Source organism: Mycobacterium sp. GA-2829 (genome assembly GCF_001499965.1).
Classification (GTDB): domain Bacteria; phylum Actinomycetota; class Actinomycetes; order Mycobacteriales; family Mycobacteriaceae; genus Mycobacterium.
The window spans coordinates 1-57671 of the sequence record NZ_LQIT01000032.1 but is presented as its reverse complement, the minus strand read 5'-3'; the positions used below and the strand labels follow the sequence as shown (position 1 = coordinate 57671).

The 57671-nt window shown below is 69.8% G+C and carries 54 protein-coding genes and 1 pseudogene (1 of these 55 running past the window's edge); 33 read left to right on the top strand and 22 right to left on the bottom strand.

Translation table 11 applies throughout. From position 1 onward, the window contains the following. From AU194_RS19255 to AU194_RS33055, 3 genes are all read left to right on the top strand, one after another. On the top strand, positions 1–1908 hold the final stretch of the coding sequence (locus AU194_RS19255) for a SpoIIE family protein phosphatase (protein ID WP_059090855.1). It extends 2268 nt beyond the left edge of the window; the window shows 1908 of its 4176 coding nt (coding positions 2269–4176); its start codon lies beyond the left edge, outside the window; it ends in the stop codon at positions 1906–1908. Then, on the top strand, positions 1908–2240 hold the full coding sequence (locus tag AU194_RS19250) for an STAS domain-containing protein (RefSeq protein WP_059090854.1): 333 nt from the start codon (positions 1908–1910) through the stop codon (positions 2238–2240). The genes AU194_RS19255 and AU194_RS19250 overlap by 1 nt, the downstream gene beginning before the upstream one ends. Positions 2241–2306: 66 nt before the next feature. Next, positions 2307–3470, top strand: coding sequence for a YihY/virulence factor BrkB family protein (locus AU194_RS33055; RefSeq protein WP_197417672.1), 1164 nt, complete (start codon positions 2307–2309; stop codon positions 3468–3470). On the opposite strand, the pseudogene AU194_RS32655 reads toward AU194_RS33055, so the two are convergent. Further along, a pseudogene (locus AU194_RS32655) lies at positions 3468–4586 on the bottom strand (NCS2 family permease); the annotation flags it as partial. The gene AU194_RS33055 and the pseudogene AU194_RS32655 overlap by 3 nt on opposite strands. 165 nt (positions 4587–4751) lie before the next feature. On the opposite strand from AU194_RS32655, the gene AU194_RS19235 reads away from it, so the two are divergent. Beyond that, positions 4752–5669: a LysR family transcriptional regulator ArgP gene (locus AU194_RS19235; RefSeq protein WP_231743482.1), complete on the top strand. Its 918-nt coding sequence runs from the start codon at positions 4752–4754 to the stop codon at positions 5667–5669. Here the strand turns inward: AU194_RS19235 and AU194_RS19230 are convergent. After that, a complete protein-coding gene (locus AU194_RS19230; protein WP_059090851.1) occupies positions 5653–6858 on the bottom strand; it encodes an NAD(P)/FAD-dependent oxidoreductase in 1206 nt (401 codons plus the stop codon). The two genes, AU194_RS19235 and AU194_RS19230, sit on opposite strands and share 17 nt — an antisense overlap. 119 nt (positions 6859–6977) lie before the next feature. Here AU194_RS19230 and AU194_RS19225 point away from each other — a divergent pair, with 119 nt between their 5' ends. The 4 genes from AU194_RS19225 to AU194_RS19210 all read left to right on the top strand — a co-directional run bounded on the left by AU194_RS19225 (position 6978) and on the right by AU194_RS19210 (position 10021). Continuing rightward, positions 6978–8081 (top strand): diguanylate cyclase, encoded by a 1104-nt coding sequence (locus tag AU194_RS19225; RefSeq protein ID WP_231743481.1) that lies wholly within the window; start codon positions 6978–6980, stop codon positions 8079–8081. A gap of 13 nt (positions 8082–8094) precedes the next feature. Beyond that, positions 8095–8763 carry a thiaminase II gene (gene tenA, locus AU194_RS19220; RefSeq protein ID WP_059090849.1) on the top strand — a complete coding sequence of 223 codons (669 nt, stop codon included), beginning with the start codon at positions 8095–8097 and terminating at the stop codon, positions 8761–8763. A 1-nt stretch (position 8764) separates the two neighbouring features. After that, on the top strand, positions 8765–9379 hold the full coding sequence (locus AU194_RS19215) for a class I SAM-dependent methyltransferase (protein ID WP_059090848.1): 615 nt from the start codon (positions 8765–8767) through the stop codon (positions 9377–9379). A gap of 84 nt (positions 9380–9463) precedes the next feature. Then, positions 9464–10021 carry a hypothetical protein gene (locus AU194_RS19210; protein WP_059090847.1) on the top strand — a complete coding sequence of 186 codons (558 nt, stop codon included), beginning with the start codon at positions 9464–9466 and terminating at the stop codon, positions 10019–10021. A gap of 159 nt (positions 10022–10180) precedes the next feature. On the opposite strand, the gene AU194_RS19205 is transcribed toward AU194_RS19210, so the two are convergent. Both AU194_RS19205 and AU194_RS19200 read right to left on the bottom strand, forming a co-directional pair. After that, entirely contained in the window at positions 10181–10636 is a 456-nt protein-coding gene (locus AU194_RS19205; RefSeq protein ID WP_059090846.1) for an STAS domain-containing protein, read from the bottom strand. A gap of 152 nt (positions 10637–10788) precedes the next feature. After that, the gene (locus AU194_RS19200) at positions 10789–12075 is read right to left on the bottom strand and encodes a DNA polymerase domain-containing protein (protein ID WP_197417671.1); all 1287 of its coding nucleotides are present in this window, start codon (positions 12073–12075) and stop codon (positions 10789–10791) included. A 66-nt stretch (positions 12076–12141) separates the two neighbouring features. Here AU194_RS19200 and fadD2 point away from each other — a divergent pair, with 66 nt between their 5' ends. Then, positions 12142–13851, top strand: coding sequence for a long-chain-fatty-acid--CoA ligase FadD2 (gene fadD2, locus AU194_RS19195; protein ID WP_059090844.1), 1710 nt, complete (start codon positions 12142–12144; stop codon positions 13849–13851). 29 nt (positions 13852–13880) lie between these two features. Then, positions 13881–14678: an SDR family NAD(P)-dependent oxidoreductase gene (locus AU194_RS19190; RefSeq protein WP_059090843.1), complete on the top strand. Its 798-nt coding sequence runs from the start codon at positions 13881–13883 to the stop codon at positions 14676–14678. Here the strand turns inward: AU194_RS19190 and AU194_RS19185 are convergent. The 4 genes from AU194_RS19185 to AU194_RS19170 form a co-directional block, all read right to left on the bottom strand. Beyond that, a complete protein-coding gene (locus AU194_RS19185; protein ID WP_059090842.1) occupies positions 14675–15691 on the bottom strand; it encodes an aminotransferase class IV in 1017 nt (338 codons plus the stop codon). The genes AU194_RS19190 and AU194_RS19185 overlap by 4 nt on opposite strands. A gap of 94 nt (positions 15692–15785) precedes the next feature. Continuing rightward, positions 15786–17294: an APC family permease gene (locus AU194_RS19180; protein ID WP_059090841.1), complete on the bottom strand. Its 1509-nt coding sequence runs from the start codon at positions 17292–17294 to the stop codon at positions 15786–15788. Positions 17295–17365: 71 nt separating this feature from the next. Then, positions 17366–18268: a LysR family transcriptional regulator gene (locus tag AU194_RS19175; protein WP_231743480.1), complete on the bottom strand. Its 903-nt coding sequence runs from the start codon at positions 18266–18268 to the stop codon at positions 17366–17368. 124 nt (positions 18269–18392) lie between these two features. Beyond that, the gene (locus tag AU194_RS19170) at positions 18393–18701 is read right to left on the bottom strand and encodes a hypothetical protein (RefSeq protein WP_059090839.1); all 309 of its coding nucleotides are present in this window, start codon (positions 18699–18701) and stop codon (positions 18393–18395) included. Positions 18702–18744: 43 nt separating this feature from the next. On the opposite strand from AU194_RS19170, the gene AU194_RS19165 reads away from it, so the two are divergent. Continuing rightward, a complete protein-coding gene (locus tag AU194_RS19165; RefSeq protein WP_059090838.1) occupies positions 18745–19644 on the top strand; it encodes an ADP-ribosylglycohydrolase family protein in 900 nt (299 codons plus the stop codon). Here AU194_RS19165 and AU194_RS19160 read toward each other — a convergent pair. Next, a complete protein-coding gene (locus AU194_RS19160; protein WP_059090869.1) occupies positions 19630–19857 on the bottom strand; it encodes a hypothetical protein in 228 nt (75 codons plus the stop codon). The two genes, AU194_RS19165 and AU194_RS19160, sit on opposite strands and share 15 nt — an antisense overlap. 172 nt (positions 19858–20029) lie before the next feature. On the opposite strand from AU194_RS19160, the gene AU194_RS19155 reads away from it, so the two are divergent. Continuing rightward, complete coding sequence (locus AU194_RS19155) at positions 20030–20485, top strand: DUF6098 family protein (RefSeq protein WP_059090837.1); 456 nt, start codon at positions 20030–20032, stop codon at positions 20483–20485. Between the two features lie 27 nt (positions 20486–20512). On the opposite strand, the gene AU194_RS19150 is transcribed toward AU194_RS19155, so the two are convergent. From AU194_RS19150 to AU194_RS19140, 3 genes are all read right to left on the bottom strand, one after another. Then, positions 20513–20809 carry a DUF4193 domain-containing protein gene (locus tag AU194_RS19150; protein ID WP_059090836.1) on the bottom strand — a complete coding sequence of 99 codons (297 nt, stop codon included), beginning with the start codon at positions 20807–20809 and terminating at the stop codon, positions 20513–20515. 99 nt (positions 20810–20908) lie between these two features. Beyond that, a complete protein-coding gene (locus AU194_RS19145) occupies positions 20909–23101 on the bottom strand; it encodes an acyl-CoA dehydrogenase (RefSeq protein WP_059090835.1) in 2193 nt (730 codons plus the stop codon). A gap of 133 nt (positions 23102–23234) precedes the next feature. Beyond that, positions 23235–23852 carry a TetR/AcrR family transcriptional regulator gene (locus tag AU194_RS19140; protein WP_059090834.1) on the bottom strand — a complete coding sequence of 206 codons (618 nt, stop codon included), beginning with the start codon at positions 23850–23852 and terminating at the stop codon, positions 23235–23237. Between the two features lie 74 nt (positions 23853–23926). On the opposite strand from AU194_RS19140, the gene AU194_RS19135 reads away from it, so the two are divergent. From AU194_RS19135 to eccE, 13 genes are all read left to right on the top strand, one after another. Then, positions 23927–24838 carry an oxygenase MpaB family protein gene (locus tag AU194_RS19135; protein ID WP_059090833.1) on the top strand — a complete coding sequence of 304 codons (912 nt, stop codon included), beginning with the start codon at positions 23927–23929 and terminating at the stop codon, positions 24836–24838. A gap of 16 nt (positions 24839–24854) precedes the next feature. Then, complete coding sequence (locus tag AU194_RS19130; protein WP_059090832.1) at positions 24855–25748, top strand: class I SAM-dependent methyltransferase; 894 nt, start codon at positions 24855–24857, stop codon at positions 25746–25748. A 132-nt stretch (positions 25749–25880) separates the two neighbouring features. Beyond that, positions 25881–27713 (top strand): type VII secretion AAA-ATPase EccA, encoded by a 1833-nt coding sequence (gene eccA / locus AU194_RS19125; protein WP_197417670.1) that lies wholly within the window; start codon positions 25881–25883, stop codon positions 27711–27713. Beyond that, entirely contained in the window at positions 27710–29251 is a 1542-nt protein-coding gene (gene eccB, locus AU194_RS19120; protein WP_059090831.1) for a type VII secretion protein EccB, read from the top strand. The genes eccA and eccB overlap by 4 nt, the downstream gene beginning before the upstream one ends. Next, on the top strand, positions 29248–33195 hold the full coding sequence (gene eccCa / locus AU194_RS19115) for a type VII secretion protein EccCa (protein ID WP_059090830.1): 3948 nt from the start codon (positions 29248–29250) through the stop codon (positions 33193–33195). The genes eccB and eccCa overlap by 4 nt, the downstream gene beginning before the upstream one ends. Beyond that, on the top strand, positions 33195–33503 hold the full coding sequence (locus tag AU194_RS19110) for a PE family protein (protein WP_059090829.1): 309 nt from the start codon (positions 33195–33197) through the stop codon (positions 33501–33503). Before eccCa ends, AU194_RS19110 begins: the two co-directional genes overlap by 1 nt. 9 nt (positions 33504–33512) lie before the next feature. Then, positions 33513–35072 carry a PPE family protein gene (locus tag AU194_RS19105; RefSeq protein WP_157576238.1) on the top strand — a complete coding sequence of 520 codons (1560 nt, stop codon included), beginning with the start codon at positions 33513–33515 and terminating at the stop codon, positions 35070–35072. A gap of 49 nt (positions 35073–35121) precedes the next feature. Further along, complete coding sequence (locus AU194_RS19100) at positions 35122–35415, top strand: hypothetical protein (protein WP_059090828.1); 294 nt, start codon at positions 35122–35124, stop codon at positions 35413–35415. Positions 35416–35444: 29 nt separating this feature from the next. Then, complete coding sequence (locus tag AU194_RS19095) at positions 35445–35732, top strand: WXG100 family type VII secretion target (RefSeq protein WP_059090827.1); 288 nt, start codon at positions 35445–35447, stop codon at positions 35730–35732. Positions 35733–35763: 31 nt separating this feature from the next. After that, entirely contained in the window at positions 35764–36639 is an 876-nt protein-coding gene (locus tag AU194_RS19090; protein ID WP_059090826.1) for an ESX secretion-associated protein EspG, read from the top strand. Next, positions 36621–38018 carry a type VII secretion integral membrane protein EccD gene (gene eccD, locus AU194_RS19085; RefSeq protein WP_059090825.1) on the top strand — a complete coding sequence of 466 codons (1398 nt, stop codon included), beginning with the start codon at positions 36621–36623 and terminating at the stop codon, positions 38016–38018. Before AU194_RS19090 ends, eccD begins: the two co-directional genes overlap by 19 nt. Next, on the top strand, positions 38015–39406 hold the full coding sequence (gene mycP / locus AU194_RS19080; RefSeq protein ID WP_059090824.1) for a type VII secretion-associated serine protease mycosin: 1392 nt from the start codon (positions 38015–38017) through the stop codon (positions 39404–39406). The genes eccD and mycP overlap by 4 nt, the downstream gene beginning before the upstream one ends. Continuing rightward, positions 39403–40338: a type VII secretion protein EccE gene (gene eccE / locus AU194_RS19075; protein ID WP_059090823.1), complete on the top strand. Its 936-nt coding sequence runs from the start codon at positions 39403–39405 to the stop codon at positions 40336–40338. The genes mycP and eccE overlap by 4 nt, the downstream gene beginning before the upstream one ends. 14 nt (positions 40339–40352) lie before the next feature. On the opposite strand, the gene AU194_RS19070 is transcribed toward eccE, so the two are convergent. Next, positions 40353–41552, bottom strand: coding sequence for an alpha/beta fold hydrolase (locus AU194_RS19070; RefSeq protein ID WP_059090822.1), 1200 nt, complete (start codon positions 41550–41552; stop codon positions 40353–40355). Next, positions 41549–42448: an amidohydrolase family protein gene (locus tag AU194_RS19065; RefSeq protein WP_059090821.1), complete on the bottom strand. Its 900-nt coding sequence runs from the start codon at positions 42446–42448 to the stop codon at positions 41549–41551. Before AU194_RS19065 ends, AU194_RS19070 begins: the two co-directional genes overlap by 4 nt. A 45-nt stretch (positions 42449–42493) precedes the next feature. On the opposite strand from AU194_RS19065, the gene AU194_RS19060 reads away from it, so the two are divergent. After that, complete coding sequence (locus AU194_RS19060) at positions 42494–43258, top strand: trans-aconitate 2-methyltransferase (protein WP_059090820.1); 765 nt, start codon at positions 42494–42496, stop codon at positions 43256–43258. Here AU194_RS19060 and cysC read toward each other — a convergent pair. The 5 genes from cysC to AU194_RS19035 all read right to left on the bottom strand — a co-directional run bounded on the left by cysC (position 43255) and on the right by AU194_RS19035 (position 48899). Beyond that, complete coding sequence (gene cysC / locus AU194_RS19055) at positions 43255–45114, bottom strand: adenylyl-sulfate kinase (protein WP_059090819.1); 1860 nt, start codon at positions 45112–45114, stop codon at positions 43255–43257. The two genes, AU194_RS19060 and cysC, sit on opposite strands and share 4 nt — an antisense overlap. Next, complete coding sequence (gene cysD, locus AU194_RS19050) at positions 45114–46034, bottom strand: sulfate adenylyltransferase subunit CysD (RefSeq protein WP_059090818.1); 921 nt, start codon at positions 46032–46034, stop codon at positions 45114–45116. The genes cysC and cysD overlap by 1 nt, the downstream gene beginning before the upstream one ends. Then, a complete protein-coding gene (locus tag AU194_RS19045) occupies positions 46031–46834 on the bottom strand; it encodes a Stf0 family sulfotransferase (protein ID WP_059090817.1) in 804 nt (267 codons plus the stop codon). Before AU194_RS19045 ends, cysD begins: the two co-directional genes overlap by 4 nt. A gap of 66 nt (positions 46835–46900) precedes the next feature. After that, a complete protein-coding gene (locus AU194_RS19040) occupies positions 46901–48292 on the bottom strand; it encodes a sulfatase (protein ID WP_059090816.1) in 1392 nt (463 codons plus the stop codon). 124 nt (positions 48293–48416) lie between these two features. Further along, a complete protein-coding gene (locus AU194_RS19035) occupies positions 48417–48899 on the bottom strand; it encodes a hypothetical protein (RefSeq protein ID WP_059090815.1) in 483 nt (160 codons plus the stop codon). 38 nt (positions 48900–48937) lie between these two features. Between AU194_RS19035 and AU194_RS32880 the strand changes: the two genes are divergently transcribed. After that, positions 48938–49060, top strand: coding sequence for a hypothetical protein (locus tag AU194_RS32880; protein ID WP_255374842.1), 123 nt, complete (start codon positions 48938–48940; stop codon positions 49058–49060). Positions 49061–49130: 70 nt separating this feature from the next. Next, positions 49131–49733, top strand: a complete 603-nt coding sequence (locus AU194_RS19030; RefSeq protein WP_082698713.1) for a phosphatase PAP2 family protein — start codon at positions 49131–49133, stop codon at positions 49731–49733. On the opposite strand, the gene AU194_RS19025 is transcribed toward AU194_RS19030, so the two are convergent. Further along, entirely contained in the window at positions 49687–51177 is a 1491-nt protein-coding gene (locus AU194_RS19025) for a bifunctional phosphatase PAP2/diacylglycerol kinase family protein (RefSeq protein ID WP_059090813.1), read from the bottom strand. The two genes, AU194_RS19030 and AU194_RS19025, sit on opposite strands and share 47 nt — an antisense overlap. A 60-nt stretch (positions 51178–51237) precedes the next feature. Between AU194_RS19025 and AU194_RS19020 the strand changes: the two genes are divergently transcribed. From AU194_RS19020 to AU194_RS19010, 3 genes are read left to right on the top strand one after another with little or no spacing between them, the layout of a single operon-like run. Continuing rightward, positions 51238–51831 carry a helix-turn-helix domain-containing protein gene (locus AU194_RS19020; RefSeq protein WP_059090812.1) on the top strand — a complete coding sequence of 198 codons (594 nt, stop codon included), beginning with the start codon at positions 51238–51240 and terminating at the stop codon, positions 51829–51831. After that, the gene (locus AU194_RS19015; RefSeq protein WP_231743478.1) at positions 51831–52652 is read left to right on the top strand and encodes an SRPBCC domain-containing protein; all 822 of its coding nucleotides are present in this window, start codon (positions 51831–51833) and stop codon (positions 52650–52652) included. Before AU194_RS19020 ends, AU194_RS19015 begins: the two co-directional genes overlap by 1 nt. Before the next feature lie 35 nt (positions 52653–52687). Beyond that, complete coding sequence (locus AU194_RS19010) at positions 52688–53341, top strand: L,D-transpeptidase (RefSeq protein ID WP_059090865.1); 654 nt, start codon at positions 52688–52690, stop codon at positions 53339–53341. Here AU194_RS19010 and AU194_RS19005 read toward each other — a convergent pair whose 3' ends face one another. Next, positions 53342–53800 carry a nuclear transport factor 2 family protein gene (locus AU194_RS19005; RefSeq protein ID WP_059090864.1) on the bottom strand — a complete coding sequence of 153 codons (459 nt, stop codon included), beginning with the start codon at positions 53798–53800 and terminating at the stop codon, positions 53342–53344. It abuts the gene before it with no gap. A 107-nt stretch (positions 53801–53907) separates the two neighbouring features. On the opposite strand from AU194_RS19005, the gene AU194_RS19000 reads away from it, so the two are divergent. After that, positions 53908–54609 carry a hypothetical protein gene (locus AU194_RS19000; protein ID WP_059090863.1) on the top strand — a complete coding sequence of 234 codons (702 nt, stop codon included), beginning with the start codon at positions 53908–53910 and terminating at the stop codon, positions 54607–54609. Here the strand turns inward: AU194_RS19000 and AU194_RS18995 are convergent. Then, a complete protein-coding gene (locus AU194_RS18995; protein WP_059090811.1) occupies positions 54593–56107 on the bottom strand; it encodes an FAD-dependent oxidoreductase in 1515 nt (504 codons plus the stop codon). The genes AU194_RS19000 and AU194_RS18995 overlap by 17 nt on opposite strands. A gap of 82 nt (positions 56108–56189) precedes the next feature. Between AU194_RS18995 and AU194_RS18990 the strand changes: the two genes are divergently transcribed. Continuing rightward, the coding region (locus AU194_RS18990) for an Hsp70 family protein (protein ID WP_059090810.1) at positions 56190–57671 on the top strand (1482 nt) is incomplete at its 3' end.

Below are 57671 nucleotides of genomic sequence, written 5' to 3'. Positions count from 1 at the left end.
CTGCGCAACCACCACAGCCGTTGGCGCACCGCGCTGATCGACTCGCTGCAGGAGGCGTTCTTCGTCTGCGACGAGAACGGTTCGGTCATCGAGATCAACACCGCGTTCGCCGACATCCTCGGCTTCGGTCCCGAGGGGCTGCCGTACGACCCGGTGCAGCCGTGGTGGCCGGACGAGGACGCCGACCCCGAGGGCTACCGGCAGACCGCCGAGGCGTTCGGCAGTGTGATGACCCAAGGCCAGGGGGAGTACACGTTTCCGGTCGTCCACCGCGACGGGCACCGGTTGTGGATCAAGGTGAGCTTCAACCCCGCCGAGGATCCCGACACCGGCCGCCGCGTCATCGTCGGCACGTTCCGCGACGTCACCGCCGAGCACTACACGGTACAGCGCGAGACGGCGCTCGCCGCCCTCAATTCCCAACTGGCCGAAGCCGATACGCTCGACGCCGCGCTGCGCGCCGCGGTCGGTGAACTGCTGCGGCTGTGGGAGGCGCGGCGGGTGCTTGCCGTGACGTTCGCCGAGGACCGCGACGCCGACAACGACGCCGCGCCCGACGTCATCTGCGCCGGGGAACCGGTCCGGTGGGCCGATCTGCCCACCCGGCACCGCACGGCCATCACCGCATTGCGCGACGCCGATTCGCTGTCCAGCGTCACCGACGAGTACGGCACCGCCGGTATCACGCTGCAATATCCGCGCGGTGTGCTGGTGCTGTGGATCGAATTGTCCGAACAGCGGCCGTTCACCCCCGAGGACCGCACCCTGCTCGCGGTGCTGGCCGCCCGCCTCGGTCAGGGCCTGCACCGGGTTCACCAACTCGACCAGCAGCGCGAAACCGCGCTGACACTGCAGCACGCGATCCTCGGCCCGGCCCGGCTGCCCGGCGGGTTCGCGGTCCGCTACCACCCGGCGACCCGGCCGCTGCAGGTCGGCGGGGACTGGTACGACGTGGTCGACATCGACGACGGCTGCGTGGCGCTGATCGTCGGCGACTGCGTCGGCCACGACCTGCAGGCCGCCACCGTGATGGGGCAACTGCGCAGCGCCTGCCGCGCCCTGCTGCTCGACCATCCGAGTCCGGCCGCCGCGCTGGGCGGACTCGACCGGTTCGCGGCGCGACTGCCCGGGGCCCGCTGCACGACGGTGTGGTGCGCGGTGCTCTCCCCCGACACCGGCCAACTGGTGTACTCCAGCGCCGGCCACCCGCCGCCGGTCGTCGTCGGGCCCGACGGCTCCACCCGGCTGCTCGACGGCGCACGCGGATTCGCCCTCGCGCTCAAACCCGACGATCGGCGTCACGAGGTCCGCGTCACCCTCGACCCGCGCAGCACCCTGCTGCTCTACACCGACGGCCTGGTGGAACGGCGCCGGACCTCGCTCGAGACGGGGATCAAACGGGCGGCCGGACTGGTCGCCGACGGACGGTCGGCCGCCCTCGACGACGTCGCCGACCGGCTGATGTCCGGGCTCGCCCCCGAGGACGGCTACCAGGACGACGTCGCGCTGCTGCTCTACCGGCAGCCCGCACCGCTGGACCTCGTCTTCCCCGCCCGCAACGAGTACATCGCGAGTTCGCGTGACGCGCTTCGCCGTTGGCTGACCCAGGCGGGTATCGGCCCGGATCAGGCGATGAACGTGCTCATCGCGACCGGGGAAGCGGTCGCCAACGCGATCGAACACGGGCACCGCGACCGGCCTGACGGGTTCGTCACGCTGCGGGCGACCGCACTCGTCGACCGGCTGCACGTCTCGGTCTTCGACACCGGGGTGTGGAAGACTCCGCGCACCGAGGTCGACAACCGGCGCGGTCGCGGGGTGGCGCTGATGGAGGGGCTCATGGACGACGTCTCGATCCGGCCCGGCGACGACGGTACCGCCGTCCACCTCGCGGCGGCGATCCTCTGATGGTCACCCCGCTGAGCGTGAACGCCGACCGCGGCGACGACGGCGGCCCCCTGGTAGTCGTCAAGGGCGAGATCGACCTGAGCAACGTCGAGACGTTCATCCAGGCGCTCAGTGCGGCCATCGCCGGCGCCGGCGAGGCGGGCGGGACCGTCACGTTGGACCTCAGCGCGGTCGAGTATCTCGACAGCGCCGCGATCGGGGCCCTGTCGGTGCACGCCGGCGAGCGGCCCGCGATGCGCGTGATCGCCAACCCGTACCTGCTCCCGGTACTGACGATCAGCGGTATCGACCAGCTCGTCACCGTCGAACCGGCCAAGCCGGGCGCCCGCTGACGCGGGTCGACGTGTCGTCGCCGGTCACGGAGGGTATGCCGCACTCACGTTCGGAGGGTGGGTGCGGTGATCGGTTGGCTCGACAGGCTGCAGCAGCGCAGCCGTGTGCTGGGTTACGTGCTCGCGGTCGTCTACAAGTACGTCGACGATCAGGGCGGCTACCTCGCGGCGCTGATCACCTACTACGCCTTCGTCTCGCTGTTCCCGCTGCTGCTGCTGCTGACGACCGCGCTGGGTGTGGTGCTCGTCGGCCGTCCGGATCTGCAGCAGCAGATCGTCGAGTCCACGGTCAACCAGTTCCCGCTCATCGGTGAGCAGCTCACCCGGCCTGAACAACTCAGTGGCGGTGCGCTTGCGGTGGTGGTCGGCATCCTCGGCGCGCTCTACGGCGGCTCCGGCGTCGGCCAGGCCATCCAGAACGCGATGAACACGGTGTGGGCGGTACCCCGCAACGTGCGCCCCGACCCGTTCCGGTCGCGGATTCGGAGCCTGTTGCTCCTGCTGGTGCTCGGTTCGGCGGCGGTCGCGGCGACGGTGCTGTCGGCGGTCGGCCGGGCCGTCGGCGACTTCGGCGCGTTCGGGCGCGCCGGCATCGTGGCGGCGACCATCGCCATCAACACCGGGATCCTGTTGGTGGCGTTCCGCACCACGACGGGCCGCGAGCTCACCTACCGGCAGGTGCTGCCCGGCGCGCTCGCCGGCGCGGTGGTCTGGCAGTTGCTGCAGTGGTTCGGCGCCGGATACGTCGCGCGGACGGTCAGCTCGGCCAGCGCCACCAACACCGTCTTCGCCCTTGTGCTCGGGCTGCTCGCGTTCCTGTACCTGATCTCGGTCAGCCTGGTGCTGTGCGCCGAACTCAACGTCGTCCGGGTCGATCAGCTCTATCCGCGCGCCCTGCTCACCCCGTTCACCGATCAGGTGACGCTGACCTCAGCCGACCGCCGCACCTACACCCGGAAGGCGAAAGCCGAGCGGGTCAAGGGTTTCCAGCACGTCGCGGTGACATTCGAGCCCGGCCGCTCACACCCCGAGGATGGTCTCGAGCCAACTGCGCGCGAAGTAGACGAGGAAGCCGGCGGCCACGATCCACAGCAGGGGGCTGATCTCGCGGGCCTTGCCGGCGCCGGTGCGAACGATCACCCACGTGATGAACCCGACGCCGATCCCGTTGGCGATGGAGTAGGTGAACGGCATGGCGGCGACGGTGAGGACCACCGGCAGCGTCACTGAGAACTCGGACAGTTCGATGTGTCGCAGCTGCGACACCATCATCGCGCCCACGATGACCAGCGCGGCGGCCGCGACCTCGGTCGGCACGATCGACGCCAACGGGGAGACGAACATCGCCGCGAGGAACAGCACGCCGGTGACCAGGTTCGCCAGGCCGGTCCGCGCACCTTCCTCGATACCGGCGCCGGATTCGATGAACACCGTGTTCGACGACGCCGACGACGCGCCGCCGACCGCGGCGCCCGCGCCCTCGACGATCAGCGCCGACTTCAGCCGCGGGAACGTGCCCTTGTCGTCGGCCAGTCCGGCCTCCCGCGACAGGCCGGTGAACGTGCCCATCGCGTCGAAGAAGTTCGCGAACACGAGGGTGAAGACCAGCATGACGGCGGCGAGGATGCCGATGCGTTCGAAGCTGCCTGCCAGGCTGAACTCACCGACCAGGGAGAGGTCCGGCAGCGCGAACGGGGACCCGGACAGCTGCGGCACCGACAGGCTCCAGCCGCCGGGGCTGTCCTGCGCCGAGCCGAGGTCCCAGATCGCCTCCACCAGCACCGCGACCACGGTGCCAGCCACCAGCCCGATCAAGATGCCGCCGCGGACCCGCCGCGCCACCAGCACACCGGTGATCAGCAGGGTGACCACGAAGATGACCGTCGGCACGGTGCTGATCGAACCCAGCCCCTCGACGCCGAGGCCGACCGGCGGTGACGCCAGACCCGTCGAACTGACGAAGCCCGCGTCGACCAGCCCGATGAACAGGATGAACAACCCGATACCGGCGGTGATCGCCAATTTGAGCTGCATCGGCACCGCATCGAAGACCAACCGGCGCAGGCCGGTCACCGCCAGCGCCACGATGATCAGACCGTTGATGACCACCAGCCCCATCGCCTCGGGCCACGAGACCTCACCGACGACCGTCGTCGCCAGGAACGAGTTGATGCCCAGCCCCGCGGCGAACGAGAACGGCAGCCGGGCGATCAGCCCGAACAGGATGGTCATGACGCCCGCGGCAAGTGCGGTGACGGCCGAGACCTGCGCGAACTGCAGAGAGTTGCCCTCGACGTCGGCCGAACTCGACAGGATGATCGGGTTCAGCACGATGATGTACGCCATCGCGATGAACGTGACCAGGCCGCCGCGGACCTCGGCGCCGACGGTGGATCCGCGCTCCGAGATCTCGAAGAAGCGATCGAGGCGATTCATGGGACGACCTTAAGGGGAGCCGCGAACGACGGCGAGTTGCGCCCTCGCCTGCGTCCGAGTTCCTAGATTGAGATGGTGACCGGAACACCGTCGGGGACGCGCCTCGGGGCCGATCAGCTCGCCGCGCTCTCGGCGGTGGTGGAGTTCGGCAGCTTCGACGCGGCCGCCGAGCACCTGCACGTGACCCCGTCGGCGGTGAGTCAGCGCATCAAGGCGCTCGAACAGCGGGTCGGCCAGGTGCTCGTCGTGCGCGAAAAACCCTGTCGTGCAACGGCATCGGGGGTTCCGCTGTTACGGCTGGCGGCGCAGGCGGCGCTGCTCGAGGCGGAGGCGCTCGGCGAACTGGGCGGTCCGGGTGCGGCGGGCGCACCGCGGGTGGCGCTTGCCGTCAACGCGGATTCGATGTCGACGTGGTTCACCGCCGTCCTCGGCGACGTCGCCGACGTCCTGTTCGACATCCGTATCGAGGATCAGGACCACTCCGCCCGGCTGCTGCGTGAGGGGGTGGTGATGGGCGCGGTCACCACCGAACGCACCCCGGTACCCGGCTGCCGGGTGCAGTCCCTCGGCGTTATGCGCTACCTGCCCGTCGCGAGCCCCGGCTACGTCGACCGCTATCTGGGCGACGGGTTCACCGCGGCCGCCGCCGCCCGGGCGCCGTCGCTGGCGTGGAACCGCGACGACGCATTACAGGACATGTTGGTGCGCAAGGCATTTCGCCGGGTGGTGATCCGGCCGGTGCATTACGTGCCCACCGCGGAGGGGTTCGGTGCGGCGGTGCGCGCCGGTCTCGGCTGGGGGATGTACCCCGAGCAGCTGGCCGCCCCCGAGCTCGCCGACGGCACCTTCACGCGCATCGCGGATCTCCATCTCGACGTGCCGCTGTACTGGCAGTGCTGGAAGCTCGACAGCCCCCTCGTCGCGCGGGTGACCGACGCGGTCCGGTCCGCGGCCGCCGGCCTGGCCCGACGGCGCTCTACAGGCGGCCCTTGAGGATCAGGTTCCAGTAGGTGCGCGGCAGCACGTAGCGGTCGAACGCCCATGCGCTGCGCCGCGGTTTGAGCGGGTCGATGACCGAGGGCAGCGACGAGGCCACCTCACCGGAGCGGTCGTACTCCCCGGGGATCAGGCGGTGCGCGTCGGTGGTGACCGGCCCGACCGTGTACCCGTCGTACTCGCTCAGCGGTTCGCCGCAGCGCGCGGCGAGCAGGTTGTCGGCCAGGATCGAGATCTGCCTGCGCAGCGCGCCGCCGGACGGGTCGGTCTCCACGGCCGCGGCGTCACCGGCCGCCCAGATGTCCGGGTACTCGCGGTGCCGCAGCGTGTACGGGTCGATGTCGATCAGCCCGTGCGGGCGTTCGCCGGTCAGCCCGCACCCTTCCAGCCAGCGGGCGCCGCGGAACGGCGGGACCAGATGCAGCATGTCGTAGGTCAACTCCTCGACGGTGCCGTCCCGACCGGTCACCGCGATGCGGTTCTCGTCGGGAACCAGCGCCGTCACCGCGGTGTCGAGCAGCACGCGTACCCCGAGCGCGCGCAGCTGTTCGGACAGCCGTGCGTCGATCGCGGGGCTCGGCAGCAGGTTCGGGCGGTCGACCACCAGCGTGATGTCGACGGTGCGGCCGGTGCGCTGCCAGTGCGCGGCGGCCAGGAACAGCGGTTTGATGGTGGTGGCGGTGCAGCTCACCGGCGGGCGCGGCACGGTGAACACCGCGTGCCCGCCGCGCCGCGGCATGTTCTGCACCAGCTGCCAGGTCTTCTCCGCGCGGTCGACGTAGTTGCTGGCGACCGCGCGGCTGTCCAGGGCGGCGTGGATGCCCGCCAGTGCGTCGGTGTCGGGCACCAGGCCGGTACCCAGCACCAGATCGCGGTAGCGGAACCGCCGTCCGGTGGCGCTCCACACCGTCCGGGTGGGCGCCTCGATCATCACCGCGGAATCGGCCAACCAGGTACAGCCGCGCGGGATCACCGAACGCTGGGTCCGTTCGGCGTCGCGCAGCGCCGCCTGCCCGCCGCCGACATAGGACAGCAACGGCCGGTAGGTGTGCACCCGCTGCGGTTCCATCAGCCCGACGCCGGCCACCCCCTTGCGCAGCAACCGGGCCGCGGCGCTGACTCCCGCGTTGCCGCCGCCGACGATCAGCACATCGAAAGAACGGTCGGCCGGCGCGCAGGAGCCCACTCCCGGTCGTTACCCGCGCCGGCGGCGGGCCAATCACTCACGGCCGGTGCCGGCAAACCCGCTGCGTTAGGCTTCGGCGTGCGCCGCCGGCAATTCCACGCGAGCGCGCGGAGCCAGTGGTGAAGGGGGGATCGCCGGTGGACTGGTTACGGCGATGGTGGCGGCAGCCGGACCACTTCGACTGGATCACCGGGTACCTGCACGCGCGCGGCATGCTCAGTGTCGCGCGGTGGAACCTGGCGGCCAGCACCGCGGCACTCGCGCTGGTCCCGGCCGTCCTGACCTTCAGCGAGCGCGGTTCCAGCGGCGCGCCGGCCGAGGCGGGCGGTGCGCTCGCGGTGCTCGGCGGGTTGTTTGCCGCCGCGCTGTGGGCGATCCGCTGGCCCACCCGCAGACAGTCGGTGGGTTACATCCTCGCGGCGAATCTGTTCGTCGCCCTGGCCTGTTACGTACAGGACGACCCGATGGTCGGGTTGATGGGCTGCACGGTGTTCGCCACCACCGGCGGGTACATCGCGCTGTTCCACACGCCCGCATACATGCTCTACAACTTCGGTGTCGCGCTGTATGTCGGTGTGCTGCAGACGAGCCGGCTCGCCATGGAGACCTCCGACATCGCGCTCGCCCTGGGCCTGCTCATGCTCATCCTGGTCCTCAACATCGCGGTCCCGTTCTCCGTCCAGGCCGTCGTCCACGCGCTCGGCGCGGATCTGCTTCGCGCAGCACGGGATCCGCTGACCGGTCTGCTCAACCGCCGCGCGGTGCACCAGCAGATGGAACACCTGCTGAGCGCCAACAGCGCCGGGCACGCCGACCTGGCCGTCGCCGTCGTCGACCTCGATCACTTCAAGCAGCTCAACGACAACCACGGGCACGCGGCGGGCGACGACGCGCTCGTCGCCGTGGCGCGCGCGCTGTGCACCGCCGTCGATGCGGAGGCCGTCGTCGGCCGGCTCGGCGGTGAGGAGTTCCTGATCGCCCAGGTCCTCGAGGCCGATCGGATCGACGCGTGGGCGCAGCGGATGTGCGATGCGGTGGCGGACGTGCCGTTCCAGGTCACCGCCAGCGTCGGCGTCGCGACGGTGTGCCTGCCTCTGCCGTTCGCCGGCGACCCGAAGACCGTGATCCCCACGCTGATCGGCGCGGCCGATCAGGCCATGTACACCGCCAAGCGTGCAGGTGGGAACCAGTTCCGGCACGACGACCGCACCGCGTGCTGCTGATACGTTGTCGGCGATGACGCAGACCTGGTCGCAGTGGTTGTGGACCGAGATCGAGCCGATCTACTCGGCGATCCTGACCCACCCGTTCATCTCCGGACTCACCGACGGCACCCTCGATCGAGACGTGTTCGCGCACTACGTCGCCCAGGACGTGCACTATCTGCGGGACTACGCGCGGGCGTTGGCGGTGGTCGGGGCCAAGGCGCCCACACCGGCCGACACCGCGGTGTTCACCCGCCACGCCGCCGAGGTCCACGCCGTCGAACTGTCCCTGCACGAGGCGCTGCTGCCCGCACTCGGACTCGACTCCGCCGAACTGGCCCGCGTCCCGGTCGCGCCCACCACCGTCGCCTATACCAGTTACCTGCTCGCCACGGTGTACGGCGGCAGCTTCGCCGACGGTCTGGCCGCGGTGCTGCCGTGCTACTGGATCTACGCCCGCATCGGCGAGGAGTTGGTCGGCCGCGGCTCACCGGACCCCCGCTATCAACAGTGGATCGACAGCTACGGCGGGGAGGAGTTCGCCGCCACCGTCGCGGAGGTCCTCACCGTCACCGACCGCACCGGCCCCACCCTGACACCGGCCGAGGCGGCCGCCGCCCGCGCGCACTTCGTCACCACGTCGCGCTATGAATGGATGTTCTTCGACGCCGCGCACCGCCGCGAGAAATGGCCGGTCTGACATGACTGCACAGTCCTTCGACACCCCCGTCCGCCGGTGGGAGGACATCCCGGGCTGGTTCGGCTGGCGGCAGGCGCAGGAAGAGGCGGTCGCGCACTTCGGCCCGGCCGGGGCGCGATTTATTGAAGTCGGCTCCTACCTGGGCCGCAGCCTGTGCTCGCTGGCCGAGGTGGTGCGGCAGTCCGGGCACCGGATCGACATCGTCGGCGTCGACACCTGCCGCGGCAGCGGTCCCGAAGGCGCCCGGCAGATCAACGCGCACGGACCTGCGGTCGAATTCGGCGGCGGCACCTTCGCGGGTCTGTTGCACCGCAACGTGATCGCGTGCGGTTTCGAGGATGCGGTCGCGTTGCTGATCACCGATTCCGTGTCGGCGTCGCGGATGTTCGACGACGCGTCGCTGGACTGGGTGCACATCGACGCCCGGCACGACTACGAGAGCGTATGCGCCGATGTGCGGGCGTGGGCGCCGAAGGTGGCGCCGGGTGGCTGGCTGTCGGGCGACGACTATCACCCGGAATGGTGGCCGGGTGTGGTGAAGGCGGTGGGAGAAACACTGCCCGACGCCCACGAGTGGACGCCGGGTCAGTGGCGCTGGCGGAAACCGCCTGCGTGAAACGTCAGGCCGGGGGCGAGCGTCGTTTACCGCCTGCGCCCCCGGGTATGCGCGGACTCCACGTCATCCGCTCGAGGAGTTCTCATGGCCCGTGCCACCTTCTTCCATCAAATGCACGACATCGGTCTCGCCGCGTGGTTCGGGGGCACCCTGGCCAACGCGGTGGCCCTGAATCCGGCAGCCGCCGCCGGAGGCGACCCGTCCCGTGCCGGCGCCGTGGCGAATGCCGGCTGGGACCGCTGGACGCCGGTCAATGCCGCGGCCATCGGGGTGCACCTGATCGGTGCCGCCGGTCTGCTCAAACACGACCTCGGTCGTATGCGCGCGCAGCAGGGCGTACCCACCATGGCGGCGACGAAGACCGTGCTGACCGTGGCCGCGCTCGGGGTCACCGCATACAGCCGCATGCTCGGGCAGAAGGTCTCCGCGCACATAGACGTCCCGGTCACGGACGGCACCACCCCGACTGCGGCCACGCCGCCCGACGTCGAGGCCGCGCAGAAGCAGCTCACGATGCTGCAGTGGGTGGTGCCCGCGCTGACCGGAGCGCTGACTGCCATCGGTGCGTACGCCGCGGAACAGTACCGCCCCGAAGAAGTGTCCAGGGGAGTGGTCCAGCGCCTGTTGCCGTCTCACAATTGATTCCGAAGACAACGATGCGCCGCCACGGTGTTCACCGTGACGGCGCATACGGGATGAATCAGGGTGCTAAGCGGTTTGCACGTGGTGCACGTGGTGGCGGCGCTTGAGCAGGAACGAGAGCCAACGAACGTCGATGAGCATGGTGTCGCCTTTCCGTCTTCAGGCTGTCTTGGTCAGGAGGGGGAGCAGGCGGCGCCGGGCCAGGATGCCTTCACTGAAGTGGTGCAAGGCTTCCGGAACCGATGCGGTCACCGGCATGTCGTCGAGCGTGCCGGAGGCGCGCAGCACCTGCAGAACCGGCTGGCTGCCGATGACCGACCATTCGACGTCGGCGTCGGCGGCTCGGTCGTCGATCTCGTAGAACAGTGAGAGCGCTTCTGCGGCAAAGGAACTCACACCGCTGAGGTCGAGGATGAACGGCTTCTCGGCGAGGACGAAACGCCTCGCGTAATCCGCGACGCAGGACATGTTGCCCGCGTCGATGTCGCCCGTGACCGTGACGACCGTCGCCAGTTGACGGCAGCGGGCCCGCATGCGGACACCGTCGCAGTCGAACGATGGGTTGCCGTAGTGGAAGGAATCGTGTGAACCAGTGGACGTGCTCGTGAGTGTCATGAGCTGCCTCCCCTCGGCGTTTAGTTGGAATGGCTTCGTTGTTTTGCCACCTCAACGTGACACCGAAGTTATGCGGCGAATTTAAGGCCGCCGGGTAGCTACCGCTAAACCTTTGGTAAGAACATGCATTCCCGGGACTCGTGATGCATTTGTTACCGGTCGGTATCCGGGTTGTGCCGCATCTGGGCGCCCCGGTAGTTCTCCCACGGGCTGTAGTCGGCGAGCAACGGTTCCTGGGGCGGCCGCTGCTCCTCCGGCACGTGTTGGAGGTTGATCCGGATGCGGTACCAGATCGAACTCGGGCCGCGCATCCCGTCGACGAGCACGTCGGGCGGCTGCAGCCGCTCGGCCGCGGCGGGGTGACGTTCGCGCCAGGTGTCCAGCGCCGCCAACGCCTCGTCCTTGGTCTTGGTGCGGGCGATCTCGATCAGCGGCATCACCGACTGCCTGCGTCCTTTGGGTCCATCCCCGCGCTGCCGTTTGGCGCCGCGGGGCGCCTTCTCCGCGGGTCCGAGCCGGTCGGCGAGGTCGAGCAGGGCGTCCAGGCGGCCGGGGTGGTCGTCCATCGACTCCCACGGGTCGCCGAGTTCGGCGTAACGGGTGGGCACGGTGGCGACGGTGAACGCCTCCGGCCGGCAGCCCGGCACCTCGTCCCAGCGCAGCGGCGTGGACACCCGGGCGTCCGGGGTCGCGCGCACCGAGTACGCCGATGCGACGGTGCGGTCGAACGCGTTCTGGTTGAAGTCGACGAACACCCCCTCGCGTTCCTCCTTCCACCATCGGCTGGTCGCGAGGTCCGGGGCGCGGCGTTCGACCTCCCGCGCGATCGTCTGCGCGGCCAACCGGACGAACTTGAACGGCCACCGCGGCTCGATGCGCGCATAGATGTGGAAGCCGCGCGACCCCGAGGTCTTCGGCCACGCGGTGAGGCCGTGGTCCTCGAGCACCCCGCGGGCCACCAGCGCGACGGCGATGATCTGCTCCCAGTCGACGCCGGGCATCGGGTCGAGGTCGACGCGGAGTTCGTCGGGGTGCGCGAGATCCCCGGACCGGGTCGGGTGCGGGTTGAGGTCGACGCAGCCGACGTTGACCGCCCACGCCAGCCCCGCGGCGTCGCGGATGACCGCCTCGGCGGCCGAGGTGCCCGACGCGTACTTCAACTCCGCGACGTCGACGTAGTCCGGTCGCTTGGCGGGGGCGCGCTTCTGGAAGACCGCCTCCTCGGTGATGCCCTTGACGAAGCGTTTGAGAATCATCGGTCGGTCCGCCACCCCGCGCAGCGCACCGTCGGCGACGGCGAGGTAGTACTCGACCAGGTCGAGTTTGGTGACCGGCGGCCGGCCCTCGTAGGCCTCGAACACGACCCGGTCGGGATGGGTGACGGTCAGCGCGCGACCGTCGATGTCCAGCTTCAGCCCCTGCGCCCGGGATCCGGCCATGTCAGCCATGGTAGGGACTGTCTGATACCCGCCTCGACTGCGACATGGGTCACTTATGGTGGTCACATGCCGAAGCTCACTGAACTTCCGACGCAGGTGGCGGAGAAGGCCAAACTGTATTTCGACCGCGGCGCCGCTGAATTGCACTATGCCCGAAAGATGTTCGAGGCGGGTGCATTACAGCTCGAACCGCCGCAGAACATGGCCGCGTTCGTCGCCGACATGGTGCGCTGGGGTGAGTTCGGCATGATCCCCGCGCTCAACGCCAGGCGCACCCCGAACCGTCCCGCGGTGATCGACGACGAAGGGGAGATGACCTACGCCGAACTCGACCAGGCCGCCCACGCCGTCGCCCACGCGCTGCTCGAGAAGGGCATCAAAGGCGGTGACGGGGTGGCGATCCTGGCGCGCAACCATCGCTGGTTCCTGGTCGCGGTCTACGGCGCCGCCCGCACCGGCGCGCGGATCATCCTGCTCAACAGTGAGTTCTCCGGCCCGCAGATCAAAGAGGTGTCCGAACGCGAGGGCGCCAAGCTGATCATCCACGACGACGAGTACTCCAAGGCGGTTTCGCAGGCCCAGCCCGAGAAGGGGTATCTACGCGCGCTGGGCTCCAACCCGGACAAACCCGACGAGCCGTCCGAGAGCGACGCCGAGACGCTCGCCGACGTCGTCGCCCGCAGCGACAAGTCACCCGCGCCCAAGGTGACCAAGCATTCGTCGGTCATCATCCTCACCAGCGGCACGACGGGAACTCCCAAGGGCGCCAACCGGAAACCGCCGCTGTCGCTGGCGCCGATCGGCGGTGTGCTCTCGCACGTGCCGTTCAAATCCGGTGAGGTGACGCTGCTGCCCGCGCCGATGTTCCACGCGCTGGGCTATCTGCACGCCACCATCGCGATGATGCTGGGCGCGACGCTGGTGCTGCGCCGCCGGTTCAAACCGGCCACCGTGCTCGCCGACATCGAGAAGCACAAGGCCAGCGCCATGGTGGTGGTGCCGGTGATGTTGTCGCGGATCCTCGACCACATCGAGAAGATGGACACCAAACCGGATCTGTCGTCGCTGCGGATCGTGTTCGTGTCCGGGTCCCAGCTGGGCGCCGAGCTGGCCACCAGGGCGATGAAGGACATCGGGCCCGTCATCTACAACCTGTACGGCTCCACCGAGATCGCGTTCGCCACCATCGCCCGGCCGCAGGATCTCGAGAAGAATCCCGCCACGGTCGGCCCGGTGGTCAAGGGTGTGCGCGTCAAGCTGTTCGACGAGAACGGCAAGGAGGTGCCGCGGGGGGAGGTGGGCCGCATCTTCGTCGGCACCACGTTCCCGTTCGAGGGCTACACCGGCGGCGGGCACAAACAGATCATCGACGGGTTGATGTCGTCGGGCGACGTCGGCTACTTCGACGAGAACGGACTGCTGTACGTGTCCGGCCGCGACGACGAGATGATCGTCTCCGGCGGGGAGAACGTGTTCCCCGCGGAGGTGGAGGACCTCATCAGCGGGCACCCGGAGGTGGTCGAGGCCACCGCGGTCGGCGTCGAGGACAAGGAGTGGGGCCACCGGCTGCGGGCGTTCGTCGTCAAGGCCGAGGGCGCGTCCATCGACGAGGAGGCCGTCAAGAGCTACGTCAAGGAGCACCTGGCGCGGTACAAGGTGCCCCGCGAGGTGGTGTTCCTCGACGAACTGCCCCGCAACCCGACCGGCAAGATCCTCAAGCGCGAGCTGCGGGAGATCGATGTGGACGGGAAGGGGCCGGCGGACAAGAAGGAATAGTCGCGCACCCCCAGCCGTCCTAACCCGTTGTGAACATCGACCTGACCGGAAAGACCGCACTCGTCACCGGCTCGACGCAGGGCATCGGGTTGGCGATCGCGAAGGGGCTGGCCGAGGCGGGCGCGCGCGTCGCGGTCAACGGACGCAACCGGGCGCGGGTCGACGAGGCCACCGCTCAGTTGAACAACGATGCTCGGTTGACCGGTGACGTCATCGGTGTCGCGGCGGACGTGACCACCGAGGACGGGGTGGCCGACCTCCGGCGGGCGCTGCCGGACGTCGACATCCTCGTCAACAATCTCGGGATCTTCGGCGCCGTGCCGGCACGGGAGATCACCGATGAACAGTGGCGCACGTACTTCGACGTCAATGTGCTCGCCGCGGTGCGGCTGATCCGGCACTATCTGCCCGGGATGACCGAACGCGGCTGGGGCCGGATCATCCAGATCGCCAGCGACTCCGCGGTGGTCATCCCCGAGGAGATGATCCACTACGGCGTGTCGAAGACGGCGCTGCTCGCGGTGTCGCGCGGCTTCGCCAAGGACGCCGCGGGCAGCGGGGTGACGGTGAACTCGGTGATCGCCGGGCCGACGCACACCGCCGGTGTGGAGGATTTCGTGTACCAGCTCGTGGACCGGTCGCTGCCGTGGGACGAGGCGCAGCGCGAGTTCATGCGCCTGCACCGCCCGCAGTCGCTGCTGCAGCGGCTCATCGAACCGGAGGAGATCGCCAACATGGTGACCTATCTGTCGTCACCGTTCGCGTCGGCGACGACCGGTGCGGCGGTGCGCGCCGACGGCGGCTACGTCGACTCGATCCTGCCCTAGTATTCGATCGCCTCGATCAGCGGCGACGGCTCATCCATCAAGGCCCAGAACCGGTCCCGGATCGCGACGGTCATCGGGCCGGGTTCGCCGGTGCCGATCGGCTCACCGTCGAGGGAATTGATCGGCGTGACGCCGCCCGCGGTGGTGACCGCCATCAGCTCGTCGGCGTCGTAGAGCTCGTGGCTGGTGACGTCACGCAGCGTCGCCTCGATGCCCATCTGGTCGGCGAGCTCGAACACGGTCTTACGGGTGATGCCCGGCAACGCGTTTCGCGACGGTGAGGCGAGCTTGCCGTCCTTGACGATGCAGACGTTGAACCCGGGTCCCTCGGCGACGCAGTTGTCCGAGTCCAACAGGATCGCCGTGCGCGCCCCGCGGTCCTTGGCCTCGAAGCTGGCGGCGGTCAGATCGCCCCACTGGTAGTTCTTGATGGTCGGGTCGACGGTGTTGCGTCCGGCGCGCCGGACGTGGCGCGGTACGACGGCGGTCGTGCCGAAGATCTGCTCGGCGGGCGGGAAGGCCCACAGATAGGGGATGGCGTAGATGTACGCTTGGTGGGTGAGCCGGGAAAGGTCCTTCTCGCCCTTGCGTTTTCCGTAACCGCGGGTGACGGTGAGATTGACGAACGATTCGCGCAGCTGCGACAGGCTCACGCACTTCTTGGTGATCTCGGCGAGCTCGTCCTTCGAGTATCCGGGATCCAGGCGGAGCTTGCGGGATCCGTCGAGCAGCCGGTCCAGATGATCTCCGAGCCGGAAGATGTTGCCGTGCCACACATGTGCGACCGTGTAGGTCAGGTCCGAATGGCCGAAACCAGTGTCGAAGATCGAGATCTTGGCTTCCTCAGCGGGTACGTACTCACCCTCGATCCACGCGACACCGCCGGCGAAGGGACTGGACGTGTCGAGTTCGTAGTCGCTGTACTGGATGACCGAGCCGGCCGGGGTGTCCTCCCGGATGGCGCCGGGTTCCACGGCGACGAGGTTGCTGGTGCCGAGTTCGGTTGTGGTCATGCCGATTTCCTTAGTGTCGTGCGTTGACTCCGCGCTGGTGGCGACGAAGTGCGAGTGGACCGCGCCGTCAGCGCAGAGTGAACGGGGTGGTGGATCAGAGGTGGTTGTTCTTGGCGTATGCGGCTCCGGCGTCGCCGGTCTTGAGCCGGGCCTTCAGGCCGGTGGCCCACCAGATCGCGGCGAGCGCCACGATGCCGAGGAACACCCACTTGTTGCTGGTGAACTGCGGCAGGAACAGCAGGGCCACCGCCACCCCGAGGAACACCACGAGCGCGGTGACGTAGAGCGGCAGCCGGAACCGGCCGAGGTCGAAGGTGCCGGGCTCACCCTGCGGGATGGTGCCGCGCCGGTAGCCGACCAGCAGGCCGATGGTCTGCAGGATGTAGACGAAGAAGAACAGCAGTGAGGCGATGCCGATGATGTAGTTGAACGCCTTCTCGTTGACTAGTGCGGAAAGCAGCAGAAGTGTTGACAGGCAACCCAATCCGACCACCGCATAGGTCGGCGCCTTGCTTTTCGCCGAGACGTGGCGCCAGACGTGGGAGAACGGCAGCATGTTGTCGCGGGCCATCGAGTAGGTGAGCCGGGTGGCGACCAGGATGTTGGCCAGCAGGCAGGCCAGGATGTTCGTCAGCGCAATGGCGACGACGATCTTGGTGACGACGGGTCCGGCCTGCTGGGTGATGATCTCCTCGATCGGCGCAGAGCTGTTGGCCTCCACGGCGCCGACGTCCTTGATGGCCAGCACGTAGACGATGTACATCGCCAGCTCGATGACGATCGAGGTGACCAGCGCGTAGAACATCGTCTTGGGCACGACCCGCCGGGCGTCCTTGGTCTCCTCGGCGACGTCGGCGCCGGACTCGACGCCGATCAACCCGAAGAACGGTCCGAGGGCCGCGGCCAGCCAGGCCAGCATGTAGGAGTCCTTGTCGCCGGATTCACCACCGGTGAACAGCACCGAGATCGGCTGGTGGTTCTCCGGCGCGGAGAAGGCGATGATCGCGATGAGCGCGGTGGCGCCGACGGTGATGACCAGTTCCAGGCTGACGCCGATGTTGTTGACCATCGTCGCGAACCGCACGCCGTAGATGTTGATCAGCACGCAGACGAACACCACGCCGATGGCGAGCAGGATCTGCGTGGTCTGAGTCATGTCCCAGCCGAGCAGCCCGCCCAGGTAGCCGGACAGGATGAAACCCACCCCCGTCATCCCGCAGACCCAGCCCATCAGCGCGATGAACCCGGTGAACCAGGCCAAATCGGGGCCGTTGATCCGACTGATCCACTGGTAGGAGTAACCCGCCAGGGGCAGCTTGGCGGTGAGGTCGGCGGCGATGAACGTCCACAGCGAGAACACCGCGCCGGCCAGGAGCAGTGTCCACACGAACGGGGCGCCCGCGGTGAAGTAACCGGCGCCGAACCCGGTGAAAACCGCGGTGGTGGCGCTGATCGTGGCGAACCCGATCGCGAAGGAGGCGAGCCGGCCGACGGAGCGGTCGAGCTTCTGGGTGTATCCGAGTTCGGCGAGTTTGGCGTCCTCGGCGTCAGGGGTCGCGGAGGGCGCGTTCGCCGGTGTGGTGGGCGCGGCGGCATCGGTCATAGGTGAATGGAAGCCCTCGCGGTCGGGCAGCGGAAGTTTCGGTTTCTGATCTGAGCGATAACCCATGATTATCAGTGCAGGTCGGCCGACCGCTCCCGTTCGTGGCCCTCCGGGAAGTTCCATTCGGCTTCCACATGCCGGATCAGCGTGTGGGCCTGCGCTGTGAGCGCGTCCGGGTGCCATGCCAGCGCGATGTAGCTGGGCGCATGACCGCGAATCGGCACGTAGACGATGCCCGGCCGGTCGTAGAGTCGGGCGACGGCCTCGGTTGTGAAACTGATCCCGAGTCCGCGGGCGATCGCGGTGGTCTCGGCCTCGTAGGTGGCGGCGACGGCGGCGACCGTCGGCGGCCGATCGCGCAGCTCCATCGCCATCCAGTAGTCGCGCCAACCCCCGGCGCTGGCCGGGGCGCAGACGATGGGGTCCTCGAGGAGGTCGGCGATGTCCACCTCATCGCGGTCGGCGTACCGGTGGTCCCGCGGCAGGCAGGCCACCCAGTCCTCGGTGTCGAGGACGAAGATGCGATGGTCGGGCAGGTCCAGCGGCGGGCGGACCAGGGCGATCTCGGTGGTGCCGTCGGCCAGCCCGGCGGTCGGGTCGGAGAAGTCGAATTCGGTGGCCTCGATCGTGATCTCCGGGTGCGCGGCCTCGAAGTGGCGCACCAGCCGGTAGAGCAGATCGGCGCCGGTACCGAGGAAATAACCCAGCCGGATGCGGTTCCCTGTCCGGCCGGTGAGGGCGGCGAGGTCGCCGATCGCAGCGTCCACACCGGCGAGCGCCTCCTGCACCCGGGGCAGCCAGGATGCGCCGACGTCGGTCAACGCGACCTCGCGGGTGCTGCGGTTGAACAGGGGGACGCCGACGAGGTGTTCGAGCTGTTTGATCGCGGTCGACAGGGCGGGTTGGGTGATGAACAGCCGCTCGGCGGCGCGGTGGTAGTTCAGCTCCGCACCCAGCACCGCGAAGTACCGCAACTGGCGCAGCGTGATGTCGGGGCTCCGGACTCTCGTCGGGCCACCTCCGATCAGCGCGGTGTTGCGGTCCCATGGAACCTAGCAAGAACGACGGCGCCGGGGCCCCATAAGCGGGGGCGATGCCTCAATCGGTCATCGCGGTGCCCGGCACCGAGAGGCACACCAGGAACAGCATGAACAGGAACCACCCGGCCCCGTGCCAGATCGGCCAGGTGCCACGGGCTTTCCACACCCGGTAGGTCTGGGTGAACGCGCCGAGGCCACCGGCGAACAGTACGGCGGGTACGAGGATCGCCGCGACCAGCGAGTGCTCGGCGGGGATCGCGTAGAACGCGAAGCACACCCCCGCGACGGCGATCACTGCGACGACGTACGTGACGGCCGAGCGGAAGGTCTGCGGATCGCGCCAGCGCTTCTCGACATCGTTGGTCATGGACCCCGGTTTCCCCGGACGTCACCCGGGAAACGGGTGAGGTATGAGCACCGCACGGGTGGCCGCCCGGATCCGCGCCGCACTGCTGACCTACGCCGCCGGTGACGCGGCAGGCGTGCCGTGGGAGGGCTGCCGGGCCGCCGACATCCCACGCCCCGGCATCGACGAGATGCCGCGTCGTGGCGGCTGGCCACCCGGCGCCACCTCCGACGACACCGCGCTGACGCTGCTGGTCGCCCAGTACCTCGCCGACCGCGGGGCCGTGGTGGACGAGGCGGACTTCCTGACCCGCCTCGCCACCGCGGCGCCGGGCATCCGGGGGATCGGACCCAGTACCCATGCCGCGCTCGACCGCTTCCGCACCGACGGGGCGGTGCACGCCGCGACCGGCGACACCAACGGGGCGGCGATGCGCGCGCTGCCGATCGGGTGGGGGATCGCCGACGACGCGACGCGCCGCACCGTCACAGCGGGGCTCTCCCGCACCACCCACGGCGCGGCGCCGGCGATCGCCGCGGCATGCATCGTGGCGGCGATGGCGTCGGCCGCGCTGGACGGTGCGTCGGTGATGGCGGCGGTTGGCACCGAAATAGACTGGTGCGAGCGTACTTTCGACATCGAACTGCGACCGGTGCGGTTCGCCGCCGACGGTCGGTGGCGGCCGGGACCGAACGGGGTGTCACTCGACGCCGTCGATGCGGTGGCCGGGGTGGTCGAGATCGTCCGCCACGCGGTCGGACAACGGTTGCCGATCGCCGAGGCACTGCGCTACGCGGTGTCCCTCGGCGGCGACACCGACACCGCCGCCGCGATCGCCGGCGGAATCCTCGGCGGTCGCCTCACCGGGGCGTCCGACATTCCGTGGCTGGAGCGCGTCGACCTACCCGAGGCCGCGGTGCTCGACGACCTCAGTAGTGCGCTGGCCAGGTTACGAACCGGCTGAACCCTGCAGCTTGGCCAGGAACTGGTGGCACTGCTTGGCCCGTGCGGAATCCTCCGACATCACCTGTTCGAAGAACGATGCGACGTCGTCGAGTCCGGCGTTGCGGGCGTCGCGGACATACTGGCCGTAGTCATGTCCGGCCTTGAGGGAGTGGTACTGAACCGAGATCAGATCGAATGTCACATCGTCGAAGCCGGTCTCACCGGTGGCCATGGTGACTCCTTCCTCCATGGGTGGGTACGAAGGCACTACCCGGGTGCACACGCCGTAAACGCGACGGTTTGAGCCGACTCAGCCCGGGTAAGCGGCGGGCTCCGAGCTTCGACACCGCACAGGAAAAGGCCATGATCACAACACATCTCGATCACTGCGGGCCGGCGGCGCCATGACGATGCACTCCGGACCGGATCCGTTGCCGGTGATCGACTCGCTCGACGACCTCGTGGAACTGGTGACGCGGCAACCCGATGTGTTCCTGCGGTATTCGGAAGGCCCGCAGACCGACAGTCACGCGACCGCGAGCTGTGACTATGAAGCCGATGTCCTGATGCCCGGTCTGTCGGTGAGCGCGATCGCGCCGCAGCCGTGGTGGCCGCGGCCCGCGGAGGACTGGATCGCCCGGCGGATCAGGCAGTACGCCCAACTGCACGAGTCGGGGCGGTTCGCGTGGGTGCTGACCGGCCGCGTCGTCGGGTGCGGACCAGACCACGAACCGCTGGTCACCGACGTCCGCCCGATCGCCGCGCTGGGAAAGCGGACGCTGGCCGAGGCGGCCGCCCTCTACCGGCAGCGGTTCAACGTCGGCCGCGACTCCCGCACGGGCCGGCGACCCGACGCGTGATCGCCGCTGCGCCCGGGCGTTACCGCATCAGGCGCAGTCGGCGCAGATCAGCGCGTCGCCCGCGTCGCGGGCCAGCCTGCTGCGGTGGAACACCAGGAAGCAACTCGTGCAGGTGAATTCGTCGGCCTGCTTCGGGATGACCCGCACCGTGAGCTCTTCACCGGACAGGTCGGCGCCGGGGAGGTCGATGGCTTCGATCGGGTCGGCGTCCTCGAGGTCGAGGACCGCCGCGCGGGCGTCGGCGCGCGTCACGGGCAGGTCGTCGAGCGAGTCGGATTCGATGTCTTCCTTGTTGCGGCGGGGTGCGTCGTAGTCAACGGTCATGAGCGTGCCTTCGGGTCGTCGCGGTAGAACTGCACAGCACTCAACGGAGAGTGATCGCCCCTTGTTCCCGCCGCGTCGACCACCCAAACACCTCCGCGGTTACGGATCGCGCGGCAGCCCGAGCAGCCGTTCGGCGATGATGTTGAGCTGCACCTCGGAGGTGCCGCCGTAGATCGTCGTCGCCCGGCTGCCCAGCAGGTACTCCACCCACTTGAACTCGAGCGATTCCGGCTCGGCGATCACCGCGTCGGTGCCGAACGACGACACCGCGAACTCTGCGTAGCCCTGACCGGTCTTCATCGACAACAACTTCGAGATCGCCGCTGAGGGCATCGCGTCACCACCGGCCAGCGTCAGCAGCGTCGAGCGCAGGTTCAGCAGTTTGGCGGCGTGCCCTTCTGCGATCAGCTGGCCGGCCTTGTTCTGGCTGATCTGGTCGAAGTGACCGTCGCGGACGAACTCGACGAACCCGTCGAGCGTCGCCAGGAACGGCGGTTCGCTGCTGCCGATCGACACCCGCTCGTTGGTCAGCGTGTTGCGGCTGACCTCCCAACCCCGGTTGACCTCACCGACCACCAGGTCGTCGGGGACGAACACGTCGTCGATGAACACCGTGTTGAACATCGCGTTGCCGGTCAGTTCGCGCAGCGGTTTCACCTCGACGCCTTCACTGTTCATGTCGAGCAGGAAGTAGGTGATGCCCTGATGTTTCGGTGCGCTGGGATCCGTACGCGCGAGCAGGGCGCCCCACTGCGAGTACTGCGCGCCGGTGGTCCAGATCTTCTGTCCGGTGATGCGCCACCCGCCGTCGACCTTGGTGGCCTTGGTGGTCAGGCTGGCCAGGTCGGAGCCGGCGCCCGGCTCGGAGAACAGCTGGCACCAGATCATCTCGCCGCGGAAGGTGGGCGGCAGGAAGCGCTGCTGCTGCTCGTCGGTGCCGAACGCGACGATCGACGGGATCAGCCACGCGGCGATGCCCATCTGCGGCCGCTTGACCCGGCCGGACGCGAACTCCTGGGCGATGATGATCTGCTCGACCGGTCCGGCCCCGCGACCCCACGGCTTCGGCAGGTGCGGCACCACCCAGCCGCCCTCGGCGATCGCGACGGTGCGGTCCTCGCGCGGCAGCGCCTTGAGCGCGGCGACCTCGGCGCGGATCTCCTCGCGCAGCTTCTCGGTGTCCGGGTCGAGATCGATGTCGATCGGCCGCATCCCGGTGGCGGTCGCGGTGTCGACGACGTGCTGGGGATAGTCGGCCTGACGACCGAAGGCGGCGGCGAGCACGAGCGCGCGGCGGTAGTAGACATTGGTGTCGTGCTCCCAGGTGAAGCCGATGCCACCGTGGACCTGGATGCACTCCTGGACGCAGTGCTGTGCGGCGGCCGGTGCGAGCGTCGCGGCGACGGCGGCGGCGAACTCGAAATGCACGTCGTCCGAGGGGGTTCCGCCGGCCTCGTCGAGCGCGCGGGCAGCGTCCCACACCGCGGCGGTGGCCCGTTCGGTCTGGGCGATCATGTCGGCGCACTTGTGCTTGATGGCCTGGAACTGGCCGATCGGCCTGCCGAACTGCTCACGGATCTTCGCGTACGCCGACGCCGTGTCGGTCGCCCAGCGGGCGACGCCGACAGCCTCGGCGGACAGCAGCGTGACGATCAGCGCGCGGGCCATCGGACGGGTGAGGCTGCGCAGGACGCGGTCGTCGCCGACCTCGACGGCGTTGGCGCGCACATGCGCGACCGGCCGCAGTGGGTCGACGCTCGCGACCGGTTCGACCTCGAGCTGGTCGGCGTCGACGACCACCCATTCGTCGCTGGAGTCGATGGCCACCGGAAGCACCAGCACCGAGGCCTGCGCGGCGGCGGGCACCGCCCGGACCTCGCCGCGGACGACCAGTTTGTCGCCGTGCCGGGTGGCGGTCAGCCCCGAGTCGATCGCGTACGCGGCGATCAGGTCACCGGAGGCCAGCCCGCCGAGGACCTCGGCGTCCGGTTTGTCGGCGGCGATCAGCGCGGCCGCGATCGCCGAGGGCACGAACGGGCCGGGGACCGCGCCGTAGCCGAATTCGGCGAGCACGATGGCGAGTTCGAGGATGCCGAAACCCTGTCCGCCCACGGATTCGGGGAGATGCACGCCCTGCAGACCCTGTTCGGCCGCGGCCTTCCAGTACGGGGGCGGGTTGGGGATCGGGTTCTCCAGCGCGTCGTGCAGAACCTCCGAGGGCGCGACCCGCGCCACCAGAGAGCGCACCGAATCGGCCAGCGCGTGGTGCTCGTCGTTGATTGCGATGGGCATAGCTCCGTTGCCTTCCCTATTAACCGCTTGGTTGGGAGTCAGGTTACATCGCAGGTTGGTTATGGCGGAGATTGCATTGGCGGCTGTCCAATTGCGCTGTGGCACGACCGTGAGCGCAATTTCTCACGGGTGTTCAGTACAACCGGGGATCGGACAGCTGGTCGATCATCGCGGTGAGCTGGTCGACGAGGGCATCCGGTGCGAGTACGACGTCGCCGGCCAGCCAGGCGCTGATCGTCTGCCCGACCCCGCCGACCACGAAATGCGCGGCGGCCTTGATGCGGTCGTTCTCGGACTGCCGCAGCGCCGCGCTGGCGTGCTGGCCGGACAGCATCGCGAACAGGGCCCCGGACTCGGCGCGTTTGCGCACCACGACGGCGTTGGACAGTTGCGAGCTGAACAGCAGCCTGCCGATCCGCGGATCGTCGGCGACCGTCCGCACGACGTCGGACATCACCGCGCGGCTGCGGGCCCGCGGCATTGCGGCGGCGGCCGCGGCCTGCGTCGTGGTGGCGATCCCGGTGATCACCCAGTCGAACACCGCGGCGACGAAATCGTCCTTGTCGGTGAAGCATTCGTAGAAGTAGCGGACCGCGACGCCGGCCTGTCTGCAGATCGCCCGGACGGTGAGGTCGGCCAGATCGTGATCGGCCGAACCGAGCAGGTCGAGGCCGCCCTCGAGGAAACGCTGCCTGCGCTGCGCGAGGCGCTCCGGAGCCTCGACGCCGCGATAGGGCCGGACCTGTCCCATCGGTCCATCTTGACACCCGTCGACCCATCAGGAGAAAATCAGGAAACACGTGTTCTCACATTAAGGGGTGGCCGATGACGGTCAGCGAACCGATTCCGCACGTCGAACGTCCGGTCAGCGCACCGGCCCGCCCCGAGGCGCAGACGCCGCCCGCCCTGCTGGCCCGCCGGGCCGCGAGCATGGCGGACGGACTGATGGGCGTGGCGCTGCTCGCCGGCCCGGCCAACGTGATCATGCAGCTGGCCCGGCCCGGCGTCGGGTACGGCGTCCTCGAGAGTCGAGTCGAGAGTGGCCGCGTCGACCTGCACCCGATCAAACGGGCCCGCACCACGTTCACCTACCTGGCCGTCGCCACTCGGGGGAGTGACGCTCAGAAGGCGGCGTTTCGCCGCGCGGTGAACAAGGCGCACGCGCAGGTGTACAGCACCGACGAGAGCCCGGTGAAATACCACGCGTTCGACAAGGACCTGCAGCTGTGGGTCGCGGCCTGTCTCTACAAGGGTGCGGTCGACGTGTACCGGCTCTTCGTCGGCGAGATGGACGAGCAGGCCGCCGAGGAGCACTACCGCGACAGCGCCACGATGGGCACCACGCTGCAGGTGCCGCAGGGGATGTGGCCTGCCGACCGCGCGGCGTTCGACGAGTACTGGCAGGAATCGTTGAACAAGGTGCACATCGACGACACCGTCCGCGAGTACCTCTATCCCATCGCGGCGTCGCGGCTGCGCGGGCTGAAACTGCCCGGCCCGCTGCAGCGGCGCAACGAGGAGCTGGCGCTGCTGATCACCACCGGCTTTCTGCCGCAACGGTTCCGCGACGAGATGCGGCTGCCGTGGGACGCCGACCGGCAGCGCCGCTTCGACCGGCTCATCGGCGTGCTGCGCACGGTCAACCACCTATTGCCGCGGGTGCTGCGGCAGTTCCCGTTCAACGTCCTGATGTGGGATCTGGACCGGCGCATCCGCACAGGGCGTCCACTGATCTGACGCGTATAACCGTTTTGTGCGTCATGACAAGGACTCCTGGGACATCACCACGAGCGTCGGTTCCACCGCGCTCTTCGTAGCGGCCTCCCGCGCGCTGGAGGCGCGGAAACCCGAGCCGCTGGCGGTGGACCCGTACGCGGAGGTGTTCTGCCGGGCCGTCGGCGGTGACTGGGCCGCGCTGTTCGACGGTGCGGCACCCGACCACATCCTGCACACGGCCTTCGGCGAGCACTTCGTCGACTTCCAGGGCGCCCGCACCCGCTACTTCGACGCCTACTTCGCCGCGGCGACGGCCGCCGGGGTGCGCCAGATCGTGCTGCTGGCAGCGGGGCTGGACTCGCGGGCCTACCGGCTGGCCTGGCCCGACGGCACGGTCGTCTACGAACTCGACCAGCCGCAGGTGCTGGAGTTCAAACGGCAGGTGCTCGCCGACCGCGGGGAGAACCCGGCGGCGGAGCGCCGCGAGGTACCGGTCGACCTGCGCGAGGACTGGCCCGCCGCGCTGATTGCGGCCGGATTCGACCCCGCGCGCCCGTCGGCCTGGTTGGCCGAGGGGTTGCTGATGTACCTGCCCGCCACCGCGCAGGAGGCGCTGTTCTCCGGTATCGACGCGATGTCGGCCGACGGTAGCTGGGTCGCGGTCGAGGAATCGGTCCCGATGCCCGCCGAGGCGTTCGCGTACAAACGCGAGGAGGAGCGGGCCGAGGGCAACGAGGGAACCTTCTTCACCCTGGTCTACAACGAACGGCTCGCGCCCGCCGAACAGTGGTTCGGTGAGCGCGGGTGGGCGGCCGAACCCACCCTTCTCGCCGACTACCTCGCCGGTGTCGGCCGTCCGGCACCGGTCGACGACCCCGAGGTCGGTGCGATGATCGGTGCGATACGACTGGTCACCGCGACGAAGCGGTGAGCGGCGTCACCGATTTGCCAACCAGCGTGCGTCTCGACACTTAGGTTGTGCAATGCTAACTTCTGCCGAAGTTAGCCTAGCCATACTTAAGGGGAGAATGCGGGGGCCGAGCGTCCTCGCGCGTAACGACCAATGGAAATGCCCACTGACACGCTCGCGGCGCCGAGAACCGCGCCCGCCCGGGTCGACCGTGACGTGGTCAGCCGGTTTGCCAGTTGCTGCCGCGCGCTGGGTCTGACGGTCAACGACCGGCAGCGCCCCGCCGACCTGCCCGCCGCCCGCGACGGATTCGCGGCGCTGACCCACATCGCCCACGATCAGTGCGATGCGTGGACCGGTCTGGCCGCCGCAGGCGACGTCAGCGCCCGCGTCATCGAGGCGATCTGGTCGACGCGAGCCACCGCGGGCGCACTGCAGCGCCACGTCGAGATGGCCCCCGGCGCGCTCGGCTTCCACTACGACACGGGCCTGTACCTCAAGTTCCGTGCCACCGACCACGACGACTTCCAGCTCGCGTACGCCTCGGCGCTCTGCGACGCCGGCGCCTATGCCGATGCCGACGCCCTGGTCGACGAGCTGATCGGGCGGCGCCCGGGTTGGACGCAGGCCCGCTGGTTGCGCGTGGCGATCCACCACCGCACCCAACGCTGGTCGGACGTCGTGCGGCTGCTCACCCCGGTGGTCAACGACGCCGCGCTCGACGCGACCTTCGCACACGCCGCCCGCATCACGCTCGGTATCGCGCTGGCCCGCCTCGGCATGTTCGCCCCCGCCATGTCCTACCTCGCCGAACCCGCCGGGCCGATCGCGGTCGCCGCGGTGGACGGCGGGTTGGCCAAGGGCCTCACGCTGCGCGCGCAGGGTGAGGAGGAGGACGCCGCCGACGTCCTGCAGGAGCTCTACGCCGCCAACCCCGAGAACACCGAGATCGAGATCGCGCTGACCGACCCGACATTCGGGCTGGTGACCACCACCGCGGCCCGGATCGAGGCGCGCAGCAATCCGTGGGACCCCGAAACCGAGCCCAGCGAGGCCGATTTCGTCGACCCCGGCGCGAAGGACCGCAAGGCGCACCTGCTCGTCGAGGCCGAAGCCGAACTCGCCGAGTTCATCGGGCTCGAAGAGGTCAAGTACCAGGTGGCCCGGCTGAAGAGTTCGGTGGCGATGGCGATCCGCCGCCAGGAGCGCGGACTGGCCGTCGCGCAGCGCACCAACCACCTGGTGTTCGCCGGTCCGCCGGGAACCGGTAAGACGACCATCGCGCGCGTCGTCGCCAAGATCTACTGCGGGCTCGGTCTGCTGCGCAAGGAGACCGTGCGCGAGGTGCACCGCGCCGACCTGATCGGCCAGCACATCGGCGAGACCGAGGCCAAGACCAACGCGATCATCGACGCCGCCCTCGACGGTGTGCTGTTCCTCGACGAGGCCTACGCGCTGGTGTCCACCGGCGCCAAGAACGACTTCGGGCTCGTCGCGATCGACACCCTGCTGGCCCGCATGGAGAACGACCGCGACCGCCTCGTCGTGATCATCGCCGGGTACCGCAAGGACCTCGACATGTTCCTCGACGCGAACGAGGGTCTGCGCTCCCGCTTCACCCGCAGCATCGACTTCCCGTCCTACGCGCCAGGCGAACTCGTCGAGATGGCGGTGCGGATGGCCGAGAAACGCGACAGCGTCTTCGAATCCGCCGCCCACGACGAGATGGAGAAGCTGTTCGCCACGCTCGCCGCATCGTCGAGCCCCGACGCCAACGGCGTCGACCGGCGCAGCCTCGACATCGCCGGTAACGGCCGATTCGTCCGCAACCTCGTCGAGCGGTCCGAGGAAGAGCGCGAATACCGCTTGGACCACATGCCTTCAGACGATTTCACCGACGAGGAACTGATGACCATCACCGTCGACGACGTGCGTAAGTCGGCCGAACCGCTGCTGCGCGGACTCGGGCTGTCGGTGTCGGCATGACCACACCCGACGACCGCCGGTCCTTCACCTCCCGCACCCCGGCCAACGAGAACCCCGACCGGGTCACCTACCGCCGCGGGTTCGTCACCCGCCACCAGGTGTCCGGATGGCGTTTCATGATGCGTCGCATCGCCTCCGGGGTCGCCCTGCACGACACCAGGATGCTCGTCGACCCGCTGCGCACCCAGTCGCGCGCGGTGCTGACCGGGGTGCTGATCCTCGTCACCGGCGTGATCGGCTGCTTCGTGTTCTCGCTGATCCGCCCGTCGGGAACCGCGGGCACCGACGCGATCCTCGCCGACCGCTCCACCGCGGCGCTCTACGTGCGCATCGGCGAACAACTGCACCCGGTGCTCAACCTGACCTCCGCGCGGTTGATCGCAGACCGCGCCGACAACCCGACCACCGTAAAGACCAGCGAGATCGACCAGTTCCCGCGCGGCAACCTCGTCGGTATCCCCGGCGCCCCGGAACGCATGGTGCAGAACACCTCTCGCGATGCGGTGTGGACGGTGTGCGATGCGTCGACCGGTGCCAACACCGGGGTCACCGTGGTGGCCGGGCCGGTCGCCGACGGCGGTGAGCGGGCCCGACCGCTCGCCGACGACCGCGCCGTCGTGGTGTCGAACGACGCCGGGGCCTGGTTGCTGTGGGACGGCAGGCGCAGCCCGGTCGACCTGGCCGACCGCGCCGTCACCGACGCCCTCGGCATCGGCGGTACCCCGGTGACGCCCCGCCCGATCGCGGCCGGGTTGTTCAACGCGATCCCCGAGGCGCCGCCGCTCACCGCGCCGGCGATCCCCGAAGCCGGTGCGCCCCCGCGGTTCCCGTTGCCGGTCGGTGCGCCCGTCGGCGCCGTGGTCTCCGCGTACGAGGCCGACAACACCATCCGCTACTACGCCGTGTTGCCCGACGGACTGCAGCCCGTCTCGCAGGTGCTGGCGTCGATCCTGCGCAACACCAACTCCTACGGCCTGGCGCAACCGCCGCGACTCGGCGCCGACGACGTGTCCCGGCTGCCGGTGTCGCGCGTGCTCGACACCGCCGCCTACCCGACGGTGCCGGTCACCCTGGTCGACGCCGCCGCCGACCCGGTGACCTGCGCGCAGTGGACCAAACCCGCTGACGCCGAACAGAGTTCGCTGAACCTGCTCTCGGGTGCGGCGCTGCCGATCCCCGACGGCGTGCGCCCCCTCGATCTGGTCGGGGGCGGCAACGGGGTGACCGCCGACCGCGTCGCCCTGACACCCGGCAGCGGCTACTTCGTACAGACCGTCGGCCAGGAACCGGGTTCGCCGACCGCGGGATCGCTGTTCTGGGTCAGCGACACCGGCGTGCGGTACGGCATCGAACCCGGTGAGCGCGACGCGACCGACCAGACCGTGGCCGCACTGGGTCTGACCGCACCCCCGGTCCCGGTGCCGTGGTCGGTGCTGGCGCAGTTCGCGGCCGGGCCGACGCTGTCGCGCGCCGACGCACTGCTCGCCCACGACACCCTGGCACCCGATCCGAACCCCGCGCGTCTGGAGAACCGATGAGCCGGCTGATCTTCGAGGCCCATCGCCGGGTGCCCCCGCCGGCGACCCGCAAGGGCACCATCACGATCGAACCGCCGCCGGAACTGCCGCGGCTGGTGCCGCCGTCGCTGCTGCGCCGCGTCCTGCCCTACCTGATCGTGCTGCTCATCGTCGGCATGATCGTGGCGCTGTTCGCGACCGGGATGCGGCTGATCTCGCCGACCATGCTGTTCTTCCCGTTCGTGCTGCTACTGGCGGCCACCGCGATGTACCGCGGCACCGACAAGATGCGCACCGAGGAGGTCGACGCCGAACGCGCCGACTACCTGCGGTACCTGTCGGTGGTGCGCGACAACGTGCGCGCCCATGCCGCCGAACAGCGCGCGGCGCTCGAGTGGTCGCATCCGGCGCCCGACCTGCTGGCCACCGTCCCGGGCACCCGCAGGCAGTGGGAGCGCGATCCGCGCGACGGCGACTTCCTCGTACTGCGGGCCGGATTGCACGACACCCCGCTCGACGCCACCCTGCGGGTCAAGGACACCGCCGACGAGATCGATCTGGAACCGGTGTCGCACACCGCACTCCGTGGTCTGCTCGACGTGCAGCGCACGCTGCGCGACGCCCCGGCCGGTATCGACATCACCAAGGTCTCCCGCATCGCGGTGCACGGCGACACCGACGCCGTGCGCGGCACGCTGCGGGCGTGGATCGCCCAGGCGGTCACGTGGCACGATCCCAGCGTGCTCGGGGTGGCGCTGGCCTCACCCGACGTCGACACCGACGACTGGTCGTGGCTGAAGTGGCTGCCGCACACCGACGTTCCCGGTGAGACCGACGGTGTCGGACCGGCGCGTCACCTCACCGCCGGAATCGAGGAGCTGCGCGACGCGCTGGCGCCCGCCCTGGCGGACCGGCCCGCGTTCCCCGGCGACTCCGACCGGGCGTTCCGCCACCTGCTCGTGATCGTCGACGATCCCGACGCCGACGTCGAGGACCTGGTGCGGCGGCCCGGCCTGACCGGGGTGACGGTCGTGCACCGCGTGACGGCCGCACCGGACCGCGAACAGTACGCCAACCCCGAACGGCCGGTCCTGCGGATCGCCGACGGCAGGATCGAACGCTGGCAGCCCAGCGGCTGGCAGCCCTACGTCGACACCGCCGACCGCCTCGGCGTCGCCGATGCCCGCCACCTGGCCCGGCGTCTGTCGCGGTGGGACTCCAACCCGAGCCGCGCCCGGTCCACCACCACCGGCGGATCCACGTTCACCACGCTGCTCGGCATCCCCGACGCCTCGGCACTCGACGTCGCCGCACTGTGGGCCCCCCGCTCGCGCGAGGAGGAACTCCGCGTGCCGATCGGTGTCACCGCCACCGGCGAACCGCTCTACTTCGACCTCAAGGACGAGGCCGAGGGCGGGATGGGTCCGCATGGCCTGATGATCGGTATGACGGGTTCCGGCAAATCGCAGACCCTGATGTCGATCCTCTTGTCGCTGTTGACGACCCACTCGGCCGAACGGCTCAACGTGATCTACGCCGACTTCAAGGGTGAGGCCGGCGCGGACATCTTCCGCGACTTCCCGCAGGTGATCGCGGTCATCTCGAACATGGCCGAGAAGCGTTCGCTGGCCGACCGGTTCGCCGACACTCTGCGCGGTGAGGTGGCCCGGCGTGAACAGCTGCTCAAGGAGACCGGGCGCCGGGTGCAGGGCAGTGCGTTCAACTCGGTCACCGAGTACGAGGCCGCCCGTGCGGCGGGCCACGACCTGCCGCCGCTGCCGACGCTGTTCGTGGTCGCCGACGAGTTCACGCTCATGCTCGCCGACCACCCCGAGTACGCCGACCTGTTCGACTACGTCGCGCGCAAGGGCCGCTCGTTCCGCATCCACATCCTGTTCGCGTCGCAGACCCTCGACGTCGGCAAGATCAAGGACATCGACAAGAACACCTCGTACCGCATCTGCCTGAAAGTGGCCAGCCCCAGCATCTCCCGTCAGATCATCGGGGTGGAGGACGCCTACCACATCGAGGCCGGTCGCGAGCACAAGGGCGAGGGCTTCCTGGTGCCCGCACCCGGGGCCATGCCGATCAAGTTCCGCAGCACCTACGTCGACGGCATCTACGAACCGCCGCGGGTGGAGAAGTCGATCGTCGTGCGCGCGCTGCCGCAGCCGCAGCCGTTCACCGCATCGCGCGTTGAGCCCGAACCCGACACCGTGATCCCCTCGGCCGCACCGGAAGCCGAGGCGGCGCCACCCCGCAAGCTGATCGCCACGATCGGTGCGCAACTCGCGCAGTACGGTCCCAAGGCGCCGGCACTGTGGCTGCCGCCGCTCGACGACCCCATCGCGCTCGTCGACGTGCTGCAGCGGTCCGCGATCCCCGCCCGGCAGTGGCGCTGGCCGCTCGGCGAGATCGACAAACCGTTCGAGATGCGCAGGGACGCACTGGTCTTCGACGCCACGTCGGCGGCGGCGAACATGGTCATCCACGGCGGTCCGAAATCGGGCAAGTCGACCGCGCTGCAGACGTTCATCCTGTCGGCCGCGGCCCTGCACTCCCCGCGTGACGTCACCTTCTACTGCCTGGACTACGGCGGCGGGAAGTTGGCGCCGCTCGCGGATCTCGCGCATGTCGGCAGCGTCGCGACACCGCTGGAACCCGAACGGATCCGGCGCACCTTCGGCGAACTCGAGCAGCTGCTGCGGGCCCGCCAGGCCGCCGGGGCGCGCGGCGACGCGTTCCCCGACGGGTACGGCGAGGTGTTCTTGGTCATCGACAACCTGTACGCGTTCAGCCGCGACAACACCGACACGTTCAACACACGCAACCCGTTGTTGAACAAGGTGACCGAGTTGGTGAACAGCGGGCTGGCCTACGGCATCCACGTCGTGATCACCACCCCGAACTGGCTCGAGGTGCCGCTGAACATGCGCGACGGGCTGGGCCTGCGGCTGGAGCTCAAACTCCACGACAGCCGCGACAGCAACGTGCGGATCGTCGGCGGTCTGCGCCGCCCCGCCGAGAGTGTGCCCGCCGATCAGCCCGGCCGCGGCCTGACCATGAACGCCGAGCACTTCCTGTTCGCCGCCCCGGCGCTCGAACTGATCCCCGCGATCAACGCCCGGTTCCCCGAGCAGACCGCACCGCCCGTGCGGCTACTGCCGCACGACCTTTCGCCCGACGCGCTCGGACCGCTGTACCCGGCCCCCGACCGGGTGGTCATCGGTCAGCGCGAGGAGGACCTGGCCCCGGTCGTGCTGGACTTCGCGGCGAACCCGCTGCTGATGGTGTTCGGCGACAACCGATCCGGCAAGACGACACTGCTGCGGCACATCATCCGCACGGTGCGCGAGCACTCCACCGCCGACGACGTCGCGTTCACCGTCGTCGACCGGCGTCTGCAACTCGTCGACGAACCGCTGTTCGGTGACAACGAGTACACCGCGAACATCGACCGCATCACCCCGGCGATGCTCGGCCTGTCCGCGCTGATCGAGAAGCGCCGCCCACCGGCCGGACTGACCCCGGCCGAGCTGAGCGGCTGGACGTATCAGGGGCATACGCACTACCTGATCGTCGACGACGTGGATCAGATCCCCGACGGACCCGCGATCAGCGGACCGTACGCGGGGCAGCGGCCGTGGACCCCGCTGATCGGATTGCTCGCCCAGGCAAGTGATCTGGGGCTGCGGGTGATCGTCACCGCGCGGGCCACCGGTTCGGCGCACGCGGTGATGACGGCCCCGCTGCTGCGCAGGCTCAACGATCTGCAGGCGACCACGCTCATGCTCTCGGGCAACCCGCAGGACAGCGGGAAGTTGCGCGGCCACCGGTTCCGCAGGCTGCCCGCAGGTCGGGCGATGCTGCTCGGTGACACCGACACCCCGACGTTCGTCCAGCTCGTCAATCCGCTGATCGAGGCGAACGCCTCGACCCGCACCCACGGAAAGGATTACCGCTGATGACACTTCGCGTTGTTCCCGAAGGTCTCACCGCGGCCAGCGCCGCGGTCGAGGCGCTGACCGCCCGGCTGGCCGCCGCCCACGCCGCGGCCGCACCGCTGATCGGCGTCGTGATCCCGCCCGCGGCCGACGCCGTCTCGCTGCAGACGGCCGCTCAGCTCAGCGCCAACGGCGGTAGGCACGAGACGGTCGCGGCCCAGGGCGTCGAGGAACTCGGACGGTCCGGCGCAGGCGTCGGACAGTCGGGCGCCAGCTACCTCAGTGGTGACGCGATGAACGCGTCGGCCTACCTGATCGCCCGAGGCTGAGAGGTTGTCGTGACCGCCCCCATCTTCATGGCCCTGCCACCCGAGGTGCACTCGGCGCTGCTGTCCAGCGGCCCCGGCCCCGGGTCGCTGCTGGCTGCGGCGGGGGCATGGCAGTCGCTGAGCGCCGAATACGCCTCGGCCGCCGCCGAACTCACCGGCATACTGGGTGCCGTCCAGGCCGGGGCGTGGGAGGGGCCGAGCGCCGAACAGTACGTCGCCGCGCACACCCCGTACCTGGCGTGGCTGGCGCAGGCCAGCGCCAACAGCGCGGCCACCGCGGCGCAACACGAGACCGCGGCCGCCGCCTACACCACCGCGTTGGCGACCATGCCCACCCTCGGCGAACTGGCGGCCAACCACGCCACCCACGCGGTCCTGCTGGCGACGAACTTCCTCGGCATCAACACGATCCCGATCGCAGTCAACGAGGCCGACTACGTCCGAATGTGGATCCAGGCCGCCACCAGCATGAGCACCTACCAAGCCGTCGCGAGCGCCGCCGTGGCCGCCGCACCGACCACGACACCCGCACCGCTGCTGCTGGCGCCCGGCGTCGGCGAGGCTGGGCAGGCGATGGCCTCGCTCACCCAGGTCGGCGCCCAGGCGCAGGCGACCGAATCCGGTTCGGCGCTGGACAATTCGAACCTTATCACCCAGCTGCTCGAGATGTACCTCAAGAACGTGCCGGGCGGTCAGGAGATCATCGACTTCCTGCGCGACCCGATGGGCAACCTGCAGACGCTGCTCAACGACTTCATGACCAACCCGGCCGGCGCGTTGGTCACTTGGGGTCCGCTGCTGTCGGCCGTCGCCTACCAGGTGTTCACCAACCTGGTCGGGTGGCCGACGTGGGCGATGATCTTCGCCTCGCCGTTCCTGCTCGCCGCGCTCATCCCGCTCGGGATTGCCGGGCTGGTACTGATCATCGACGCGCTCAAACCCGACGAGGTGCAACCCCCTGCGCCGCAGGAGGAACCGGCACCCGCGACGGCGCCGCGGTCCGAACCGCAACTGGTGCCGGTGGCCGGGGTGCCCGCACCGACCGCCGCGCCCGCCGCGGCCCCGGCACCGGCGGGCACACCCGCACCCGCACCGGCCGCGCCCGCGGCCGCGGCGGCCGCCGCCCCGTTCGTGCCGTACGCGGTGCGCGGCGGCGATCCGGGGGAGGGCTTCACCCCGACCGTGCGCGATACGACCGGGGCCAGGGCGCCTGCGAGTGACATCACGGCCGCCTCGGCGGCCGCCGCCGCCGCTGCTGCGGCCGCACGCCGGAAGCGCAGGCGCCGCAAGGCCACCGAGGTCAAAGGTCGCGGATACGCCGACGCGTACATGGACTACGAGGAGGACCCGCAAGCGCCGCCGGTCGTCGAGGAGCCGCGGGTCGCCGCGTCGGCACGCGGTGCCGGGCCGATGGGCTTCACCGGCACCGCACCCGGGGACACCGACACACGGGCCGCCGGGCTGACGACCCTGTCCTCGGACGCGTTCGGCGACAGCCCGGTCAACCCGATGCTGCCCGGAACGTGGCCACCCGACGGCGAGAGCCCGGAGGGAGGGGCGCGCACCTGAGCAAAACGGCTGCAACACACCGACTTCGACTTCTCCGAAAGGAACAGCTATGAGCATGCTCGACGCCCACATCCCCCAGATCGTCGCCTCCGAGGCGGCCTTCGGCGCCAAGGCCGCGCTGATGCGCAGCACCATGGCGCAGGCCGAACAGGCCGCACAGTCCTCGCAGGCGTTCCACATGGGTGAGTCCTCGGCGGCCTTCCAGGCCGCCCACGCCCGCTTCATCGAGGTCTCCGCGCGGATCAACGCGCTGCTCGACATCGCGCAGGTCAACCTCGGCGACGCCGCGGGCACCTACGTCGCCGAGGACGCCGCGGCCGCCAGCACCTACACCGCCATCTGAGCCGACCGCACCAGACACAGGAGATTCCGATGTCCCAGATCATGTACAACTACCCGGCGATGCTCGCGCACGCCGCGGAGATGAACAGCTTCGCCGGTGCGATGGCCGCCGTCGGTGCCGACATCGCCAGCGAGCAGGCCGCACTGGCCGGTGCCTGGCAGGGCGATTCGGGCACCACGTACCAGGCGTGGCAGACCCAGTGGAACGCCAGCCTCGAGGAACTGGTCCGCGCGTACCGGGCGATGGCCGGCACGCACGAGATGAACACCATGTCGATGAGCGCCCGCGACCAGGCCGAGGGCGCCAAGTGGGGTTGACCGGTTTCCGGGTCGCGGGTTCGTAAGTCCTGTGGGTCCCAACGCCGTTGAACTGACCGCCGCCCAGGCGTGGTTCGTCGCCGAGAGCATCGGCGCCGGATCACTGCCGTGGGTGCTGGCGATCACCCCGCCCTACAGCCAGGAGGCCGACCGGGCCCCGTTCGCCGCCGAGACCACGGCGGCGCTCGAAGCGCTCGGTGTGCTGTCCGGCGACGGCACGGTCGACGCCGCCGTGGCCGACTGGATCCGCGTGGTGTGCCGTGCCGAGCAATGGCTGGATCTGCGGTTCGTCTCGGGCCGCGGTGCGCTGCTGCGCGGCGTAGTGGCCCGGCGGGCCGGACGGACCGTCGTCGCGCTGCGCAGCGGTTCGTTGGTGACCTTCACCCGGATGGAGATCGACCACCCCGAGGCGCTGGTCCCGGTGCTCTGCGCGGGCCTGTCGGGACGCCGCCCGGCCCGCTTCCCGGAGTTCACGCTGCCGACCGATGTCGGGTCCCGCGCCGACGAACGGATCCGGCAGGGCGCACCGCTGGCCGAGGTGCTGGACTTCCTCGGTATCCCGGCGTCGGCGCGCCCCGTCGTGGAGGCCGCGTTCGGCACCGACCGGACCTACGTGGAGATCGTCGCCGGTGAGCATCGCGACGGGCACCGCGTCACCACACAGGTCGGGGTGAGCGTCGTCGACACCACCGCGGGCCGGGTTCTGGTGAGCCCGACGCGGGCGTTCGACGGCGAATGGGTGTCGGCGTTCGCGCCCGGCACCCCGTTCGCCATCGCCGCGGCCGCCGAACGCCTGACCGGATCGCTGCCCAGCGGCCCGTGGTTCCCCGACCAACCCCTCACCCGCGATTTCGACCACGAAGACACGAGAGAACCGAGAACACGAGAATGTCCGACAACACTGTGATGCCGATCGTGCGGGTGGCCGTACTCGCGGGCGGCGAGGACGGCGGCCGGCTGACCGAGATGGCGCTGCCCGCCGATCTGCCGCTGCGCGAGATCCTGCCCGCCGTGCAGGCCATGGCCCGCCCGCACGACGACGGTGACGTCCGGCCGGAACGGTTGAGCCTGGCGCCGGTCGGCGGCGCCGCGTTCAGCCTCGACGCGACGCTGGACACCGTCGGGGTCGTCGACGGCGATCTGCTCGTGCTGCAACCGGTTCCGGCAGGCCCGGCGGCGCCCCGCATCGTCGAGGACATCGCCGACGCGGCGGTGATCTTCTCCGCCGCCCAGGACAGGCGGTGGGGTCCCGCGCACATCAAACGGGTCGCCGCGGTCGCCGTGCTGGGTCTGCTGCTGGTCGCCACCGGCGTCAGCGTCGCGCACCGCCTCGTCACCGACAGCGGGATCGGGCTGATCGTGGTGTGCGCCGTGGCGGTGCTGGCCGTGCTCGGTGCGCTGCTCAGCCGCGCCGCCGCGCCCGCGCTGGCCAGTGCCCTCGGACTCGTCGCGCTGCCCGCGGTGGCCGCCGCATTCGCCCTCGCCGTCCCCGGTGAATTCGGCGCCGCGCAGATCCTGCTCGCCGCCGCGGGCGTCACCGCGTGGTCGGTCATCAGCCTGACCACCGGCGACCGCGCCGTGGCGGTGTTCACCGCAACGGCCGCAACAGGTTTGGCGGTGCTGCTGACCGCCGCCGCCGCATCGGTGTGGACGCTGTCGGACACCCTGCGCGGATGTGTGCTGATCCTGGCCGGGCTGCTCGTCACCGTGCAGGCCGCGCAGCTGTCGGCGATGTGCGCGCGTTTCCCGCTGCCGGTGCTGCCCGCACCCGGTGATCCGACGCCGTCGGCGCAGCCGCTGCGGGTGCTCGAGGACCTGCCGCGCCGGGTGCAGATGAGCCAGTCGCACCAGACCGGGTTCCTGGCCGCCGGTGTGCTGCTCAGCGTGACCGGTTCGCTGCTGCTCGTCGGGCAGCAGAACGTGTCGGGGTGGGCCTGGTACGTGGTGGCGGCCGCCGCGGTCGGCGCGGTGCTGCGCGCCCGCGTCTGGGATTCGGTGCCCTGCAAGGCGTGGCTGCTGGCGCACCCGCTGCTGTTGTCCGTGGCGCTGCTGGTCCTGTTCGCGGCCACCGACCGGTTCGACGCCGCCTGGTGGGCGCTCGGCGCGACCGCGCTGATCGTCGTGGTCTGGGTGGTCGTCGCGCTCAACCCGTCGATCGCCTCGCCGGAGACGTACTCGCTACCGATGCGGCGCCTGGTCGGCTTCGCCGCCGCGGGTGTGGACGCCTCGCTGATCCCCGTGATGGCCGTCCTCGTCGGACTGTTCACCTGGGTGCTCAACAGGTGATCCGACCGCTCGCCCTGCTGTCCGTCGTCGGTGCGGTCGCGCTGCTCGGCGCGCCGCCCGCGGTGGCGGTGACCCCACCCGAGGTCGATCCGGCGGCGACACCGCCCTCGGGTGCGGCCGGACCCGTCCAGCCGATGGCCCAGCGCGGCGACTGCGTCGTCGGCGGTGTGCTGCCCGGCAGCGATCCCGGCGCGGTGAGCCCGAACCAATTGGCGCTCAACCTGACCGGGGCGTGGCGGCACAGCCGCGGTGACGGCCAGACCGTCGCGGTCATCGACACCGGGGTGAAGCCCGGCCCCCGGCTGCCGAACGTCGAAGCCGGCGGCGACTACCTCGGCTCGACCGACGGGCTCACCGACTGCGACGGGCACGGCACCATGGTCGCCGGCCTGATCGCCGGCCAGCCCGGTGACGACGGGTTCTCCGGCGTGGCGCCCGGTGCCCGCATCGTGTCGATCCGGCAGAACTCCGCACGCTTCGCCCCCGCGAACCCGGGGGAGGACCCCGCGGTGTCCCGGGCGGCCGCCGACGTCGCCAGCCTGGCCCGCGCGGTGGTGCGAGCGGCCGACCTCGGCGCACGCGTCATCAACATCTCGGTGGTCAGCTGCCTGCCCGCGGGTAAGGCCGTGGACCAGACCGAACTCGGTGCGGCGCTGCGGTATGCGGCTCGTGAGAAAGACGCGGTCATCATCGCCGCCGCAGGCAACAATCTGGCCGCCGCCCGCAACAACCGAACCGGCATGAACACCGGGTCGTCGTGTGAGTCCAATCCGCTCGGCGACGCGAGCCGCCCCGCCGATCCCCGCAACTGGGCCGGCGTCACATCGGTGTCGATCCCGTCATGGTGGCAGCCCTACGTGCTGTCGGTGGGGTCGCTGACCACGACCGGTCAGCCGTCGGAGTTCACGATGTCCGGTCCGTGGGTCGGGATCGCCGCACCGGGTGAGGACATCAGCTCGGTGGGCAACGGTCCCGACGGCGGGCTGGCCAACGGGCTACCCAACGACCGCGACGAGCTGTACCCGGTCAGCGGGACCAGCTATGCGGCCGCCTACGTCTCCGGTGTCGCGGCGCTGGTGCGCGGCCGGTTCCCCGAATTGACCGCCGAACAGGTGGTGGAGCGTCTGACCGCGACCGCCCACGGCGCTCCCCGCTCACCGTCGAACGTGGTCGGCGCGGGCAGCGTCGACCCCGTCGCCGCACTCACCTGGCAGCTGCCTACGGACACCGCCGCGGGCACGGAGCCGAAACCCGTTGCCGCGCCGCCGGTCCCACCCGAACCCGATACCACCCCGCGGACGGTTGCCCTGATCGGCACCGCGGTACTCGCACTCACGGCGCTCGGCGCCGTGGTGTGGACGCGACGACGAAAGGACGAGGCCTCATGACGGCCAGGATCACGGTGGCGCTGCTGTTCGCCATCCCGGCGGCGCTGGCGTACCCGTGGCAGTCGACCACCGACAAGTGGCTGCTCGGTGTGGCCGTCGCCGTCGTCGTGGCGCTGTTCGCCTGGTGGCGCGGGCTTTTCGTGACCACGATGCTGCGGCGCCGCATCGCGATCCTGCGCCGCAACCGTCGCGGCGGCCGCACCCCCGCCGACTCGGAGCATTTCGCGACGGTGACGCTGCGCGTCGACGGTGCGGCGTCCGGTGAACTACCGCTGCCGCTGCTCGCCGGTTACGTCGACCGGTACGGGATCCGCGCGCACAAGGTGCGGATCGTCAGCCGCGACGCCGCCGGTGCGCGCACCACGTGGATCGCGCTGACCGTCGGCGCCGCCGACAACCTCGACGCCCTGCGCGCCCGGTCCGCGCGGATGCCGTTGCGCCAGACCACCGAGATCGCCGCGCGTCGCCTGACCGACCATCTGCGCGAACTCGGGTGGACGGTCACCCCGGTCGGCGAGACCGCATCGCCGGTGCCCGCGTCGGCGCGGGAGACCTGGCGCGGGATGCGCAGCGACGACGGACATGTCGCGGCCTACCGGATGGCGGTGGACGACGATACGCTCGCCGGGGTCGCGGCGCTGCCCGCCGTCGAGACGTGGACCGCACTCGACATCGTCGGCGGTGCAATGCGTCCCGAGGTCATCGGCGGATGTGCGGTGCGCACCGCGGACCGGCCCGCCGCGAAGGCGCCCGCACCCGGGCTGACACCGCAGTACGGCAGGCACCGGCCCGCGTTGGAGGCGATGCACCCGCTCGCACACGAACGGCTCGAGGGCACGCCCGCCGGTTTCACGGGAAACGGGTTGAGCTGGACCGTCGATGTCCGCGAGACTGACGTCCCGCAGGCCGCTACTCGCACTTCTCCTGCGTAGCTTCCGCCTCACGCTCAGTCGAACATGAACTCGCTCAGGAAGCGCGTCATCCGGCGGAGATAGTCCGGTTGGCTCACGTGCAGTAGGTGGTTGCCGGGGAACCAGTGGAATGCGCACCGGTCCCAGTGCCGCCACAGCAGTTCGGCCTGTTGCGGCGGCGCCAACCGGTCCCCGAGCCCGGTGATGATCAACCGGCGGTCCCGCGGGACCAGCGGGCGGTAGTTCAGCGGCGACGGATACCGCGACGCCGCCGCTTCCAGGTCGGGGTCCAGGCGGGCGATCCGACGGTTGAGCGCCACCAGTTTGTTGGCGGGGAACCACTCGTCGACGGTGCGGTCGGGGGTGACCACCGGGACGTTGGGGACGACGGCATCGATCCGGTCGTCGACCGCGGCCAGCAGCGCGGAGGTGAACCCGCCCAACGAGATGCCGGTGACGGCGATCCGGTCGACACCGGTGAACTCGAGGTGGTCGATCAGCGACCGGAAGTCGTGTACGGCCTGGGCCATCGCCTCGGCGAAGCCGGCGAACCCGCTGGCGAAGTAGCCGTATCCGCTGTAGGGCGAGTACTTCTCGGCGCGCCGCCCGTGGAACGGCAGCGTGTACAGCAGCACGTCGTATCCCGACCGGTAGAACCACGGCAGCGACAGGAACTGGCCGTTGAACAGGTACGCCGAGCCCATGAAGCCGTGGATGACGCACAGCGTCGGCCGCGGGCCGTCGTGATGGCGCCAGTGCTGGGCGTGGACGATGTTGTTGCGCTCATACCCGCGGCACCGGTCGCGCAGCGCCGGATTGACCGCTTGGAAACTGCTGCGGAACCGGATGTTGTGCACGTGGCCGTGGGCGGTCCACTCGGCGACGGGGTTGGCGGGCCGCGAGGAGACACGGGGCGGCTCGGTTGGTGCGGGGAACGACAGGTCCGGGTCTTGTGCGGCGGCCAGTTCGGCGTAGAACCGTAGGTGTTCGGTGTCGGCGCGAGTCGTTGCCGGCCGCACCGCGGATGCGATCACCGACGGCAGCATCGCCGCACCCACCATCGACGCGACCCCGGTCCGCAGGGCGAGGTCCGCGACCGCCGACGCGTCGACGATCAGGCGCTGCCGGGTGGTGAGGTCGCCGCGGTGGGGGAGGCCACGCGCCCCCGCGTCACCGCCGGGGACGTCCGGGACGGGGATCGGCGAAACCCCGGCGGGGGTCTGCGCGTCGGTCATGGCATGGCCTCTCCTCGTGCTACCGAACCGAACAGACGAAACCCGTTGTCATGGAACACGTTGCGCAACCAGTCGTCATCGACGTCCGGCAGCTCGGTGAGCACCGACATGGCGTGGGCATAGCCGTAGGGGATGTTCGGGAAGTCACTGCCGAACAGGATGCGGTGGCCCATCGCTCGTAGCCGCGCGTACTCGCCCTGCGGGAACGGCATTGTTTCCTCGGTGAACCCGGTGAACGCCATCGTGGTGTCCAGGTGCAGCTGTTCGAAATCCTCGCAGAGGTCCAGGAACTCGGTGTACTCCGGACCGCCCATGTGAGCGATGACCAGACGCAGGCGGGGGTGGCGTTCCAGTACCGCGCGGATCGGCCCCGGTCCGGTGAACGTGCCGGGCGCGGGACCCGACCCGCAGTGGATGATGACGGGGGTGCCCGCGTCGGCGATCAGCCCCCACACCTCGTCGAGCAGTGGGTCGGTCGGGTCGTAGTCGCCGACCTGGACGTGCGCCTTGAACACCCGGGTGCCGGATTCCAGCGCGGCGCGCACATAACCGGGCGCGGTCGGTTCCGGATAGAAAGTCGCGGTGCGCAGGCAGTCCGGCGTCGCGGCGGCGAATCCGGCCGCCCACTGGTTCAGCCAGGCGGCCATCTCGGGTTTGTGCGCGTAGACCAGCGAGGTGAAGGCCAGCACGCCGAAGGACCGCAGCGTGCGCAGCCGCTCCTGTTCGTCGCTGCGGTAGGTGATCGGCCAGGACCGGCCGATCAGCGGTCCGGTGTCGTCGAAGTACTTCCACACCTTGTCCATCACGTTCTTCGGCATGAAATGCGTGTGCACGTCGATGACGCCGGGCAGGGCCAGCGCCTGCCAGATCCGGCGGACCGATTCGGGTTCGTCCATCGACTCGATGATGGCACCCGCGCCGGGGGAGCAGAATCGGCGGGTATGTGGAACCCCGAGGTGTACCTGTCCTTCGCCGACCACCGCGGTAGGCCCTTCTACGACCTGCTGGCCCGCGTCGACGCCGACCGTCCGCGCCGTGTGGTCGACCTCGGCTGCGGCCCAGGCAATCTGACCGCCACCCTGCACCGCCGCTGGCCGGACGCGACGGTCGAGGCGTGGGACAACTCGCCGGAGATGGTGGCGGCGGCCCGCGAGAACGGGGTGCCCGCCGACCTCGGCGACGTGCGGGACTGGACCCCGCGCCCGGACACCGACGTGGTGCTCAGCAACGCGACCCTGCAGTGGGTGCCCGAACACCGCGACCTGTTGACGCGCTGGGCCGCGGCACTGGCGCCTGGGTCGTGGGTGGCGATGCAGGTGCCGGGCAACTTCGAGGCCCCGTCGCACGAGGTCGTGCGCACCCTGGCGCGGCGGGAACCGTGGGCGGCGCTGCTGCACGACATCCCGTTCCGGGTGGGCGAGGTCGTCGACACCCCGGCCGGCTACGCCGGCCTGCTCACCGACGCCGGGTGCACCGTCGACGCGTGGGAGACCACCTACATCCACGAGCTGACCGGTGAGCATCCTGTGCTGGACTGGATCACCGGCACCGCGCTGCGGCCGGTGCGCGCGCGGCTCGACGATGCGCAGTGGGAGCGGTTCCGCACCGAACTAGTCCCGCTGCTCGAGGCGTCCTATCCGCGGCGCCCCGACGGCCGGACCTTCTTCCCCTTCCGTCGGGTGTTCGTCGTCGCGCGGGTGGGTTAGCGCCTGCTGTTCAGCAGGTCGATCACCTGCGCGACGAGGTCGGCGATGTCCGCACCGGTGGTGTCGAGCACCAGATCCGGGTTCTCGGGTGGTTCGTAGGGGGCGTCCACACCCGTCAACCCTTTGAGCTCACCCGCGCGGGCCCGCGCGTAAAGGCCCTTCGGATCGCGCTTTTCGCACTCCTCGACCGGGGTGGCGACGTACACCTCCAGGAACGGCAACTTCGCCGCATCGTTGAGGGTGCGGGCGATCTCCCGGTCGGAGCGCAGCGGCGACACCAACGAGGCCAGCGCGACGACACCGGCGTCGGCGAACAGGCGGGTGAGATGGCCGACGCGGCGGATGTTCTCGGCGCGGTCACCGGCGGAGAATCCGAGATCGTCGGACAGGCCGTGGCGGATGTTGTCGCCGTCGAGCAGGTACGCCACCTGACCGGATTCGACGAGGGCGCGTTCCACCGCGACCGCGATGGTCGACTTCCCGGAAGCCGGCAGGCCGGTGAACCAGATGGTCGCACCGCGCTGACCTGTCGAGGCCCAGCGATGCGTACGGTCCAGAGACGAAGGGTGCCAGCGGATGTCGTTACGGGTCTGTGCGCCGGGTTTGACCTCGCGCGGCTCGATGATGGTGCCCGCGCCGACGGTGTCGTTGCTCGACTCGTCGATCAGGATGAACGCGCCGCTGTCCCGGTTGTCGGCGTAGGCGTCGGCCACGACAACCGAACTGGTGCGCAGCGTCACCGACCCGATGTCGTTGAGCACCAACTCGACCGGATTGTCGAACTCGTCGAGCGTCTCCGGGTCCAGGCGGGTGTGCAGGGCCTGCACGGTCGCACGCACGGTGCCGGTGCCCTGTTTGAGGGCCAACCGGTCGCCCGCGCGCAACGGGGTGTCGGAGAACCAGCACACCGTCGCGTCGAGCTCGCGCGCCGGCACCGGCAGGGTGGCGTCCTCGGCGCCGCTGACGAGCACGTCACCGCGACCGACGTCGATGTCGTCGGCCAGCTCGATCGACACCGACAGCGGTGCGACCGCGACGGGGCGGTCATCGTCGAGGGTGTCGACCACGGTGACCGTGGACCGGGTCCCCGCGGGCAGGCTGATCACCGTGTCCCCGACACTCAGGGTGCCCGCCGACAGCCTGCCGGTGTAGCGCCGGCGCTGGTCGGCGGTCGGCCGCGACACCCACTGCACCGGCAGCCGCAACTTACGCGGCTCGGGTTGCGGCGCAATGAGTTCGACGTTCTCCAGGTACTCGAGCAGCGTCGGACCGTCGTACCAGGGGGTGCGGTCGGACCGGTGCACGACGTTGTCGCCGTGTTTGGCCGCGATCGGGATGACCGTGATGTCGAGGCCGCCGAGGCGTCTGGAGAGCTGCTGCAGTTCGGTCGACACCTCGGCGAACCGGCCACCGTCGAAGTCGACGAGGTCGATCTTGTTGACCGCCGCGACGAAGTGTTTGATCCCCAACAGTTTCGCGATGCGGGCGTGCCGGTTGGTCTGCCGCAGCACCCCGGCGCGGGCGTCGACCAGCAGCACCGCCACGTGCGCATTCGACGCCCCGGTGAACATGTTGCGGGTGTAGCGCTCGTGGCCCGGGGTGTCGGCCAGGATGTAGCTGCGGTTCTCGGTGGAGAAGAACCGGTAGGCGACGTCGATCGTGATGCCCTGTTCGCGTTCGGCGCGCAGACCGTCCGACAGTGCGGCCAGATCCGCGATGCCTTCTGCGTCGGTGACTGCTTCGAGGTGGTCGAGCGGCAGGCTGTCGGTGTCGTGCAGCAGCCGGCCGATGAGCGTGCTCTTTCCGTCGTCGACGGATCCGGCGGTGGTGATGCGGAGCAATTGGCGCGTGCTCATCAGAAGTACCCCTCGCGTTTCCGATCCTCCATCGCCGCAACGGATGTGCGGTCGTCGGCGCGGGTCTCACCGCGTTCGGACACCGTGGCCGCGGAGATCTCGGCGATCACGCGCTCGATGTCGGTGGCCTCCGAGCGCACCGCCCCGGTGATCGTCAGGTCCCCGACGGTGCGGTAGCGCACCCACTCCACCGCGGCGGACTCCCCGTCGCCGGGTTGCACGTACTGCGAAACAGCGAGCAGGATGCCGTCGCGTTCGAAGACCTCGCGCTGGTGGGCGAAGTAGATCGACGGCAGTTCGAGGTTCTCCAGTGCGATGTAGCGCCACACGTCGAGTTCGGTCCAGTTGCTCAACGGGAACACCCGGACCTGCTCACCCTTCTTGATCCGCCCGTTGTAGAGCGACCACGGTTCGGGGCGCTGCGCACGCGGATCCCACTGGCCGAACTCGTCGCGAAAACTCAGGATGCGCTCCTTGGCGCGGGCGCGTTCCTCGTCGCGGCGGGCACCGCCGAACGCGGCGTCGAAACCGCCCGCCTCCAACGCGTCGAGCAGTGTGCGGGTCTGCTGTCGGTTACGCGAGGCGCCCGGACCCGGATCGGGGACCCGCCCCCTGTCGATCGACTCCTGCACCGAGGCGACGATGAGGTTGTGGCCGTGCCCGAAGACCCGGCGGTCCCGGAACTCGATTACCTCGTCGAAGTTGTGCCCGGTGTCGACGTGCATGACCGGGAACGGCAGCGGTGCGGGTCGAAAAGCCTTCTCCGCCAAGCGGAGCAGCACGATCGAATCCTTACCCGCACTGAACAGCAGCACGGGTCGTTCGAGTTCGGCGACCACCTCGCGGATGATGTGGACGGCTTCGGCCTCGAGCAGGCGCAGTTCGTCGACGCGTAACGCGTCGACGTCGGTGGTCGTCATGTCGGCAACCCGTCTCTCTGCGCATCGGCGCGGTAGCGGTCGACCCACTCGTCGGAACGCTGGTCGGCCTGGCGTTCGAGCACGGGCGCGGGCGCCAGCCGGGGGTCCTGGCCCAGCCGCTCGAGGATGTCGGCGACGACCTCGGTCAGATTGCGCCACAACACCGGATACGGCACGTCGAGCGGTTCGACGTCCTCCTCGGCGAACCAGGTGCGCCAGCCCTCCTCCTGCGCGCGCAGCATCCGCACCACGTGCGCAATGGCCCCGGCGTGGTACTCCGCCCGCGCATCCCGCGTCGGGTCGGGGCGGCCGCGCCACACCCGGGTCTGCACCGCCCGCCAGAACGACACGGCCTGTGAGATCACGTCGGGCCGGTAGACGTGCACGAGTACCGGATCGGAGCCGACGACGTCGCGGATGGCCGAGAGCAATCCGGTGCCGGAGCGGTCCGGGAGATCCTTGGCACGGTCGAGCAGCAGCGGGGTCTGATTCCACATCAGCTTGCCGCCCCACACGCCGTTCGGAGTGCGGCCCACGGTCCGGATGTAGTCCCGCCAGATGGTCGACGGCGCGAGGTCCGGTTTGCCCTCGTCGAGCGGATCGAGCAGGCGCAGGATCGATTCGTCGTCGACATCGGCGAACCATTCGCGCGGTTGCGGCGCCTGACTGGTCTGCGGCAGGTACTGGAAGAACTCCTGCGGCTCGCCGGCCACACCCGTCGCGCGCAGGGATTCGACCAGCAGCGTGCTGCCGCTGCGCTGGGAGGCGAGGACCAGATATGCCGAGGGCTGCGAAGGCATGCGCGGAAGCCTAACCGGACCGGATTTGCCTTGGCTATCCGGCAGTTTCGTTCACAATGAGTTTATCTATTGCGTCGACCGGCGTTCATCATCGATACCGCGTTCGGCGGCGATCGCCGACCGGCTCGTCACCGCCCGGCCCTGAATTCGCAGATACGTCTCGGTATACCTCTCGGATATCCGGGTGCCCGCGAAATCGGACGGGATGACGTCGTTGGTCTTCACCCGCCACTCGTCGAGCAGCAGCGCCAGATCGCCCGCGACGGTCTCAGCGTCACCATTGTCGTGCGACGTCAACAGGTTGTTCCGCTCCGACGGATCGGTGCGCAGATCGTAGAGTTCGCGTTCGGGACGCGGGGTGGCCGATCGCGGTCCGACGATGCGGCCCGGCGCGCTCTCGGCGATGTCCCACGGCAGGTCGAGCAGCGGCCGTTGTGCGTAATTCTCGATGTAGCTGAATTCCTTTGTCCGGATGGCCCGTATCGGGTCGAAGGAATCGTGATACGTCTTCGTCGTGTACACCGCGGTGCGCACTTCGCGAGTTTTCTCCGGTCCGCCCAGCAAATTGTCGGCGTGCGAAAGGCCCTCGACGTCCTCGGGGATGTCGACACCGAGGACGTCCAACAGGGTGGGCATCAGGTCGACCCCGCTGAACAGATCGTCGTAGACACCGGCGGCGATGCCCGCGTCGCGCGGCGGTCGGATGATCATCGCGATGCCGGTGCCCGCGTCGTAGAGGGTCGATTTCGCCCGCGGCATCGCCGGGCCGTGGTCGGTCATGAACACCACCCAGGTGCTCGCGTCCAGTCCGGTGGCCTCCAACGTGTCGAGCAGTTCCCCGACCGCGGCGTCGGCGACGGTGATCGACCCGTAGAAGTCGGCGAGGTCCTGGCGCACCGCGTCGTCGTCGGGCAGGTAGTCGGGCAGTTCCACGGTCGCCGCGTCGGCGGGTTCGTAGCGCTCCCGCGGATACGGCCGGTGGGTCTCGAAGAACCCCGCGGTCAGCAGGAACGGCTCCCGCGGTGCGGCCCGCAACCACTCGGTGGCCCGTTCGACGACGTACTCGCAGTAGGAATTGGACACGTCGAACTCCGCGAACCCCAGCTTGGCCGGATACGACGTTTCGTGCTGCATCCCGAACAACGCTGTGTGCCAACCGTTTTCGCTGAGAACATGCGGCAGCGTCCGGACACCCGCGCGGTACTCCCAGCCGTGGTGGGCCAGCCCGACCAACCCGTTGCTCTGCGGATACCGGCCGGTGAACAACGATCCGCGCGACGGTGAGCACAGCGGCGCGGTGGCGTGCGCACGGGTGAACAGGATGGCATCGGCGGCCAACCGGTCGAGGCGGGGGCTGTGCACATCCGAGTGGCCGTAGGCGCCGAGATGCCGGCCAAGGTCGTGCCAGTGGACGATCAGCACGTTGGCGGGGCGCGGCGGGGGTTTGTGTGCGGTCACGCTGGTCCACGAAAGCGGTTCACCGGCGGATCGGCAAGTGTTCGGCTCACGCGTCCGCCAGAGATTGCGCTCACGGTCGTGGATGTCCGTGCGGGCACAGCCGTGAGCGCAATATCCGGCGGGTTCACGGCCGGTACGGCACCCCGACCGCGCGGAACACCCATTCCGGCGGGACACCGAACGACAGCGTGCGCGCGGGCAACTCGGCGAGCACGTGGTCGGCGATCTCGGTCTTGTAGTGCAGCGACAGCGTGCCGTGGCAGCGTGGGTCGACCTCGTTGACGTCGACGTCGAACTGCACTCCCGTCGAGCCGATCTCGACGCTCACCGGACCGCTGTGCGGGGCGTCCCACCGCTGGTCGACGGTGCGGCCCGCGAGCCCGGGCACCGTCGACAGCGTCGCCACCACCCGGTCACGGGTGAGCACCAGCGCACCGGTGTAGCCCGACACGCTGCCCGAGGCCCGCTTACCGGGGATCGACCCGGTGAACCGGCGGGTCACGGGCACGAACTCGGACAGCAGGAGGATCCCCTCGGCCTCGGCCTCGGCGCGGATCTCGTCGGGCAGCTTGCCGATGCGGAACAACTTGCGCAGGAAGACCGCCATGACCAGTGAGGGTAATCGGATCGGTAGCGTGAGTGGATATGGTCACCCGCCAGGACGTCGACGACGTCTCGGAACGGGCGGTGGTGGCCGGGGTCGCGATCACCGTCGTCGTCTTCGTGGCGGGACTGACCTGGGCGCGGGACTGGCGGGCGCGGCGATGATGACGCTGCTCTCGTGAACCGCACGTGGCTCGCCGGATCGGCGGTGCTGGCCGTCGGGGTCTTCGTCCTGATGTGGATCGGGTACGCCGAACAGTGGGAGTGGTTGGCCGCGGCCGATCGGGCGGCCCTGGAGCCGCTCGCCCGTTTCGGCATCGCCCACCCCGCATGGGTGGCCGCCTGGGACGTGTACTGCATCGTGTTCGGCCCGACGGTGGCACGGCTCGCGGGCATCGTCGTGATCGTGGTGCTGTGGCTGCGGCGGCACCGGCGGCTCGCGCTGTACCTGCTGCTCACCGTCGAACTGTCCGGACTGCTGCTGGTCGTCGCCAAGGCGATCGCCGACCGGCCACGGCCGGCGAGTGCACTGGTGTACGCGCAGTCGTCGTCGTTCCCGTCGGGCCACGCCCTGGGCACCATGGTGATCGTGCTGGCGGTGCTGGCCGTGGTGCTGCCGCTGCTGCGGCCCGCGCTGCGACCGTGGGTGGTCGCGGCGGGCGTGCTGATCGTCGTGACGATCGGGGCGGGGCGCGTCGTGCTCAACGTGCACCACCCGTCCGACGTCGTGGCCGGCTGGGCGTTGGGCTACGCCTACGTCGTCGGGTGCACGCTCTGGTACCCGCCGCGGGTCAATCGAGTGGACGGAAAACCGGCAGCACCCGGTACTGCGCGCTGAAGGTGGCGGTTTCGACCTCGGTGCCCACCTCACCGTCACAGGCGAGTTCCGTCGGCCCGTCGACGGCGGTGAACGAGAACTCCGGTACCCGCATCTCGTGGTAGAGCGGGCTGCGGGTCAACCGGCCGAGGACGAGCGCGGTGATGATCCGCAACCGGGCGAATCGCTTACCGGTCTCCAGGATCCGCACGTCGAGCAGCCCGTCGTCCATCCGGTGCCGCTGCGCCGGGGCGAAACCCGACGGCAGATAGGTCGAATTGCCCAGGAAGAACAGCGACGTCTGCAACGTCTCGTTGTCGTAGCTGATCCGCACCGGTTCGCCGCGACGCAGCGTGTGGAACATCGCATACAACCCCGCCAGTGGTTTACCGACCTTGTGCTCGAGCTTCTCCCGGGTCTGCACGAACTGCGGGTAGGCGCCGATGCTGGCGGTGTTGATCACCATGTGCTCCTCGTTGAGGCACACCAGATCCACACACGCGACGCTGCCGCGCCGGATCGCGTCGACCGTACGGGCCACCGAGTCGCAGCCGACGTCCTTGGCGAAGTGGTTGAACGTGCCCGCGGGGAACACCGCGAGCGGGAGGCCGGCCGCCTTGGCGATGCTCGCGGCGGTCGCCACCGTGCCGTCACCGCCGCCGATCGCGAGCACCTCGGCGCGTGCGGCCGCATCGCGGAGCACCTCGGCGAGATCGTCGTCCTCGCCGAGTTCGACGATCTCGGCGCGCGGCAGGGCGTCGCGGACCTCGTCGGCCACCCGGGCCCCGCTGCCGCTGCCCGACGCCGGGTTGATCACCAGCACCACCCCGGCGCCGTCCGGGGGGGGGGGGGGGGGCGCCCGCAGCGGTCGGGCGGTGGGCAGCTTGGTGGGGGTCGTCGGCGGCACCACCCGGCCGCCGAGCACCGCGATCGCTGCGCCGAGGCCGAACCCGGCGAACACGTCGCCGGGGTAGTGCGCACCCGTGGCCACCCGGGACATCCCGACCAGACCGGCCAACAGCGCCACTGCCAAACCGACCGGCGGGGTCTCCAATCCGACACCGACCGCGAACGCCGCCGCACTCGCCGAGTGACCCGACGGCAGGGAGTTGGACGTGGGGAAGCGCTTGCTGCGCCGCGCCAACGGGACCAGCAGGTAGCTCGGCCGCGCCCGCTTCCAGATCCGCTTGGCGCCCTGGTTGGCGACGAGGCTGGTGACCGCCAGCGACAGCACTCCGCGGGTGGCGCCGCGACGGGTCCGGGGTCCGCCCACGGCCATCAGTCCGGCGGCGATCGCGAACCAGAGCTTCGAGTGGTCGGCGGCGCGGGTCAGCCGCGGCATCGTCGCGTCGAGCAGCGGGCTCGGCGATTCGGCCACCGCCTCGAAGACCTCGCGATCGAGGCTCCCCAGCCCCTTGCCGATCTGACGGAGCCCTCTGCCGCGGCGGCGGATACCCAAGTCCATCCGGCTAACGTAGCCGCCCGAGCCCTTGACAAAACTTTTTGTCAAGAAGACCATGGCGATGTGCTCGAGGTGGAGGTGATCGCGGACCCGTCCGCGGCCGTCGTCGCGCTGGACCCGGTGCGCAGCAGGCTGCTCGCCGAACTGGCCGAGCCGGCGTCGGCCGCAGCACTCGCGACCCGCATCGGAATCCCCAGGCAGAAGGTCAATTACCACCTACGGGCGTTGGAAAGTCATCAGCTGGTGACCGTCGCCGGGGAACGGAAGTGGGGTGGGCTCAAGGAACGCTTGCTGGTGGCCACCGCGTCGTCGTACGTGGTGTCGCCCGGCGCGCTCGGGGCGGCCGCCGCAAACCCCGGGCGCGCCCGCGACCGGGTGTCGGCGAGCTATCTGATCGCGTTGGCCGCTCGCGCGGTACAGGAGGTCGGCGACCTGTGGCGCGAGGCGCGCGCCAGGGACAAACGTCTGGCCACCCTCTCGCTCGATGCCACAGTCCGGTTCCGGAGCGCCGCCGACCGCGCCGCCTTCAGCCGCGAACTGTCCGAGGCCGTCACCACGCTGGTCGCCCGCTACCACGACGACAGCGCGCCCGACGGCAGGGCGCACCGGCTGATGCTGGCCGCCTATCCACTACCGAAGAACCAGGAGGATGCGTGATGCCCATACGGGAGGACGACGGACGCCGCTGGGTCGAGATGGAGGTCCTGGTGCCCGGCACCCCGGAGCAGGTGTGGGACGCGATCGCGACCGGTCCGGGGATGAGCGCCTGGTTCGCGCCCACCACGGTCGACGAACGCGTCGGCGGCGCACTGCACTTCGACTTCGGCTGCGGCGCATCACAACACGGGGTGGTCACCGGCTGGGATCCGCCACGGCGGCTCACCTACGAAGAGCACGACTGGAGCAGCATCGGCTCCCCCGGGCCGCTGGCCACCGAGATCACCATCCGCAGCCGCAGCGGTGACCAGTGCGTGATCCGCATGGTGCACAGCCTGTTCACCGACTCCGACGACTGGAACGACGAACTCGAGAGCTTCGAGCACGGCTGGCCGGGGTTCTTCGAGGTGCTGCGGCTCTACCTGCGTGACTTCGCGGGATGGCGAGCGGCGACGGTACGGGTCATGAGCGAAGGGGCCGGCGACGTCGCCGACGCGTGGGCGCGGCTGGCGTCCGGACTCGGCGTGGCCGGACGCGACGTCGGTGAACGAGTGGAAAACACCGACCCGACAGTCGATTTCACCGGAACCGTCGAGCGGATCCACCACACGCGGACCGCGCGGGAGGTGATGCTGCGCCTCGACCGGCCCGGGCCGGGCATCGCGGCCGTCGGCGCCTATCCGATGGGCGAGACCGCCGGGGCCATGGTGTGCCTCTACCTCTACGGCGACACCGCGCCCGACATCGCCAGCGCCGAGCGTGAGTGGTCGGCGTGGCTGGACCGGACGCTGGGTCGCGACCCGATCGTGTCCGAACGTTGACGTGAACGAGAGGCGCCCCGCCCAGGATGGTGGGGATGCGCCGACTGTCGACCCTGCTGTGCGCCGCCATGCTGCTGCTGGCCGCGGGCGCACCGGCCGCATCCGCCGCGGCGCCGTGGTTCGCCTCCGCGGTCGGCGGCGCCACACAGGTGATATCCGTTGTCGGCGTTGGCGGTTCGTCGGCGAAGACGGACGTCTATCAACGCACCGGCGCGGGCTGGCAGCCGGTCGCCGCAGGCATCGACACGTTCATCGGCGCCAACGGGATGGCGCCGCAGACCCATGACGGTGAGATGAAGACGCCGATGGGGGTGTTCACGCTCGACTTCGCGTTCGGCACCGAACCCAACCCGGGCAGCGGGCTGCCCTACGTCCAGGTCGGCCCCGACCACTGGTGGGACGGGGACATGAAGAGCCCCACCTACAACACCATGCAGGTCTGCAAGAAGGACGAGTGCCGGTTCAACACCTCGCCGAGTTCGGGCACCGAGAACCTGGACATACCGCAGTACCGGCATGCGGTCGTCATGGGCGTCAACAAGGCCCGCGTACCGGGCAACGGTGGCGCGTTCTTCGTGCACACCACCGGTGGCGGGCCGACCGCGGGGTGCGTGGCCATCGCCGACGGCACCCTCGTCGACATCATGCGGTGGCTGCGGCCCGGGGCGGTGATCGCGATCGCGAAGTGACTACAGGTTCAGCGCCCGACCGCGTTTGAGTTTGAAGTCCAAGTGCTCCAACGACATGCTCGCGTCGTAGGTGCGGTCGTATCCCGTCGCGCAGATCTTCCAGCCGTCGGGCGTGCGGCGGTAACGGTCACGGTAGAACGCCGCGCCGATCAGCATGAAATTGAAGTCCGGCGCGATCACCCGGTCCTGCAGATACCAGGTGCCCGTGGCCTCGTCGCCGTCCACGGTGATCTCCGGATGATCGACGCGGTGTTCGGTGATCACCTCCGGACCAAGGGAGGTCCGCATGAACGACACCAACGCCGCCCGGTCGGTGAACCGGTGGTCCTCGCCCAGCGATTCGCCGTAGTCACCCTCGACGTCCTCGGTGAGCGTGTCCTCGAACGTCGCCCAGTCCTTGGTGTCCAGCGCGCGCAGGTACCGGTACTTCACGCGTTTGATCTCGTCGATGTCACCCATGGCCGACATCACAACACAACCGGGGCCCGGCGGCATAAGGTCCGATCATGAAGTTGATTGACGGATATGTCAGATCGCCGTTGGCGGGTCTCGCACCGTGGATCCTCATGGCGATCGTCGTGGGACCCGGCCGCTTCGAGGAGGCCGCCTCCGCGGCGCTGGGCCTGACGCTGCTGACGCTGTGGGTCGGCAAGCGCCGCGGTGTGCCGGTGCACGCACTCGAAGTGTTCGGGGCGGTGTTCTTCGGCGTGTTGGCGGTCCTCGGTCTCGTCGCCTCCGATGCCGCTGTGGACTGGCTGGCGCTGTGGTCCGGCGAGTTGAGCAACATCGCGCTGGCCGCGTTCGCGTTGCTGACCCTCGCGATCCGCCGCCCCTTCACGCTGGCCTATGCGAAAGACACCGCACCGCGCGAACATTGGGACAGCCCGCTGTTCCTGCGGATCAACTACGTGATCTCCGCGGTGTGGGCGGGTGCGTTCGTGGTGTCCGCGGCGGCGGGCGCCTACAGCGATGCGGTCCTCGGCGACAACGACAACTTCTGGTTCACCTGGATCGTGCCGTTGGGCGCGATCATCTTCGCCGGGGCATTCACCGACTTCTACCCCGACCGCGCCACGGGGGAGAGCACCGCCTCGTGGGCGCGGGCCCTCGACTGGCTGCCGGTGTTCATCGTGATAACCGGGATCATCGGCTGGGTGTCCGACGCGACGTCGGACGCCGTCGGTATCGCGCTGATCGTCGTCGGCAGTGTGGCCTCGGCGGTGATGCGCAAGGTGTTCCCGGACGAACCGGTCACTGACTCCGCGTGAGGTCCCGCGTCGCCGGGCCCTCGAGCAGCGTGCCGTCGGGCGCGAACCGGGACCCGTGCAGCGGGCACTCCCACGATTCATCGGAGTCGTTCCAGTTGACGATGCCGCCCAAGTGCGGACACACCGGCGACACCCGGTGCTCCACACCGTCGACCACACAGCGGCCCTCCAACGCCCACGGCGGCCCGCTGACCACACCGCCGGACTTCGGGGTGCGGTCGACGATCCGCGTCACCGGCGTGATCCACCCCTTCGCCAGGTTGAAGCCGACCTCGACGTTGGCCTGCACCGCCTTCGGGATCCCCGACAGCTCGTGCGGACTCCAACTGGCGAACGCATCCGCCCAGTCCATCCGGCCGCCGAGGATCGTGCTCGACAGCGCGAGCGCGGCAGCCGTGCCGTTGGTCATGCCCCACTTGTCGAAACCCGTTGCGACATAGATCTTCTCGTGTCCGGGCAGGATCGGTCCCACATAGGGCAGTTCGTCGGCGGGCGTGTAGTCCTGTGCGGACCAGTAATTGGTCTGCATCGCCCCCGGATAATGCTGTTTGGCCCACTCGTCGAGTTCCTGCACCGATGACGACGGATGTTTCTCGCGGCCGACGGGATGCCCTGCGCCGCCGACGATCAACCGCTCCCCGTCGGGCGTCGGCGCGTACCGAACCGACCGGGTGGGGGAGTCGGTGGACAGATACATCCCGCGGGTCACGGCGCCGGGCACCTTGTAGGCCATGCAGTACGACCGCGAGGGTTTGAGCCTCGCGAAGAATCCGCCGCGGTCGAGGATCGGGATGCCCGTCGCCAGCACGCACTGTCGGGTGCTGACCTCGAATTCGTGGCCCTCCGAGGTGCGCACGTGCACGGTGAGACGGTCGTCGGCGCCCGACACCCGCTGCACCCGCACGCCCTGCACCAGCCGGCCGCCGCGTTCGTCGAGCTCGACGATCAGGCTGTCCAGCAACGGCATCGGATCGAACTGTGCCTGATCGCCCAGCCGCACACCGCCTTCGAACGGGAACGGCACCTCGGACCCATAGGAGTCGTCGACCCACTCGGCGTCCAGCCCCGCGGCCTGACAGGCCTCCAGCTCGGCCCGCGCCGCGGGGATCCCCTTGGCCGACTGCGCGTAGGTGAACGCGTCCTCGCGCTGCACCGAGATGCCGTGGCCCGCGCAGCGCTGAACCAGCCACTCTTGGCCCTCGAGGTTGCCCTCGACGTACTTTCTGGCGATGTCCGCGCCGTGTTTGCCGACGATCTTCGACAGCTTCGTGCCCTGCAGCAGGCTGATCTTGGCGGTGGTGTTACCCGTTGCGCCCGCCCCGGCGCGATACGCCTCGAGCACCAGCACGTCGCGGCCCGCGCGGGCGAGCAGGACCGCGGTGATCAGCCCGGTGAGCCCGGCGCCGACGACGACCACGTCAGCGGTGCGGTTGGTTTCGTCGAGGGGATTGGGCGGGAGGGCCTGCTCGGGGCGGCCGGCCAGCCACAGAGACGTCATGCGACGGTTTTCCCTCCACCGAACCCGCCGAAACGAGGGGTTGACGGCGAGCGTGCGCGGGTGCCACTAGGGTGGTGACCCGATGAGCGACCCGTTGGGCTTGTCGATCGGGACCACCAACCTGGTTGCGGCACGAGTCGGCAGTCAACCTGTGATGCGGCGTTCGACGCTGACCTTGTTCAGTGATCGCACGCCGGCCGTCGGCGCACCCGCCGAGAACACCCCCGGCGTGGTCATGGACGGCTTCGTCGAACGCGTCGGTGACCCGGTGCCGCTGGTCGCCGCCGACGGCACCTCCTACCGCGCCGAGGCGCTGCTGGTCGAGGCGCTCGACGCGCTGGTCTCCGAGGCGTACGGCGACACCGGGGGTGACATCGCGATCGCCGTGCCCGCGCACTGGGGCACCTCGACGGTCTACGCGCTGCGCAACGCGCTGCGCGCCAACCCCGTGTTCGCGCCCAACGGCACCCCGGCCCGCCTGGTGTCCGACGCGGTGGCGTCGCTGACCGCACTGCACGCCAACCCCGGCCTGCCCGCCAGCGGGGTGGTGGCGCTGCTCGACTTCGGCGGCAGCGGCACCAGCATCACGCTCGCCGACGCCGCGGCCGGATTCGAACCCGTCGACGAGACCACCCGGTTCACCGAGTTCTCCGGTGACCTCATCGATCAGGCGCTGCTCACCCACGTGCTGGCCGGTATCGGCGACGCGGGCGGGGTGGATCCGGCGGGCACCGCGGCGGTCGGTTCCCTGACCCGGCTGCGCGAGCAGTGCCGGACCGCCAAGGAGCGGCTGTCGGCCGAGACCGCCGTCGACGTGGCCGCCGACCTGCCCGGCTATCACTCGACGATCCGCGTCACTCGCACCGAACTCGAGGAGCTGCTGCAGCAGCCCCTGGCCGGGGTGCTGGCCGCACTCGACGCCGCGCTCGAGCGGTCCCGGATCGGGTGGGCGGGGGTCTCGGCGGTCGTGACGATCGGCGGCGGGGCGAGCATTCCGCTGATCACCCAGCAGCTCTCGGCGCACACCCGTACCCCGGTGGTGACGACCCGGCAGCCCGCGCTGGACGCGTCCGTCGGTGCGGCGCTGTTCGCGGCCTACAGCGCCGCGGCCGAGGCGCCGACGGGGATGGCCGCCGCCGCACCCGTGACCGCGATGATCGACGACGCCCCCGGCTCGTCGACCTTCCGCGCCCTGGCCTGGTCACAGGCCGATTCCGCAGCCGAGGAGCCGGTGCCCTACACCGGCGCCGACGACTACGAGGCCTACAACCCGTACGGTCCGCTGACCGGCGCCCGGCCCGCCGTGCAGTATCTGCCCGCCGACGAGCCGGTCGAGGAACGCCGCGGGTCGAACCTGCCGCAGTTCGCCTTCCTGGCCGCGGCGGTGCTGGCCGCGATCGCCGTCGGCGGGGTGGCCTACGCGTTGACCGGGAGCTCCACCGACAGCGGCCCGGTCACCGAGTTCGAGACCACCCGGCTGCCCGTCAGCGCACCGCTGCCCGGGCCGTCGGCCGTGCCGCCACCGGCCGAGCCGCCGGTCGTCACCGTCACCACCGAGCCGGGC

Coding starts and splice junctions, on each gene's coding strand:
- AU194_RS19250 (WP_059090854.1), top strand. CDS start 1,908: ATGGTCACCCCGCTGAGCGTGAACGCCGACCGCGGCGACGACGGCGGC.
- tenA (WP_059090849.1), top strand. CDS start 8,095: ATGACGCAGACCTGGTCGCAGTGGTTGTGGACCGAGATCGAGCCGATC.
- AU194_RS19215 (WP_059090848.1), top strand. CDS start 8,765: ATGACTGCACAGTCCTTCGACACCCCCGTCCGCCGGTGGGAGGACATC.
- AU194_RS19210 (WP_059090847.1), top strand. CDS start 9,464: ATGGCCCGTGCCACCTTCTTCCATCAAATGCACGACATCGGTCTCGCC.
- AU194_RS19205 (WP_059090846.1), bottom strand. CDS start 10,636: ATGACACTCACGAGCACGTCCACTGGTTCACACGATTCCTTCCACTAC.
- AU194_RS19200 (WP_197417671.1), bottom strand. CDS start 12,075: ATGGCCGGATCCCGGGCGCAGGGGCTGAAGCTGGACATCGACGGTCGC.
- fadD2 (WP_059090844.1), top strand. CDS start 12,142: ATGCCGAAGCTCACTGAACTTCCGACGCAGGTGGCGGAGAAGGCCAAA.
- AU194_RS19185 (WP_059090842.1), bottom strand. CDS start 15,691: ATGACCACAACCGAACTCGGCACCAGCAACCTCGTCGCCGTGGAACCC.
- AU194_RS19180 (WP_059090841.1), bottom strand. CDS start 17,294: ATGACCGATGCCGCCGCGCCCACCACACCGGCGAACGCGCCCTCCGCG.
- AU194_RS19170 (WP_059090839.1), bottom strand. CDS start 18,701: ATGACCAACGATGTCGAGAAGCGCTGGCGCGATCCGCAGACCTTCCGC.
- AU194_RS19165 (WP_059090838.1), top strand. CDS start 18,745: ATGAGCACCGCACGGGTGGCCGCCCGGATCCGCGCCGCACTGCTGACC.
- AU194_RS19160 (WP_059090869.1), bottom strand. CDS start 19,857: ATGGCCACCGGTGAGACCGGCTTCGACGATGTGACATTCGATCTGATC.
- AU194_RS19155 (WP_059090837.1), top strand. CDS start 20,030: ATGACGATGCACTCCGGACCGGATCCGTTGCCGGTGATCGACTCGCTC.
- AU194_RS19150 (WP_059090836.1), bottom strand. CDS start 20,809: ATGACCGTTGACTACGACGCACCCCGCCGCAACAAGGAAGACATCGAA.
- AU194_RS19145 (WP_059090835.1), bottom strand. CDS start 23,101: ATGCCCATCGCAATCAACGACGAGCACCACGCGCTGGCCGATTCGGTG.
- AU194_RS19140 (WP_059090834.1), bottom strand. CDS start 23,852: ATGGGACAGGTCCGGCCCTATCGCGGCGTCGAGGCTCCGGAGCGCCTC.
- AU194_RS19135 (WP_059090833.1), top strand. CDS start 23,927: ATGACGGTCAGCGAACCGATTCCGCACGTCGAACGTCCGGTCAGCGCA.
- eccA (WP_197417670.1), top strand. CDS start 25,881: ATGGAAATGCCCACTGACACGCTCGCGGCGCCGAGAACCGCGCCCGCC.
- eccB (WP_059090831.1), top strand. CDS start 27,710: ATGACCACACCCGACGACCGCCGGTCCTTCACCTCCCGCACCCCGGCC.
- eccCa (WP_059090830.1), top strand. CDS start 29,248: ATGAGCCGGCTGATCTTCGAGGCCCATCGCCGGGTGCCCCCGCCGGCG.
- AU194_RS19110 (WP_059090829.1), top strand. CDS start 33,195: ATGACACTTCGCGTTGTTCCCGAAGGTCTCACCGCGGCCAGCGCCGCG.
- AU194_RS19100 (WP_059090828.1), top strand. CDS start 35,122: ATGAGCATGCTCGACGCCCACATCCCCCAGATCGTCGCCTCCGAGGCG.
- AU194_RS19095 (WP_059090827.1), top strand. CDS start 35,445: ATGTCCCAGATCATGTACAACTACCCGGCGATGCTCGCGCACGCCGCG.
- eccD (WP_059090825.1), top strand. CDS start 36,621: ATGTCCGACAACACTGTGATGCCGATCGTGCGGGTGGCCGTACTCGCG.
- eccE (WP_059090823.1), top strand. CDS start 39,403: ATGACGGCCAGGATCACGGTGGCGCTGCTGTTCGCCATCCCGGCGGCG.
- AU194_RS19070 (WP_059090822.1), bottom strand. CDS start 41,552: ATGACCGACGCGCAGACCCCCGCCGGGGTTTCGCCGATCCCCGTCCCG.
- AU194_RS19065 (WP_059090821.1), bottom strand. CDS start 42,448: ATGGACGAACCCGAATCGGTCCGCCGGATCTGGCAGGCGCTGGCCCTG.
- AU194_RS19060 (WP_059090820.1), top strand. CDS start 42,494: ATGTGGAACCCCGAGGTGTACCTGTCCTTCGCCGACCACCGCGGTAGG.
- cysC (WP_059090819.1), bottom strand. CDS start 45,114: ATGAGCACGCGCCAATTGCTCCGCATCACCACCGCCGGATCCGTCGAC.
- cysD (WP_059090818.1), bottom strand. CDS start 46,034: ATGACGACCACCGACGTCGACGCGTTACGCGTCGACGAACTGCGCCTG.
- AU194_RS19045 (WP_059090817.1), bottom strand. CDS start 46,834: ATGCCTTCGCAGCCCTCGGCATATCTGGTCCTCGCCTCCCAGCGCAGC.
- AU194_RS19035 (WP_059090815.1), bottom strand. CDS start 48,899: ATGGCGGTCTTCCTGCGCAAGTTGTTCCGCATCGGCAAGCTGCCCGAC.
- AU194_RS32880 (WP_255374842.1), top strand. CDS start 48,938: ATGGTCACCCGCCAGGACGTCGACGACGTCTCGGAACGGGCGGTGGTG.
- AU194_RS19030 (WP_082698713.1), top strand. CDS start 49,131: ATGTGGATCGGGTACGCCGAACAGTGGGAGTGGTTGGCCGCGGCCGAT.
- AU194_RS19025 (WP_059090813.1), bottom strand. CDS start 51,177: ATGGACTTGGGTATCCGCCGCCGCGGCAGAGGGCTCCGTCAGATCGGC.
- AU194_RS19015 (WP_231743478.1), top strand. CDS start 51,831: ATGCCCATACGGGAGGACGACGGACGCCGCTGGGTCGAGATGGAGGTC.
- AU194_RS19010 (WP_059090865.1), top strand. CDS start 52,688: ATGCGCCGACTGTCGACCCTGCTGTGCGCCGCCATGCTGCTGCTGGCC.
- AU194_RS19005 (WP_059090864.1), bottom strand. CDS start 53,800: ATGGGTGACATCGACGAGATCAAACGCGTGAAGTACCGGTACCTGCGC.
- AU194_RS19000 (WP_059090863.1), top strand. CDS start 53,908: ATGGCGATCGTCGTGGGACCCGGCCGCTTCGAGGAGGCCGCCTCCGCG.
- AU194_RS18995 (WP_059090811.1), bottom strand. CDS start 56,107: ATGACGTCTCTGTGGCTGGCCGGCCGCCCCGAGCAGGCCCTCCCGCCC.